The organism is Ferrimonas sp. YIN67 (assembly GCF_057219095.1).
In genome coordinates this window covers 172,047-228,694 of record NZ_JBXVVJ010000007.1, presented here as the reverse complement: position 1 = coordinate 228,694, position 56,648 = coordinate 172,047, and the positions used below count along the sequence as shown (strand labels likewise).

Genomic DNA, 56,648 nt, shown 5'->3' with positions numbered 1-56,648 from the left:
GTTGGCGTGAAGCCGGGCCTGTTAACGGGAAAGGGGCTGGCCCATATTGGCCAGTTGCATTTGGCGCCGCTCCAATTAGGTCCCCTTCTGGCCCAGGAAGCACCGGATCTGTTCTTGCTTAAGCCGGAATCGGCGAAAGCGCTGTTGCCGATAAGGGCATTGGATAGCCACAAGGGTCAACACGGTCGACTGACGGTTATTGGAGGCGCTGAAGGCATGGCCGGAGCGACACGTCTGGCGGCGGAGGCCGCGTTGCGGATCGGTACGGGTCTGGTAGCGGTTTTGTGTGCCCCCGCCAGCGCCTTGCCGATCCAACTCGGTCGACCCGAATTGATGGTACGTCAGGCCGAGCCGAAGGCCGTTTTTGAGCGCTTGACCTGGTCAGATGCAGTGGTGTTAGGGCCAGGCCTGGGGCGTGAAGCCTGGGGGGAAACACTTTGGAAACGTATTGAGCAGTACGATCGCCCCCTGTTGCTGGATGCCGACGCCTTGTATTTCTTAGCGTTGTCTCCTCGGCGACGAGATAACTGGATCCTGACGCCCCACCCAGGTGAGGCGGCCCATCTGCTGCAGTGTAGCGTCGCCGAGGTAGAGCAGGACCGCTTGACTGCGGTTCGCAAACTCCAGCAGTGTTATGGCGGCGTTGTGGTTCTCAAGGGGGCTGGTACGTTGATCTGCGATGGACAGCGACTCTGTTTGGCTACCGTCGGTAATCCTGGATTGGCCACCGGAGGCAGCGGTGATCTTTTATCTGGTATAATCGGCGGTTTACTCGCTCAGGGGCTGTCAGTGATGGCAGCGGCTTGTGCCGGGGTGATGATTCATGGCGAGGCGGCGGATCTGGCAGTTGCGCCGGGTCCACGGGGCCTTCTGCCATCGGATCTGCTGCCCCATATTCGACAATGGGTGAACTTTGAGGTGTTATGACTCCCCTAACCATGACTTTAGCCGATGAATCGGCCACGCTGGCACTGGGTCAACGACTGGCGAAAGTGATCAAGCCACCACTAGTGGTGCACCTGCACGGTGATCTTGGCGCCGGTAAAACCACCTTGACTCGGGGATTGATCCAGTCCCTGGGGCACCTTGGTGCGGTTAAGAGCCCCACCTATGCGCTGGTTGAACCGTACGAACTGGCTGAGATGCAGATCTATCACTTCGATCTATACCGCCTGTCAGATCCGGAAGAGCTTGAATTTATGGGGATCCGTGATTACTTTGCGGACAACACCCTGGCTTTGGTTGAGTGGCCAAGTAAGGGAGAGGGGATCCTGCCGCCGGCAGATCTGATCATTAAAATGGCATACCAGGACTCCGGGCGTCAGGCTCAACTGACGGCGGGCAGCGATTCGGGTCGCCAATTGTTAGAGCGTTTTTAGCCTTAAGCCATGAACAGCATGCGTTTGTCTCGGATCTTTTTTTCGTGTTTCCTCCTTTGGCTGCTGGTGATGCCGCTGAGGGCGGCCGAACTCAGTGAGATCCGTATCAGTCATAGCGAAGAGCGGACTCGGGTGGTGCTGGATCTCTCCGAACAGGCCAATTATGCGGTTTCCCGTCTGACCGGGCCGGACCGGGTAGTGCTGGATCTGGATAATACCAATTTGAAGGCCTCGCTGGATGAGCTGGGGCAAAAGTCTCCGCTGCTTAGGCGGATCCGAACCAGCTCACCGACGGCGCCACAGCATCTGCGCCTGGTGCTGGATATGGCTCACTCGGCCAGCCATAAAGCCTTCCGACTGGGGCCGACTGACACGGCCAGCCATCGAATCGTCTTGGATCTGGTTCCCAGTAGTCGTAGCCCGGTACAGGGCAATAGTGCTCAGCCTGGGCGTCAGGTCGTTGTCGCGATCGATGCGGGTCATGGTGGCAAAGATCCGGGATCGATCGGCCCTAGCGGCACCTACGAAAAGAATGTGGTGTTGCCCATTGCACGAAAATTACAGGCCAGATTGAATGCAAGGGAAGGGTTCAATGCGGTATTGGTGCGCAGTGGGGATTACTTTGTGGGGTTGGACGATCGCAGCGCCAAGGCTCGTAAGGCGAAATCTGATCTGATGGTCTCGATCCACGCCGATGCCTTCTCGTCGCCACAACCCAGGGGGGCTTCTGTCTGGGTATTGTCCCTGCGTCGGGCCAACTCAGAAATGGGTCGCTGGCTGGAGCGAGATGATCGTTTGTCTGAGCTGCGAGGGATCGGTGAAGTGATCTCCCAGACCAGTCAGGATGATCCCCACCTGCAGCGTACTTTCCTGGATCTGGCACGAGAGAACTCCATGATGGAGAGTCAGCAGCTCGCCGGTCTAATGCTTAGAAAGTTGGGCGGCGTGACCCGGCTTCATAAGAGCCGTCCACAGTCCGCTTCGCTGGCCGTACTTAAGTCACCAGATTTCCCCTCCTTGCTGGTCGAAACAGGGTTTATCTCCAATCCGGAAGAGGAGCGCCTACTGCGCACTAAGGCCCACCAGCAAAAACTCGCGGATGCGTTATACGATTCGATCGTCGCGCACTTTACCGCGAACCCGCCTCGTGATTCGATGCTGGCCCAGCGACAGGTCCACAAGGTTCGATCCGGAGAGTCTCTGTCCCGGATCGCGAGTCGTTACCGGATCTCTGTCGCGGACCTTAAACAGGCAAATCAGCTTCGTTCGGATAATATCCGGATCGGTCAGGAGCTGGTGATCCCCAGATTGTAGGAGGGGTTATGCCCATTCAGATTTTACCTCCCCAGCTGGCCAACCAGATCGCCGCCGGGGAAGTGGTGGAGCGACCGGCATCGGTGCTCAAAGAGCTGGTGGAAAACTGCATTGATGCAGGAGCCAGTAAAATCGAGATCGATATTGAACGCGGTGGCAGTAAAGCCATCGTGATCCGTGATAACGGGAAAGGGATCCCCAAAGGGGAGCTGGAGCTGGCGTTGGCTCGCCACGCGACGTCCAAAGTCGCCAGCCTGGAAGATCTTGAGTCCATCTTAAGCTTCGGTTTTCGAGGTGAGGCACTGGCATCTATCAGCTCAGTGGCCCGTCTGACCCTCAGTTCTCGTTCGGCGGATGCCGATGAAGCCTGGCAGGCTTACGCCGAAGGGCGTGAGATGGACGTGCGCATTCAGCCTACCGCCCATCCCCAGGGGACCACGGTGGAGGTGGTGGACCTGTTTTTTAACACCCCTGCCCGCCGTCGTTTCTTACGTGCAGACAAAACCGAATTTACCCATATTGAAGAACAGCTTAGGCGTATTGCACTGGCTCAGGATGAGGTGCACTTTAGCCTACGCCACAATGGCAAACTGGTGCGGCAATATCGACCCGCCCGCAATGAGCGGCAAAAACATCAGCGGCTGGCATCTATCTGTGGGGGGGCCTTTGCACAGCGCGCCTTCACCCTGTGTTGCAGTAATGACGAGCTGGCCATGACAGGTTTTCTTGCGCTGGATGATGATAAGGCGCGAGTCTCAGATGTTCAGTACTTCTACGTCAATGGCCGGGTGGTCAGGGATAAGTTGGTGAATCACGCGGTGCGCCAGGCACTGGAGGAGGCGGGTCTCTCTTTCGCTGCTGGCTATGTCCTCTACCTCACCCTGGATCCCCATGAGGTGGACGTCAATGTTCATCCGGCCAAGCATGAAGTCCGGTTTCACCAGGCACGCTATGTCCACGATTTTATTCTGACTGCGCTAAAGCAGGCACTGGCTCAGCGGCCTTGCGCATCGACCCTTGTGCCTCACGGGGCGGAGGTTGTCCCGGTATTGCAACCGGAGGAGTCCGCCCCCATATCCAGTGAGGCCAAGGATCTGCCTAGCCCGCAGACTCGTGCCGAGGGGCCGAAAGGGGTTGGCGAGCGCCACCCCAGGGCCTATGGCACGAGCGTCAGCCGGGGTTCAGCATCCGGCGGGCATTATAGTCCTCCGTCGTTGCGAGCGGCCTCTTCTGGAGCCCAAGCGGTCAGTGCCTATGGCGAACTGCTTAGCAGCGGTGAGGTCCAAGCCCAAGCTGGCGCCAACGATTGGCAGTGGTTGACGGAGCTGGACCCGGAAACGGGCTTGGTGAGTAAGCCTGGCGAGTTACGCCTGTTGCCTCTGAGCGCCCTGCACCAAGCAATGGAGCGGCAGCGATTGTTGGCACGGCTTCCTCAGGGCCTTGTTGGGCAGCCTTTATTGCTGCCCGTGAGCATCCCTAAAGATCCCAAATGGATCGAGGTGCTAGAGCGACAGCAGGAACTTCTTCGCCGATTGGGTATCGAAGTGATTTCTCAGGGACAACGCCTGGTGGTACGTACCGTTCCGGCGGTATTGCGTCAGGCTGATCTGGTCACAACGATGACCGAACTGCTCCATTGGCTGGAGCAAGACACTCCTGCGCCGGAAGCGCTGGTACGGTGGTTGGCTCAATGGAGCCAGCCGGAACTGCAGGGAAAAGCCTTGTGGCAACAGCTAAGCATTGGCGAACGGGACGAATTTGTCTCACGGGTAGGCCTGGTCCTGCCTTGGAAAACGTTGTTGGAGCACTTAAATGATTGATCAGCGCCCATTGGCTATCTGCCTGATGGGACCCACTGCTTCCGGTAAAACGGATCTGGCGATTGCCCTGCGTGATCACCTCCCGGTGGAGCTGATCAGTGTCGATTCGGCACTGATTTACCAAGGAATGGATATTGGCACGGCCAAGCCTAGTGCCGACGAGTTGGCCCGGGCGCCACATAGGTTGATAGACATTCGGGATCCTGCCCAGAGTTACTCGGCGGCGGATTTTGCGGCGGATGCCCTGAAAGAGATGGAAGCGATCCATGAGCAAGGGAAAATACCCTTGCTGGTTGGGGGAACCATGCTGTATTTCAAGGCTCTGCTCGAAGGGTTATCGCCATTACCGGGTGCCGATCCCGTTGTTCGGGCGGCGATCGAGCAGGAGGCGAAGGAGAAAGGTTGGCAAGCATTGCATGACCAGTTGGCAGCGGTTGATCCCGAGTCGGCAAATCGTATTCATCCGAATGATCCCCAACGATTGTCGAGGGCACTGGAAGTCTATAAGATATCGGGCCAGACCTTGACCACTCTGACTCGGCAAAAAAGGCCTCCCTTACCTTTCCGTGCTGTTCAATTCGCCATTGCACCGCAACAGCGTCAGACCCTCCATCAACGCATCGAACAACGTTTTATGGCGATGTTGGAACAAGGGTTTGAGCAAGAAGTTCGTCAACTTTACCAAAGAGACGATCTGGACCCTAGCCTGCCATCGATGCGTTGTGTCGGCTATCGTCAGATGTGGTCATATTTAGATAACGAGATCGACTACGACGAGATGGTGGCGCAAGGTGTGGCTGCGACTCGTCAATTGGCTAAGCGACAACTTACCTGGCTGAGAGGCTGGGAAGGGGTTGAGTGGCTCGATTCTCTAGATGATGATAATGTAGACAAAGTGTTGAGAAAATTAGCCTAGTAAATCACTCTGGGCTATAAGTTATTTGCGCTTGGGTATGCTAAACGCCACTCGCACTTTGTTGAAAGCAAAAATAAATTTATAAGGATTACAGAATGGCTAAGGGGCAATCTCTTCAAGACCCGTTTCTGAACGCACTGCGCCGTGAGCGTGTTCCTGTTTCTATTTATCTGGTCAATGGCATTAAGCTTCAGGGTCAGATCGAATCTTTTGACCAGTTTGTCATTCTTTTGAAGAACACGGTAAGTCAGATGGTGTACAAGCACGCCATCTCTACGGTGGTACCTGGCCGTAACTTTAATATGGGTCAGAGCCAGGCACCACAGGGTAACCACCACTCTCACGGTGGTGGCCAGAGCAACCATGATCACGGTGACAACAACGCCTGATCCTTATTTAGGAGTAAGTCTGCTTGTTTGAGCGGTACGAAGCAGGCGAACGTGCGGTCCTTGTTCACATCGATTTCTCACATGACGGTGAACGGGAAGATCTGGAGGAGCTTCGCCTTTTGGTGAGCTCCGCCGGAGTTGAATCCTGTGGCGTCGTCACAGGCCGCCGTGCGAGTCCCCATCCAAAATATTTTTGTGGTACAGGTAAAGCGGAAGAGATCGCGGCTTTTGTTCAAGCCGAACAGGCTGAGGTGATCATCTTCAACCATGCCTTGAGCCCGGCTCAGGAGCGAAACCTGGAACATCTCTGTCAGTGTCGTGTGCTTGATCGCACTGGCCTGATCCTTGATATTTTTGCCCAGCGCGCCCGCACCCACGAAGGGAAGCTGCAGGTTGAGTTGGCACAACTGCGTTATCTCTCCACCCGTTTGATCCGGGGATGGACCCACCTGGAACGCCAAAAGGGCGGGATTGGTCTGCGTGGCCCGGGGGAGACCCAGTTGGAAACCGATCGTCGTCTGTTGCGCGAGCGGATCAAGACCATCCTTAAGCGTCTGGAGAAGGTGGCTAAGCAGCGTGAGCAGGGCCGCCGTGCCCGACAGCGTCGCGAGGTGCCTACAGTCTCTCTGGTTGGCTATACCAATGCTGGCAAGTCCACCCTGTTTAATCGTATTACCGATTCCGGTGTCTATGCTGCAGATCAGCTGTTTGCAACCTTGGACCCCACCCTGCGTCGGATAGAGCTCGACGAGATCGGTCCCGCCATTCTGGCCGATACCGTAGGGTTTATTAGGCACCTGCCACACGATCTGGTGGCCGCGTTTAAGGGAACCTTGACGGAAACTCGAGAGGCAGATCTGTTGCTGCATGTGGTGGACTGTGCCGACGAGCGTGCCGGAGAGAACATCGATTCGGTGCACGAAGTGCTCAGTGAGATTGGTGCCGACGAGATCCCACGTTTACTGGTCTACAACAAGATAGACCGACTCGATGAGGCGGTTCCCCGCATTGATTGGAATGAAGACGGCAAGCCCGTCCGAGTTTGGCTCAGTGCTCAGGCGGATCAGGGAATCGAGTTGTTGTTTGAAGCCCTGACGCAGTTGCTCGGCCAGGCCATCATAGAGATGACCCTGGCAGTGCCGCCTCAGGCCGGTCGTTGGCTGTCTCGTTTTTACGAGCTCAATGCCGTATTGGACATCGATTACGATGAGTTGGGCCAGACCTTGGTCCGTTTGCGCTTGCAGGAGCGCGACTGGCAACGCCTGCTAAAGGCGTCCGAGGGACAACTGGCCGACTTTATCCGCGAGTAATTGGCTGATAAATTAGCTAGAGTTAGAAAAAATCCTAACGATCCAACATCTATGGAGCAGTGTTAATGGCCTGGAACGAGCCTGGCAATCAAGGCAAAGACCCCTGGGGCAACCGAGGCGGCAAGGATCAGGGGCCACCTGATCTGGACGAAGTATTCCGCAAATTTTCTTCTCGCTTTGGCGGTAACGGCGGTGGCGGCAACCTCAATAAGATGGGGGTATTGCTGGTATTGATCGGTGCGCTGGTCGTTTGGGGCTTGTCCGGTCTGTATAAGATCGAAGAAGCCGAGCGTGGCGTCGTGCTGCAATTTGGCCAGTACCATGAGTTGGTCGGGCCGGGTTTGAAGTGGAAGCCGACCTTTATTCATACCGTCTATCCGGTGAATATCCAGCGGATCAACAAGATCAATGCAGCTGGCATGATGTTGACCCAGGATGAGAACGTGGTGAGCGTGCAGATGGAGGTGCAGTACCGCATCGCCGATCCGCGCAAATACCTGTTTGCCGTGACCAACCCCGAGCAGTCTCTCAGTGAGGCGCTGGACAGTGCCCTGCGTTACGTGATCGGCCACACCACTATGGATAATATCCTGACCGTGGGGCGTGATCAGGTGCGTCGCGACACCTGGGAAGAGTTGCAGGGGATCATCAAGCCTTACGACATGGGTCTGCAGGTGGTTGATGTGGCATTTAAGGAAGCGCGTCCGCCAGAAGAGGTGAAGCCCGCGTTTGATGATGCCATTGCGGCACAGGAAGATGAGGAGCGTTACGTTCAGGAGGCCACGGCTTACAGCCGTCAGATTGAGCCACAGGCCCGTGGTCGAGCGGAGCGTATGTTGCGTGAAGCCACCGCTTATAAGGAGCGTGTCGTGCTGGAAGCGGAAGGTGAGGTGGCCCGTTTCACCCTGTTGTTGCCCCAGTATGAAGCTGCACCGGAAGTGACTCGTGAGCGTCTCTATCTCGAGACCATGGAACAGGTTTACTCCAGCACCTCCAAGGTGATGCTGGATAACAAAGACGGGGGCTCCATGTTCTATCTGCCTCTGGATAAGATCATCCAGGGCGCAGGGAGCCAGGTGGCACCGGCTCAGCAGCCTGCTCGTCAGCCAGAGCGTATCATTCGTAATGAGCCGGGCTCTGATCGCACCACAGGCCGCAATACCACTCGTCAGGGGAGAAATTAATTCATGAGTCCAAGATTGCTGATCCCCGCCCTGCTGGTGCTGGTCGTGGGTATTATGTCCCTGTTTGTGGTGGAAGAGGGTGAGCGTGCCATCGTTAAGCGCTTTGGGGTGATCCAAGTCGACGCCGAAGGTAACTACCGGGTTTACGAGCCTGGGATGAACTTCAAGTTGCCACTCTTTGATGATGTGGAAACCATGGATGCCCGGATCCTGACTCTGGATGCCCCGGCGGATCGTTTCGTAACCTCCGAGCAGAAAGATCTGATGGTCGACAGCTATGTGAAGTGGCGCATTGTCGATTTTGGTCAGTACTACCTGGCCACTCAGGGTAACCAACTGGTGGCAGAGTCCCTGCTGCAGGCCAAGATCAACAACGGTTTGCGCTCCGAGTTTGGTACTCGTACCATCCGTGAGATCGTCTCGGGTAGTCGTGACGAACTGCAGCGGGAGGCCTTGCGTCAGACCCGTGGCGATGCCAAAGAGCTTGGGGTGGAAGTGATCGATGTTCGGGTGAAGCAGATCAACCTGCCCCGTGAGGTGTCGGTGTTCATCTATGATCGAATGCGTGCTCAGCGTGAGGCGGTTGCCCGTGCACACCGTTCCGAAGGTCAGGAGAAGGCCGAAGTGATCCGCGCCGGTGCCGATGCCACGGCGACAGTAACCGTGGCAGAAGCCGAGCGTAAGTCCCGAACCCTGAAAGGGGAAGGGGATGCCCTGGCGGCCAAGATCTACGCCGATGCCTATGGTCAGAACCCAGAGTTCTACAGCCTGTTGCGCAGTCTGGATGCCTATCGCACCTCCTTCAGCAGTAAAGAGGACGTGTTGGTTCTGTCTCCGGACTCCGAGTTCTTCCAGTACATGAAGAGCAAGACACGTTAAGGGAATACCCTTATATAGCCCGGCCTTATTGGCCGGGCTTTTGTCGTTTTAGGAGGGGAAATATGACCACTTTTATGCTGATTTTTGCTGGGGTCTTGATCGTAGAGGGGATAGGTCCACTGCTCTTTCCTCGCCAATGGAAAGAAATGCTGACTGCATTGTTCGCTCAGGAAACCGCGCTGTTAAGGCGTATCGGTGGCGCTTTGGTGACGGCTGGCCTGGTGCTGTTCTACATTTTTTATCCCTAGGCGGTGTTTTGACCAACTCGGATCTGCTAGAATCCCGCTTTAACCACTAACTGCGATCGAAACATGGGTAAAAATGTAGTTGTCCTGGGCACCCAATGGGGTGATGAAGGCAAAGGTAAAGTTGTTGACCTTCTCACCGACCAAGCCCACTACGTGGTTCGCTATCAAGGCGGCCACAACGCCGGTCACACCCTGGTGATCAATGGCGAGAAAACCGTTCTGCACCTGATCCCGTCGGGCATCCTGCGCGACAACGTTACCTGCTTTATCGGTAACGGCGTGGTGCTCTCTCCGGAAGCCCTGAAGAAAGAGCTGACCATGCTGAAAGAGCGTGGTGTACCGGTGGAAGAGCGCCTGAAGATCTCCGATGCGTGTCCGTTGATCCTGCCTTACCACGTTGCCGTGGATCAGGCCCGTGAGCGTGCCCGTGGCAATGATGCCATTGGTACCACTGGTCGCGGTATTGGTCCTGCGTACGAAGACAAAGTGGCTCGTCGTGGCCTGCGTGTTGGCGATCTGCTCGACGCCGAACGTTTCGCCACCAAGCTCAAAGAAGTTCTGGCTTACCACAACTTCATGCTGACCGAGTACTTTAACGCCGACGCCGTTGATTTTGACACCGTGCTGAAAGAGGCACTGGAACTGGCAGAGATGCTGCGTCCTATGGTTGTCGACGTCACTGACATCCTGGATAAGGCGCGTAAAGCGGGCCAGCCAATCATGTTCGAAGGTGCCCAGGGCACCTTGCTGGACATTGATCACGGCACCTACCCCTACGTGACCTCTTCCAATACCACGGCGGGCGGTGTCTCCACCGGCTCTGGTTTTGGTCCGACCCACATCGATTACGTTCTGGGTATCGTCAAGGCCTACACCACTCGCGTGGGTGGTGGTCCGTTCCCGACCGAACTGGACTGCGAAGTGGGCCAACACCTGGGCGTGAAGGGCCATGAGTTTGGCGCGACCACAGGTCGTAAGCGTCGTACCGGTTGGTTTGATGCAGTTGCCATGCGTCGTGCAGTTCAGATCAACGGCATTACCGGCTTCTGTCTGACCAAGCTGGATGTTCTGGATGGTCTGAAAGAGCTGAAGATCTGTATCGGTTACCAGATGCCGGACGGCACCGTGCGTGACGTTCCACCGATGGATGCCGAAGGCTATGAAGCCGCGACTCCAATTTACGAGACCATGCCTGGCTGGGACGACAACACCTTTGGTGTTGCCGAGCACAGCAAGCTGCCTCAAGCAGCGCTGGATTACATTGCTCGTATTGAAGAGTTGCTGGAAGTCCCCGTGGACATCATCTCCACCGGACCGGATCGTGTTGAAACCATGATCCTGCGCCACCCGTTCGCCTAAGCGTCGGAAGCGATTAGAAACGGGGCCTTCGGGCCCCGTTAAAGTATCCGATGGTGATGCCGATAGGGAGAGTATGAAAAGGATAATACTTTGCCTGGCGTTGTTCCTGATATTAGCCCCGGTCAGGGCGAATGAGCCATCGCGCGCCGTGGAGCTGTACAGTCAGGATGAATTGCTGGCGTTGTTGCGAACCAATGCGCACCTAGCCAGAGTCCGCGAGGACGACTGCCAACTGGTACAGGACATCGAGGCGCGGGCATCGGTGCTCAAGGTGCCGGCCTATCAAATGCTTTGGGCCGACATGTTGCTGTATGGCGTATGTGTCGAGCCGGAGGTGTCCCAGGGATTTGATTTCCTTCGTCAGGCGGCGGATCAGGGCTTGCCGGATGCATTGGAGCAGATGGGACGCTATTATATTCAAGGTCGATTCGTGGTGGTGGATGAACCTCATGGGCTGCGCTTGCTGCATATTGCGGCGTCCATGGGTCACCAACGGGCCATCCTGTCTCTGGCAGGACATTATGTCGAGGGCAAAGGGAGCCCCCGGGACTATCCTCAAGTGTACCGCTGGCTTCATGAAGCCGAGTACGAGAGTGAGCATGACCGTCAACGGGCCCAAACATACAAGCAGCAACTGGCAATGCAATTGCCGCCCAGCGTACGGGAACAGACCCGGCGCAGTGTCTTAGGGCGCTGAGCCCAGTTTCCGTTATACTTTCCAACGATTTCCAATCCTTTGGTAGACCCATGAGTCAGGATCCCCATTTTCAGCGGGAGGCGGAGAAATACGCCAACCCGATCCCAAGTCGTGAATTCTTGATCGACTACGCCAAGGCGCAGAAGGCGCCGGTGTCGCGTGAAGAGTTCGCGGCCGAATTTCAACTTGAGGGTGATCAATACATCGCCCTATGCCGTCGTTTGCGTGCCATGGAGCGCGATGGTCAACTCGTTTATACCCGCAAGGGTCGTTATGGCTTGCCTGAGCGGATGGATCTGTTGACCGGCACCGTTATGGGCCATCGCGATGGCTTTGGTTTTTTCCGTCCGGAAGACGGCAGTGACGATCTTTATCTGAGCGAACGCTCCATGTTCTCCGTGCTGCACGGTGATCGAGTGTTGGCCCAGGTTGATGGTCAGGACCGCCGTGGCCGCAAAGAGGGTCGCATCGTACGTATCGTCGAAGGCCGCTCTGAGCCCATCGTTGGGCGCTACTTCAATGAAGATGGCATCGGGTACGTGGTACCGGACGACAACCGCCTCTCCCAGGACTTTCTGATCCCGGAAGATGGCCGCAATGGGGCCACTTCGGGTCAGGTTGTGGTCGTGGAATTGGTCAAGCGCCCCGCTCACCATACCCATGGTATTGGTCGCATTACCGAGGTGCTCGGTAATGAGATGGCCCCAGGCATGGAGATCGAGATCGCCCTGCGCAGCCACGATCTCCCCCACGTCTTTAGCGAAGCACTGATGGCCGAAGCGGCCGCCATCCCGGACGAGGTCCAGGAGCAGGATAAGCAGGGTCGCCGTGATCTGCGCGATCTGCCCCTGGTGACTATTGATGGTGAGGATGCCCGCGATTTTGATGATGCCGTATACGCCATGGCGAAAAAGAGTGGTGGCTGGCGCTTGTTCGTAGCCATCGCCGATGTGAGCCACTATGTTCGTCCCGGCATGGCGCTGGATACGGAGGGGCGTGCCCGCGGTAACTCGGTTTACTTCCCTGCTCAGGTGATCCCCATGCTGCCGGAGAAGCTCTCCAATGGCCTGTGTTCACTGAACCCCCACGTCGATCGCCTCTGCATGGTGTGTGAGATGACGGTTTCGGCGGCGGGTAAGCTGTCCGGTTACGAGTTCTACCCGGCGGTTATGCACTCTCATGCTCGCCTTACCTACACCAAGGTGGCGGCCATGCTGGAGGGGGATGAAACCCTGCGTGAACAGTATGCCGAGGTCGTGCCGGATCTGGAGGAGCTGTTCCAGCTCTACAATGCGCTGGATCATGCCCGCGAAGAGCGGGGGGCTCTGGTGCTGGACACCGAGGAGACCCAGTTCATCTTTAACGAGCAACGTCGCATCGATAAGATCGTGCCCCGCGAGCGCAATGTTGCCCACAAGATGATCGAAGAGTGCATGATCCTGGCGAACGTGGCCGCCGGCAAGTTCGTTAAAAAACACAAAGGTGAAGTCCTGTACCGGATCCATGAAGGGCCGAGTGAGCAAAAGCTGACCACCCTGCGTGATTTCCTTGGCCAACAAGGCTTGTCCCTGGGGGGCGGCCTGGAGCCGACGCCGCAGGACGTGGCCAAGTTGCTGGAGCAGAGCCGAGGGCGTCCGGATGCCGAGTTGATCCAGACCATGGTACTGCGTTCCATGAAGCAAGCGGTCTACAGTGCCGATAACCAGGGACATTTTGGTTTGGCACTGGACAAATATGCCCACTTTACCTCACCGATCCGTCGTTACCCGGATCTGATCCTGCATCGGGTGATCCGTTACCTGTTGGCCAAGCAGGAGAACCCGGAGTTGCCGCTTCAGCAGTTGCAGCAGGATGGTGCCTTCGGCTACGAGGAGTCGCCACTGATGGAGCTGGGTGAGCACTGCTCCCTGACCGAACGCCGGGCCGATGAGGCGACTCGTGATGTGGCTGACTGGTTGAAGTGCGAGTACATGCTGGATCACGTCGGCGATGAATTCGAGGCCGTGATCAGTGGCGTGACCAGCTTTGGTTTGTTTGTCCGCCTCAAAGATCTGCACATCGACGGCCTGGTTCATATCTCCAGCCTGGCGAATGACTACTATCACTTCGATCCGGTTCGTGCCTCCCTGGTGGGAGAAGCCTCGGGCAAGCGTTACCGTCTGGGCGACCCTGTTGCGGTCAAGGTGATGGCCGTGAAACTGGATGAGCGCCAGATCGATCTGGGTCTGGTGGATGGCAGTGAAGGTAAATCGGCCAGTCAGCCCAAGCGTTCCCGCAGTGGTAAAGGGAGCAAGGGCGGTAAAAAGCGTAGTCAGGGTGAGCAACGCCGTGATGACAAAGGTGGTAAAGGTGCCAAGGGCGGTCGCGGCAAGCGTGACGGCGAGCGAGGCACTGATAAAGGCGCGGATAAGAAGCGCAGCAGAAGTCGGAACAAGCGATAAATGAAGCACGAAATGGTGTTTGGCCTCCACGCGGTGGAGGCCCTGTTGAACCGGGCGCCTGAGCGCGTTAAGGAACTGTGGCTGCTTAAAGGCCGGGACGACGAAAAGCTGCAGGTCATTGCCGGAGCTGCGGCCCAGTTCGGCGTTAAGGCCCAGATCTGTGCCCGCAAAGTGCTGGATGAGAAGGCTGGATCGACCCAGCATCAGGGGGTTGTGGTTAAGGCGGTGGCGGAGCCTACCCAGGGTGAGCACGAACTGGATGCGTTGCTGGACAGCCTGAAAGAGGACCAACCCCCTTTCCTGCTGGTACTGGATGGTGTGACGGATCCCCACAATCTGGGGGCCTGTCTGCGCAGTGCCGATGCGGCGGGTGTTCAAGGTGTGATCGTCCCCAAGGATCGCTCCGTGGGACTGACCGGTATCGTCCGTAAAGTGGCGGTCGGGGCGGCCGAAAGCACCCCGCTGTTCCAAGTTACCAACCTGGCTCGTACTCTGCGTCACTTGCAGGCGCGCGGGGTCTGGGTGGTGGGCCTTGCCGGTGAAGCCAGCCACGATCTGTACCAGAGCAAATTGGATGGCCCTCTGGCTGTGGTGATGGGGGCCGAAGGCAAGGGATTGCGTCGCCTGACCCGGGAGGTGTGTGACGAACTCATCTCCATCCCTATGGCCGGTGCCGTATCCAGTCTGAACGTCTCGGTGGCGACCGGGATCTGCCTGTTCGAGGCGGTGCGTCAGCGTCAGGGATAAAAACGCCCGCTAGTTGCTGGGTACCTAAAGTAAAAGCCGCTTTGTCCTCAGGGATAATGCGGCTTTTCTTTTTGCGATCAGCGATCAGCGATCAGCGATCAGCGATCAGCGATCAGCGATCAGCGATCAGCGATCAGCGATCAGCTATCTGAAGGTATAGAGCAGGTTTACCGTCGAAACCATATCCAAGTTCTCGGAATTCTCCGGGACTTTCCCCGTATATTTGATGTCCATACCAATCTTGAGTGCCAGGTCGGCCCAGAGTTGGTTCCGGTAGCTGAGATTGAGGTTTGAAATGCTGTTGTTTTCGCCGTATTCGATATTGGCATCGGCATTGAAACTGGTGTACTCCTGGAGTCGGTGCTCGAACTTGCTGGCCAGACGCAAGATGGCTTCATCATCCCGCTGCGCATTGTTGTCGTTATTTCGGTTGCTGGCCTTGTTGTAACGGTACCCGCCACCCAGTTCCAGACTGAGTTTGGTGTTTTTGACGTCCAAGGGCGTGTAGCCATAACCCACCGACGCAGTGTGCTGCTGCTCGAAGGCGCCAAATTTGTCCCATTGCAATTCTGTCCGGCCGAAGAGGTAGCGGGTTCCGGCCATTTTTACGTCGACCTGATATTGAGTCTGGTATTGCTCGGCGGTGGTATTTTCGTTGTCTGAGGCGAAATAGGCGCGCAGCACAAGGTCATGCTTGGCCTCATTACCATCGTAAATCAACTTGGTTCGGCTATTGAGATTGGAGGATTGCGTATTGCCGCTGTTGTATTGCATCCCCAGTTCTAACTCCGCCAGAAATTTGGTCGCGGGCTCTTTGTAATTGGGTGGGACCAGAGCAAGTGCGGGCGCACTGATCAAAGTCAATGCGAGGAACAACAGGCGCATAGGAGCGTAACCGACTAACGTTAGTGAACTGGAATTGTTGCGTCTCAGTGTACCGGGCGTTGGTTGCCTGTCACAATCCCCCGGAGGGGAATTTTGAACACGTTGTGATCAGCCGCAGAACCTTGTAGAATGCGCCGGCTAATCGGCCAAAACCCTTTTTGTTCCTTGTCTCATAGGCCCGGCCGAGCCATTTGAGGCTACAAAACCGTAAGGAGCGATCATGCGTCATTACGAAATCGTCTTCATGGTTCACCCTGATCAGAGTGAACAGGTACCTGGTATGGTTGAGCGCTACAGCGCCATCCTGGAAAAAGACGGCGGTAAAATCCACCGTCTGGAAGACTGGGGCCGTCGTCAACTGGCTTACCCGATCGAGAAGCTGCACAAAGCACACTACATCCTGGTTAACACTGAAGCCACTGCTGAAGCTGTTGCCGAGCTGGAAACTGCTTTCCGCTTTAACGATGCTGTTATCCGCAACATGGTCATTCGTACCAAGAAAGCGGTAACCGAAGCTTCTCCTATGGCCAAGGCCAAAGAAGAGCGTCGTGAGCGCGAAGAGCGTCGCGAGCGTGATGATCGCCGCGAGCGTTCTGACGCTAAGCCGGCTCCTCAAGCCAGCGCTGAGTAATCGGATTTCGTGATCACCAATCGCCTTGAGTTGGCCGGACACGTTATTCGGCCAGCTAAGACGGTCACCGGGATCAATGGCATACCCCATAGCTATTTTCTGATGGAGCACCGCTCCATGCAGAAGGAAGCGGGCCTTAACCGGCCGGTGTATTGCAAGATCCAGGTGGTCCTCAGTGGCGAAGGATCACAATCCTTACTGAGATATCTCGAGCCGGGAAGCAATATCCATGTAGGCGGGTTCCTCGCCTGGCAACAGGGCCGCAGTGGCCAAAGCCGACTGGTATTGCATGCCGACACGATCGAACCGATTTAGGAGACTGCCCCATGGCACGTTATTTTCGTCGTCGCAAGTTCTGCCGTTTCACCGCTGAAGGTGTAACTGAGATCGACTACAAAGACATCGCAACTCTGAAGAACTACGTTACTGAGAGTGGCAAAATCGTACCGAGCCGTATCACTGGCACCAGCGCAAAGTACCAGCGTCAGCTGGCTCGCGCTATCAAGCGTGCTCGTTACCTGGCTCTGCTGCCGTACACCGACCTGCAAGGCTAAGCCTGCGGATCCAACTTACTTAAGTAGAGGTTAAGGTAATGGAAGTAATTCTGCTGGATAAGATCGCCAAGCTGGGCGGTCTGGGTGACAAAGTAACCGTTAAAGCCGGTTATGCTCGTAACTTCCTGCTGCCACAAGGCAAAGCGGTTGTAGCTAACGCTGCTAACCTGGAAGTTTTCGAAGCTCGCCGTGCTGAGCTGGAAAAGAACCTGAACGAAGCTCTGGCTGCTGCCGAAGCTCGTGCCGAGAAAATCGCTGCTCTGGAAGGCGTGCAAATCGCTTCCAAAGCCGGTGACGAAGGCAAGCTGTTCGGCTCCATCGGTACCCGTGACATCGCTGACGCAATCACTGCGGCTGGCGTTGAAGTGGCTAAGTCCGAAGTACGTCTGCCTGAAGGCGCCCTGCGTCTGACCGGTGAGTACGACATCGCTGTTCAACTGCACAGCGACGTAACTGCTACCGCCAAGATCGTAGTAGTTGCTGCTGAGTAATTTTTTTAATTGCTCGAGCTGAAAAAACACCGCCTTCGGGCGGTGTTTTTTTTTGCGTCTGCGGCGGAATGAGTCTTCAGCGGGCCTTGTCGCTCTCCCCGCCGGCTATGCCTGAACATTGGGCTGAAGAGTTCGTAGGGCGTTCATAGCAAACCAAATCAAGCTTTGTGCCAGCTTGGCTAGTGGGCTTATCGTTACCATTGCCAGTTAGGCCGGGCTGAGCTTGCAGCAGGGCATCGGCATCGCCGGTTGCCTTGCCTGAGGGGACGTTTATGGTCGGCATCTCTTGCGGTGTTTGGGGCGGTATCTTGAGTGCATCCAGTGCGGCCAGGCTGTAGGGCAGATAGGTCGCATGCTGGGGTGACAGGACAAACAGCGCGTCGTCGCCGCAAAGGGCCGGGTGGTAGCCCTGACGTTGCAGCATCCCCTTGCGCAGCTTCATGGTGGCGGTGAGATCGCTCTTTGTGCTGAGCCGGATAAACAGTGGCAGGGCATAGGGGGCCAACTGGCGTGCCGCTATTCGATACAGTCTGTGGCCGTCAAACTCGGTGTCGGGTTTCATCTGAATACAGGCCATGCCTGCCCGACCTGGATGGCCGGGTACCTGAACCCCGTAGACGTTGATCAGCGCCGCCCCCTCATAGCTTGACAGGGCGTCGGTCACTTCCGTGGTGGCCACATTCTCACTTTTCCAGCGGAAGGTATCGCCTATCCGATCAACGAAGTAGAAATAGTCCTCTTCATCTTTGGTAAACAGATCGCCGGAGCGAAACCAGGCGTCACCAGGCTCAAACAGGTTCCGTAGGATCTTCTTCTCAGTCGCTTCGGCGTTGGTGTAGCCCTCGAAACGGCCGACACTCAAGCCTGGCAGGTGGTAGATCTGGCCGAGGATCTCCCCCACTTCGCCGGGCTGACACAGCAGGGGTTTGCCGCTCCGGTCGGTGATGTGGCAGTCGTTATCGAGATCATAGCGGACCAAACGAATGTTAGAGCGTTCTGGATAGGGGATCCGGCCGACGGATCCGGGGACCCCATCGACATTGATGATGCCGCAGTTGCCTTCGGTGGAGCCCCAGCCCTCATAGAGGGTAATGTCGCCAAAGCGCTGTTGAAATGCGAGCCAGAGTTCTCGGGAAAGGCCTGCGCCGGTCATGGCCCGAAGCGAGTGCTGTTGATCCTGGCTATGGGACGGCTGTGCCAGTAGATAACGGCAGATCTCACCAATGTATTGGGTCAGGGTTACGCCGTATTGGCGTACCTCTGGCCAGAACGCTCGCGCTGAGAACTTGCGGCGCAGCACGATGGACGCGCCAGCGGCCAGCGCATTAGAGACCAGCGACATCCCCGCAGCGCCGTGAAACAGCGGCAGGAAGCAATAAAACACGTCGCTGGGTTGGGTGGCCATCAGTTCGGCCCAGCCATCGCCGACACTGAGCCAGCGCATGTGGCTGATGATCGCCGCCTTGGGCAGTCCTGTGGTGCCCGAGGTGAAGACGTAAAACAGGGGATCTGCCCCCACCACCGAGCCGCGCAGGGCGATGTCGGGATTGTCCAGAGGCTGATCCACCAGTGACGCGAGATCCGGATCCGCCACCACCCGATGGGGGATCTGAGCCAGCAGATCCGGTGTGCCATCGAATTGAGCCAGACACTCATTGCCGACCAGGAGCAACTTTGCCTGAGTCTCTCCCAGGGCATGACGCAGCGGCTCACCCTTGGTCTGGGTATTGAGCAAAGCGGCGATCACCCCGATCTTGGCCAGGCCGATCCAGGCAGAAAAAAAGGCCGCGCGATTTTCCATCATGATGGCGCAGCTGTCACCGGCTTTCAGGCCCTGCGCCAAGACGTAGTGGGCAAATTGGTTGGCGCGGGCGTTGATCTCGCGATAGCTGATCTCTATGCCCTGCTCGATCAGAAAGGGGGCGTCGCCCTGCTGCGTGGCCAGTGCCTCGAAACGGTCGGCAACCGTGTAGTGCTGCTCTGGTGTATGGCGAAGTACCGCCGCTCCCTGACGGTCCAGGGTGGATTGGGTTGCGTCGCGGCTGATGGAGCAATAACTCATTGTCATTGGTGGACGGCTCGAAGCGGATAAATAGGTTCAAGCTATCGCACTGGCTGCGACAGACAATGATGAATACGGTCAAATTTTCTTGGCAAATTGGGTCGGTCGCTTAGAGCCGGCCCCTATCCACACTCTTCTCGCTCCGGCTCCGGCAGGCCGCGGCGGCGAAACTCCCCCGGGGTGATCTGGGTCCACTTCTTGAAACTGCGGTGGAAGGCGCTGGGCTCATCAAACCCCATCAAGGCAGCGACGGCGTTGATCGACAGTTCCGAGCGGCTTAGATACTCGATGGCGGCGTCCCGGCGGCAGTCATCTTTGATCTGCTGATAGCTGGTGCCTTCGGCTTCCAGGCGACGGCGGAGGGTGCGGCTGGAGGTGTTGAGCAGGGTGGCCATCTCATCAAAACCGGGGATTTTTTTGGTGAAGTTATAGCCGATCAGGGCTCGGATCCTGGGGATGATGCTGTCGGAAGCGGCTTCGTTGCTGAGGGCGAAGAGTTGAAAGGGGGCCGTTTCCAGAAATTGTTCCAGTGACTCCTCATTATGAACCAGCGGGGCATTAAGGTAATGGGCGCTGAAGGTCATGGTGCAGTGAGTCTGGGAGAATTGCATCGGACAGTCAAAATAGTATCGGTAACCGCTGCGGGTCAGGATCTGCTCTCCTGGGATCCCGGCCTGCTTGACGGCGATATTGGTGCCGATCAGCCAACTGCAGAAACGGTGCCACAGGGACAGGCTGTTCAGTAGGGTGAGTTGACGTGAAGGATGGCAGCTGGCCTCATCGTCCGCCGAGTGGGATGAGTAATAGAGGGTGACGTCTTTACCGTCCGGGCTGATCCGATAGGACTTGGAGAGCTCCCTGGGGTTGCCCTTGAGATGGTGGCACAGGGCGTAGAATTCTGTGGTGCGTTCCAGTGCCGATTGAAGATCCGGCGCGTGAATGATGCAGTAGCACATCATGCGGAAGGTGCCGGGGGGGAACTTGTAGCGGGTGCCCAAGCCAAAGGCTTCATCTTGAAGCATTCGGGAGATCTGTCGGTAGAGCTTGGAAAAGGTCAGTGCACTGATCTCCAGCTCTTCTGACTCTCCCAAGGACAGTGGATTAAAAGGTAGCTCTGCCTGGTCGAGCAGTTCATTGACGTTATAGCCCTGCTCTGCCGCAACTTTCAGCAGCAAACGAGCATAGCGGGCGGGGACAAGATACTCCGTCATCCTGGCCTTCTTATTGTTTTGTTGTGAAGTTAGGCGTGCTTCGAAGCCCCATTCTCGAAAAATAACACTTTATTTTCAATGATTATTTTTCTTTCACAACCCTTGCGAAGAGAGTGCTGCTGTGCGCTTTGTCACAAATGTGGGCATGAAAGGGCAAATTATTGTCAGTTTTGCTGGCCGGTTTTGCCATTGAACCTAGTTGCCCTGTATTTGACACTGGATGTTACTCGGGTCCGGTGATGACTGAGGTCAGGTAGGATAGCGTTGTCCCCAATAGGGCAGGGCGCCGGACGGTAACGAAACAAGGAAGCGTATCATGTCAGGATCTGTCACCCAGTTAAAAGGCGTGTGGCACCAGCTCACTCAGCCCGGTGCGCCTTTTGAAATTCTGCAAACCGACGTCGGCCCCAGGTTTAAACAGGCTGTCTCCACACTGCCGATGTTGTATCAGGTAGCCCTGCAGCATGGTGACGCGCCTTACCTGGTGAGTGACACCCGGTCCTATAGCTTCAGCGAGGCATATGCCACCGCAAGCAAGTTGGCGAGCAGGATGCACCATCAGCTAGGCGTCAGCAAAGGCGATCGGGTGGCCATCGCAATGCGTAATTCTCCGGAGTGGCCCCTGGCGTTTATGGCCATTACTCAGCTCGGTGCCATTGCCGTCCCCCTCAATAGTTGGGGCAGTGCGGAGGAGCTGGAATACGGTGTCAGTGATTCCGGTGCTCAATTGGTCTTCGTCGACCCTCGTCGGTTTGGCCTACTCGCACCCAAGTTGCCGGCGCTCAATGCTCGGGCGATTGTCGTCGAAGAGGATGGCGATTGGGGAGAGTTGGGTCTGGGTTGGGACAGCTTCTTAGCAGGGGAAGGCAAGGAGATGCTTCCCCAGATCGAGCTGGAACCGTCAGATCTGGCGATGATCATGTATACCTCGGGCACGACGGGGCGCCCCAAGGGAGCCACTTCCACCCATGATGCCTTGTGCCAAGCCATTATGAATGGATTGGCGGCCAGTGGCTGTATGGCAGCGATGCATCCTCAGACGATGCAGGCGATTGCGCAGCGTGGCCTGCAGCCCGCGACCCTCCTTTGCTTGCCCCTGTTTCATGTCAGCGGCTTGCATGCCGGGATCCTCACTTCGATCATGACAGGCACCAAGGTGGTGTTTATGTACAAGTGGGATCCGCTCAAAGCCCTGCAGGCGATCGAGCGGGAGAAGATTGCCTCGATCACTGCAGCGGCGACCCAGATCTGGGATATCCTCGAACATCCCCAATTTGAGCAGTTTGATACCAGCAGCATCATCAACCTGGCCAGTGCCGGGACCGCGCAACCGGCTCAGCTGGTGGACGATATCAAGGTCAGGTTCCCCGGGAATTTCTTTGGCACTGGCTATGGCATGACTGAAACCAATGCCTTCGCCACACTAAATAGCGGGGCCAGTTATCATGATCACCTCAACAGTGTTGGCCTGCCCCTGCCCGGCGTAGAGCTGAAGATCTGTGATGAGCAGGGTAACGAGGTTCCCCAGGGGGAAGTCGGGGAGATCTGCATGCGTGGTGCGACCCTGATCCAGCAGTATTGGCAGCGGGATGATGCGACAGCCGAGACCCTGAAAGGCGGGTGGCTGTATAGCGGGGATGTTGGCTATCTGGATGAGAATGGCTTGCTCTACATCAGTGATCGTAAGAAGGACATGGTGATCCGCGGTGGGGAAAACATCTATTGCGCCGAAGTTGAGGCGGTGATCCTGGAACACCCTGCTGTCGATTTCTGTGCTGTCTTTGGTCTGCCCCATGAGCGTCTCGGGGAGGAACTGGCCGTCGCGATTGAGCTGAAACCCGGAGGTCATGAGGATGTTGGCAGCATCCAAGCTCATGTCGCCGCTCACCTCGCTCATTTCAAGGTGCCGACCAAGGTGTTTTTTGCCCGTGAACCTTTGCCTCGTAACGCCATGCTGAAGATCCAGAAGCACAAGGTGCGGGAGCTTTACCTCTAGGGTTGGCTAAGGCCGGGATTGAGCGCCGCCTGCGGGCGGCGCCTTTGTTTCCATAAGGAGCGTGTGTGATCTCTTTGCGTTTTCCCTTCCCTGCCCCGGAGCCGGGGCAACTCCTCGCCTTGCGTCCCGAACTGCTCTGGTTGCGGATGCCCATGCCAATGAAGCTGGATCACATCAACCTCTACCTGTTGCGCCATGACGATGGCTATGTGGCGGTGGACACGGGGTTGGCCAATCCGGCGACCAGAGAGCACTGGCAGGGAGTGCTGGCCGAAGGCCTGGGAGGAGTCCCTCTTAAGGCGGTGCTGGTGACCCATCAACACCCGGATCATATAGGATTAGCCGGCTGGTTGTGCCAGCAGACCGGGGCCCAACTGTGGATGAGCCAGGGCGAATTTCTCTCTGCCCACCTGTACCAGGATGTGGCCAATGTGGTGCGCTCCGAGTCGGCGGTTCAGTTTTATCTCCAGGCCGGACTGGATGCTGAACAGGTGGCAAAACTCCAGGCTAATGCCGATGGCTTCGCCTCCATGGTGACACCGCTGCCCTATGCATACCGGCAGTTGGAGGATGGTGAGCTGATCCGCATCGGTGAACATGATTGGCAGGTGCTGATCGGCGCCGGACACAGCGTGGCCCATGTCTGTCTTCACTGTGCCGAGTTGGATCTGCTGATTGGCGGCGATCAAGTTCTGCCCGGGATCACCCCCAATGTGACTTTGTCGAGTTTGACGCCCGATGGGAACCCGTTGGGGCAGTTTATGAGCTCTTTGCAGCGCTTAGGGCAACTGCCGGAAGAGACACTGGTTCTGCCCAGCCATGAGTTGCCCTATACCGGCCTGGCGATGCGTACGGAGCAGTTGCTTAGCCATCATAAGGGTCATCTCTGTGCCCTGTTGGCGGCTTGTAATTCTCCGAGGTCGGCGCTCTCGTTATTACCTGTGCTGTTTGATCGGGAGCTGGTCGGCACTGAGCTGATGATGGCCACAGGCGAATGCTTGGCACACTTGAATTGCTTGGTGCATGACGGTCGGTTGCAGCGTCGGGTGGGCGGGGACGGGATCGCCCGCTACCTGGCCAGTGGTGAGAGTGCCTGATGTTGAACCCCAGTGGCCAGGCAGCTTCGGCGGGGCAAAGGAGCTGAGTCTTAAATGGGCGAAGCCCGGATGCCTGGTGACACCATGTTCTGAGGCATCATCGGCTCCAGCCCCAAGGGCGCGACGGCCCGCTCTCCCAGCACTGGATCCGAGTTGCCCAGGTGAGCAGAGGCGAGAGTGTGGGGAACGCTTGCTGGATCCCCATCCCCCCGACGGAGCCCTGTGGCGCGCTGACATTGCTTTGCAGCCCTAGGGGGGCAATGTCATTAAGGGGTTCTTGTCTTGATCCCATGAGCCCAAAGGCAAAGCCTAATCTCATGCCCCTGTGGCGGTTTTTTGACGTCAGCCATTTAATTGTCGGCCATTCCGGTTAGACTGCCTTCTTAAGCATAATCAGGGCGTTGTCGAGAAAGCCAAAGAGGCGGCCCCTGTTTTTGAGCCCAATACGGATACACAGAGGATGTGATGCGGAAAATGGCATGGGCGTGGTTGTGCGCCTTACCCGGGCTGCTGATGGCATTCACCGTGTCGTCGGCATCGCCACATCGGCCCACTCAGGTCTTGCTGATCGGCAGTATTGAACAACTGCATGAATACAATCCCGCCTATGGTTATCAGCACTTGTATAATCTGGTTTCCGGTTTTCGGCCGGATGTGGTTGGCTTGGCTATTAGACCGGAAGATATGGCTCAGCCGGTGAGCTATCTGCAGCACCACTATCCCGAGGAGATGGTCAAACTAGCCATTCGCTATGGCGACAAGGCGATGGGGTTGGGGTGGTTGGATCGGGTGGTGGAAGGGGTCTTGATCCCCGACGATTTCCATCAGCGTCGTAAGGAGTATTGGCTTACGGTGGAGGAGGAGCATGGGTGCCCGGAATTGCAGGCGATCCAGCAGCAGCTTTTGACTTGGCGTTTATCGGCTTCGCCGGTGCAATTGATGGGACCTGAGTTCCTCAGGTTGCAGCGTCTGGAGCAACAGCATCTGGCGATGTTGCGCCAGCATAGTCGATTCGAGTACCTGACGGTGCAGCAACGGCGCCGCGATCGTCACTTGCTGGCTAACAGCTTGAAGCTGATTAAGGAGGCACCGGGCCGGAGGGTTGTGTTGGTAGTGGGGTTGGAGCAGTACGGCGCCCTGTTGCGGGGGCTGCAACGCTTTGGTGAGGGGGTTGAATTGAATCACCTGCCCCTATGACCTCCCTGCCCACTCTCTTATTGCCTCATAAGAACATTGCAGCTGTGCGCTTGGCCCACCTTAGGGTCTAATGGTCACAACAATCGGATTGTGATCGGACAGATTAAGGGGGTTCCATGCCGACGTTTGAGAATGTCAGTGTCGCTAAGCAGAGCAATGTGTATTTTAATGGCGGTGTCACCAGTCGCGCCATTGAGTTTGCTGACGGCAGTCGAAAAACCCTGGGGGTGATGCTGCCCGGAGAGTACGAGTTTGGCACGTCGGAGCGGGAGTTGATGGAGATCACCGCAGGAACGCTGGAGGTGCTTCTGCCAGAGGCCCAGGGGTGGCAAACCGTGGCCGCCGGTGAGTCCTTCCCGGTGCCCGCCAACGCCACCTTTCGGGTTAAGCTGGCGGAGGTCGTGGATTACTGCTGCTCCTATCTGGGGTGAACGTTCCTGAGCAGAGGATAAGCGCCCGGACTCTTTGAGTCCGGGCGCTTTGTCATGTGCCCGTTATCGTTTGGCTTAGAACTGCAGGCGCAGATCCAGGCCAAAGGTGCGGGGATCGCCGTAGATCACGCTGCCAAAGCCCAGTGCCCCGTAATCGATCCCCTGGGTGACGTACTCTTCATCGAAGGCGTTGCGCAGCCAGGCGCTCACTTTTAGTTCGCCGATGCCGGTGCTAACCCCCTCCAGCGTGGCCCGGAAGTCGGTGATGGTGTAGGCATCGGCGGCGATGGCGTCCTTAAAGGGGCTGTGGTAGTCGGTCAACTCCGGCGTTGGCCCGGGGACGGCATTGACCTGAGTAAAGACCCGCTCACCGATGTAGCGCACGTCGGCTCGCAGGGAGAGTTGCCCCCCCCACAGTTCGGCCAACTCATACTGAATGCCCAACGCGGCGGTCCATTCGGAGACATAGGGGAACTCGGCGGCATCGGCGACGTCCACCAGCTCTCCGGAGAAGCGGTTAAGGACTTCGTACTTCTGGAACTCCATATCCAACCAGGCGACGTTGCCGTCGATGCGCAGCGTGTCGGTGGGGGCAATCACGTACTCGAGCTCGACGCCCCACTGATCCGCCTCACCGGCATTTTCGATCACCGAGGTGGCACCGCCGCTGCCAGCCAGGAAGGAGTCGATCTGGAAGTCGTCATACTGGGTGTAGAACAGGTTGGTGTTGAGACGCAGGCGTCGATCCAGCAGATCGTTTTTCAGTCCCACTTCGTAGCCGATCAGGGTCTCCTCATCGAAGTCATCGATAAAGGGGTTGTCGGTACTGGCGCTGCGGGCGGTCAGGCCGCCGGCCTTGTAGCCGGTGGCGACGCGGGCGTAGCCAAAGGTGGTGTCACTGAACTTGTAGTCGGCGCTGAGGTTCCAGTTTACGTTGTCGTATTTCTTGGTGTCATTGGCCGACAGCGGCAGGAAGGGGGGCACAAAGCTGGCGACGCGCTGCTCCAGGTATTTTTCATCTTCGGTATAGCGAATGCCGGCGGTCAGCCTCAGTTGGTCGTTGAGCCGCCAGTTAAACTGGCTGTAGGCCGCCTTGGACTTGGAGGTGCCGTTGTAATCGAGGACGTTGGTAGCGAGCATGCCGCCGGGGGCCGCAAAGCCAAAGATCCCGGAGGTCACGGCCTGGGACAGGTAGAAGCTGGTGGGGTTGTATTCGCTGTACTCTTCATCGAAGTAGAACAGGCCAAAGACAAAATCCAGGTCCTTGGTTAACTGGCCGAGCAGTTGTACCTCTTGCGACAGATGCTCCTGCTTGCGATCGGTGCGGGGGGAGTAGAACAGGCCATCGATGGGCAGCAATGCCGTATCCAGGGTCGTCATATCGACGATGACATTCGCCTGCAAGGTATCGTTGCCGTCCAGATCGTTGCCGATCTCCACGCCGTCCCAGTCACGCAGGCCGGTGATGCTGCGCAGACTGAAACGGTTATTGAGTTCCCACTCGATGCTGAGGGTGTGCAGATCTGCCTCGGAGGTGCCGTAGCCATTGTTGTTCAGGGCGATGGTGTCGGCGCGGCCCTGGGAGACGACGATGGGGCTGCCGTCGACCTGCGTGACTTCGCCGGCCAGGTAGCTGGGGTTGACCGCGACGGTCTGGGAATGGGTCTTGGTGCCCTCGGATTCGATGCGGTTAAAGCTGTAGTCCAGCATCAGGTTGTCGGTGATCTCCCAGTTGAGGGCGATGCGGTAGGCCTGATCGTCAAAGGCGCCGCCATCCCTATGATCCGGTGCATGGACGTTGTCGAGCAGGCCATCCCGAGAGCTGTTGCGATAGGTAAAGGCCGCAGAGAGTCCGCTGTTGCCCAGCACGCCAGAATCGATGCGGGTCTGGGTGGTAAACAGGGCATCCGAGCCGAGGGTAAAGTCCTGGGTAAAGCCAAAGTCGTAGTAGGGCTTCTTGCTGATGAAGTTGATCGCCCCACCTGTGCTGTTGCGGCCATACAGCGAGCCCTGAGGGCCGCGCAGCACTTCGACCCGCTCCAGCTCCAGCATGTCCACCAGGGCACCGGAGATCCGCGGTTGGATCACCCCATCCAGATAGACGCCGATGGGCGAGTCTGCGGTGGCGATGGAGTCCGACACCCGCAGGCCGCGCATCGACAGGGTGATGTCGTTGGAGGCCTGGGCATTGGCCTGGATCTGCAGTGTGGGCACGAAGCCGGTCAGATCGACGCTGGTGCGGATCCCTTTCTGCTCGATGGCGGCGGTGTCCAGGGCGGTGATGGACAGGGGCGTGGCCTGCAGGCTTTCTACATTGCGTCGGGCGGTGACTTCGATGCTTTCGATGCCTGTGTGTTGCGGGGCATCGGCGTCACTCGGGCTCTGCTCTGCCAGGGCATGAGGCGCCAGCAGCAGCGGAAAAAGGGCAGCACACACCGGGGTGCGGCGAAAGGGCAGTTGGCCAAGCTCAGTCATCATCATCTCTTCCTTGTGATTGCCTGCGACTGCCGGGACCGCTAGATGCCGCTGCAGGTTTTTAAATTGATTTGCCGTTCAATAAAAAAGGCAAAAAAAGCGCAGAAGGGGAGTTCTGCGCTTTGACAGGGTTTACTTACAGGAAATAGTCCGTGCTCTCCTTGCCCAGCAGTACACCGGACAGGTTATAGGCGTACTTGTCGGCCACATTGGCGACGTGGGTCAGGCCAGCCTGGATATCGGCCTGGATCCGATTGAGCGGGTAGCTGGCGAAGATGGCACGTGAGCCGCAGTACATAAACATCTTGTTGGCGGCTTCATTGCAGCGGCCCGCGACGCGAGCGGAGTCGTAACGCCACTCGACCCGTTCTTCGATGGTCAGGGGCTCTCCCTTGACGGCACGTTCGTACATGATGTCGAAGTTGTTGTAGAGGACGGCCTTACACTCCTTGATGGTGGCAAGGGTGTCGGCCAGGGCGCGCAAGGTGCCGGGATCTTCGATGGACTTGCGACCGTCGTTGACACCAACACGGGTACCCGCCAGCTCGATAAAGTCGTTCACCGCCCCCTGCAGGGCACCGATGGCGGAGCTGGAAACGGCGCGAACAAAGATCTGGCCAAAGGGCAGTTTGAATACCGGATGGGTGTTGACCTCATTGCCTGGACTTTGCTGGTTGAAGCCGTCGATGGAGCGATGGGTCCGGTACTCGGGGACGAAGGCATTCGCGACCACGATGTCGTGGGAGCCGGTGCCCTGCAACCCGGTGACATCCCAGTTGTCGACGATCTCATAGTCGGCACGGGGCACCAGGAAGGTTCGGTAGTCGGGGGCGCCACCGGGCTCTGTGGGGGGCACCATGGCGCCAAGGAAGACCCAGTCACAATGTTTGGAACCGGAGGAGAAGCCCCAGCGCCCGGACAGCTTATAACCGCCCTCGACATGTTCCACCTTGCCGACCGGCATGTAGGAGGAGGAGATCAAGACGCTGGTGTCTTCGCCCCACACATCCTGGGCGGCGCGGTCATCAAACAGGGCCAACTGCCAGTTGTGGATCGCCACCACACCCAATACCCAGGCGGAAGACATGCACCCTTCCGCAAGCTTGAGCTGCACATCAAAGAAATCGTGGGGTTTCAGCTCGAAGCCGCCCCACTTGGCGGGCTGCAGGATGCGGAAGAAGCCCGCGTCCTGGAACTCGGCAATGGTCGCATCCGGCAGGCGTCCCAGCTTGGCGGTCTCAGAGGCCCTGGAGCGCAACACGGGGACCAGTTCGTTGGCCCGCTCCATCAAGCGTTGGCGGATTGCATCTTTATCGTCAATCGTGGCATTCATGCTGGTGTTCTCCTGATGATCGGTCCCGCACCGTTTTGGCTAGGGGGCGGCGGCCATGCCGCATCATGATTGTGATTGAATCAGTGGGCCGGGGTGGCAACATCCTTCAAATGGATTAGGGCTTGGGCTTTGGGAAGGGGACCCGGCTGAAAACGAAGGATTTTTGATATGGATCAAGTTAACTCCTCGATTCAACGAGAGGGCTGTGCTCGGGCAGGGCTAGTCCCCTCAGACGATGCCGCTCCAAGAGGGGGATCCCAGAATGCTGACCATGGGGGCAGTGCCAATACTCTGTTTGGTCCCTGCCCATAGATGAACAGTCAGGAGAAGTCTCATGTCTCAGGCCCACCCCTTGAAAGAATCCATGCTGCAGGCGATGCGCCGTCTGGCCAGCTCCGTCAGCATTGTTTCCGCCAGCAATGGTGAGCAGCGTCATGCCATGGCAGCGACCTCGGTGACCTCCCTTTCGATGGATCCCCCCTCTCTGTTGGTGTGTGTCAATAAGAGTACCGCCATGCACGGCCTGCTCTCAGAGGGCACGAATTTTTGCATCAATATTCTTGGCCTGGATCAGCAGGAGGTTTCTGTCATGTGTGGTGGCAAGGCCAGGGGCGAGGAACGTTTCGAAACGGGTAACTGGGCCACCAGCGAAGGCGGTCTGCCCTATCTGGAAGACGCGCAGTCGGTGGTGATCTGCCAGCAGGATGGCAAGTTTGAGTACGGCACCCACACCATCTTTATCGGCCGCATTGAATCGATCCAAAACAGCGAGACCGTGAGCCCGTTGATCTACGTCGATGGCGTCTACACCACCTCGGCCGAAGCCGCGACCGCCTGATCGCCAAACCGATGCCCCAAGCCGAAATAACCGCGCAAGGAAGACAACGATGAGTTACGAGCAGCCACTGGAACTGACCGACACCCAGCCGCCGCAACAGATAGTGCCGGAGGCGGTTGATTGGCAGGGCGAATACGATGTGGTCGTGGTGGGCTATGGCGGGGCGGGAATTTGCGCCGCGATCGAGGCGGTAGACGCCGGTGCCTCGGTGCTGGCGCTGGATCGCTTTGCCGGTGGTGGCGCCACCGCAGCCAGTGGCGGCGTGGTGTATGCCGGCGGCGGGACCCAATACCAGAGGGACGCGGGGTTTGATGACACGCCGGACAACATGTTTGCTTACCTTAAACAGGAAACCGGCGACGCGGTCAGCGACGAGACGCTGCGCCGCTTCTGTGAGCAGAGCAACGACAACCTGAAGTGGCTGGAAGCCAATCGGGTGGGCTTTGCCGGCAATGTGCCGCCGGTGAAAACCTCCTACCCGACCAACCAGTACTACCTCTACTACTCCGGCAACGAAGCGGTCGACAGTTACAAGGCATACGCCAACCCGGCCCCGCGTGGGCATAGAGTCAAAGGGGCCGGTATGTCCGGTCAGGCGTTGTTTCGGGCCTTGCGCAGTTCCGCCGAGGCCAAAGGGGTGAAGCTGCAAACCCAGAGCGAGGTACGGAGTCTGTTGACCGACGCCGATGGCCGCATCATCGGCGTCGAGCTGCGCACCCTGCCCGCCGGTTGGCCCAGTCTCAAACACAAGTGGCTGACGACGCTGATCGGCAAGCTGCATCTGTACAGTCCGAGACGGGCCTTTCAGTTGCGCGCTAAGTTGCGTGTCTTGGAGCGTGACCATGGCCAGGTTCAGCGGATCCGTGCCCGCCATGGCGTGGTGCTCAGTGCCGGGGGATTTGCCTTCAACCGCAAGATGGTGGAGCGCTACAACGACAAATACCGCAAAGGACTGCCCCTGGGCACCACCGGCTGTAACGGCAGCGGCATCGGCCTGGGTCACAGCGTCGGCGGCGCATTGGAGCGAATGGAAAAATTCAGTGCCTGGCGCTTTATCAATCCGCCGCTGGCCTGGGCACAGGGCATGGTGGTCAATGGCGAGGGCGAACGCTACTGCAACGAAGAGGTGTACGGCGCCAAACTGGGCCATGAGATGTGCGAACACAACGACGGCCGGGCGTTCCTGGTGATCAACCATGCCCTGCGTGCCCAAGCCTTGAAGCAGTGTGTGCCGGGCAAGGCGCAGATCTTCCAGATCATGCCGGCGCTGATGAATCTGTTCCTCAACGCCAAGAAGGCGGACACCATCGAGGGGCTGGCCAAGCGGATGAAGCTGCCGGCCGAAGCCCTTCGCGCCAACCTGGACAACTACAATGCCGCCGCCCGCGGGGAATGCGCGGATCGGTTCGGCAAATCCGAGGCGTTTCTCAGCTCGATGGAGCAGGGCCCCTATTACGGCATCAATGTCTCCTTCGACAGCCCGACCTTCCCCTGTCCGATGATCTCCCTCGGCGGATTGAAGGTGTGTGAACACAGTGGTCGGGTGCTGGACGCGGACGGTCAGATCATCGAAGGGCTTTACGCCGCCGGTCGCAACGCCATCGGCGTGGCTTCCAACCTGTACGTCAGTGGCATATCCATTGCTGACTGTGTGTTCTCCGGTCGCCGGGCCGGGGCCCATGCGGCCGCACAAGGGCGCCGCGACACGAGCCGCACCGACACCTGCGCTAAGAGCAGCAGCGCGGCCTGAGTCAGGCGTGCTGCGGAACATTATTCTAAAAAGGAAAGTCAGTCATGGGACGAGTTCAAGGGAAAGTCAGCATCATCACCGGCGGTGCCAGCGGCGTCGGCCTGGAGGATGCCAAGTTGTTGGTGGCGGAGGGCGGCAAGGTGGTGATCGCCGATCTCAATGTTGAGGCCGGGGAGGCGCTGGCCGCCGAGCTCGGTGAGGCGGCGCTGTTTGTCCGTCACGACATCAGCTGCGAAGACAGTTGGCAGATGTTGATAGAGAAGACGCTCAAAGCGTTTGGCAAACTGGATGTACTGGTCAACAACGCCGGCATATTGGTGCCCGCCAATATCGAGCAAACCTCCCTGGAGGTGTGGCGCAAGGTCAATGCCATCAACAGTGACGGCTACTTCCTGGGGTGTAAGTACGCCATCCTGGCGATGAAGGAAACCGGCGGCGGGGCCATCATCAACATGTCCTCCCTGGCGGCCATCCACGGCATGAGTCAGTTCTGCGCCTACTCGGCTTCCAAAGGTGCGGTAGCGGCGCTGACCCGTAACGTCGCCGTACACTGCAAAGAGCGCGGCTACAACATCCGCTGCAACAGCATCCATCCGGATGGGATCGATACCCCCATGACTCAGGCGCTGCGTGCCAAGGTGCCCAAGCCGCGCAGCGAAGCAGAAGCCGCTGCGATGATCAAGGCCGGCCAGCGGGCCGACGCCAGAATGTGCGATCCCAAGGAGATCGCCAACTTCGTGCTCTACCTGGCCTCGGATGAATCCAAGTTTATCAACGGTGCCGAGCTGAAGATCGACAACGCCCACACAGTCGGCGATTTTTAAGGAGAGCGTGATGAGTGAAGCACAGACGTTGGTGGCCACGCCGGTGGCAGAAGAAAACGGCTATTACCGCCTGACTGTGGCGCAAGTGATCGAGGAAACCCACGACACCAAGTCCCTGGTGTTTGCCATTCCCGAGGCGCTCAAGGCCGCCTTCCAATACAAGGCCGGGCAGTTTCTGACCCTGAAAGTGCCCTATGGCGATCAGCAACTGATCCGCTGTTATTCGCTGGCCAGCTCACCGGACACGGAGAACGAGCACAAGGTCACCATCAAGCGGGTGGTGGACGGACGGATCTCAAACTGGATCAACGATCAGGTCCAGGCCGGCGATGACATCCTGGTACTGCCTCCCGCCGGCCTGTTCCATCTGGGCAAAGAGAGCGACGACGGCGACATTGTGCTGTTTGGCGGTGGCTCCGGCATCACCCCGGTGATCTCCATTCTTAAGACCGCGCTGGCCACCACGGCGCGCAACATCAAGCTGGTGTACGCCAACCGCGACGACAACAGCGTGGTGTTCAATGCCGAGCTGCGCCAATTGATGCAGGCCAACTGGCAGCGGTTGGAGATCGTCCATCTGCTCGACTCCATCCACGGCTATTTGAGCGCGCCTCAGGTCGACCAACTGGTGGCGGGGCACTGTAACCCCGAGTACTTCATCTGTGGCCCCGGCCCCTTCATGGACACGGTGGAAAACGCGCTGCTGGCCCGTGGCGAAGCGAAGGACCGCATCCACGTCGAGCGTTTTGTCTCGCCGCAGGATCCCAAGGCGGCGGCGGAGATCGAAGCGATGGCGCGGGAGGCGGCCGCCGACTCCAGTGCCACCTCCATCGAAGTATTACTGGATGATGAAGTGCATCAGCTGGACTACGAGCCCGGCGATACTCTGCTGCAAACCATCAGTAAGGCGGGGATCGATGCGCCGCGCTCCTGCGAGGAGGGGTTCTGCGGTGCCTGCATGTGTAAGGTGAAGCGCGGTGAAGTGAAGCTGAACATCAATGATGTGCTCTCACCCGAAGAGGTGGAGGAGGGCTGGACCCTGGCCTGTCAGGGGCGCCCCATGAGCCCAGATGTGTCCGTCGAATTCCCGGATTGAGTGGTCTTACCTAAAAACCGGCGCAGCCATGGCTGCGCCGGTTTTGTGTTGGAGAGGGGGCAAGGTGGCTAGTGTTACCCGGGATCGTTCGAGCGCAATGTGTCGCAAACCTGTTAGAATCCGCCAAACCTTGATTCAGCGCCATACGACAGCTTTCGCCCTATGATCTTTATGCTCGATAACTACGACTCCTTTACCTATAACCTGGTGCAGTATTTCCAACAACTGGGACAGGAGGTGGTGGTGCGCCGCAATGATGAGACCAGTGTGGCGGAGATCGAAGCCCTGGCACCGGATCATATTGTGATCTCGCCTGGCCCCAAGGATCCTGATCGGGCAGGGATCTCCCTGGCGGTGATCGAACACTTTGCCGGTAGGCTGCCGATCCTTGGAGTGTGCCTGGGTCATCAGAGCATTGCCCAGCATTTTGGTGCGACCGTGGTGCGGGCCGAGAAGGTGATGCACGGCAAAACCTGCGAGATCAAGCACCATGATGTGGGGGTGTTCCAGGGCCTGAACCAGCCATTGACCGTGACGCGCTATCACTCCCTGGTGGTGGATCCCGCCACCTTGCCCCCTTGCCTGGAGGTGACCGCCTGGAGTCGGTCGGCCAGTGGCGCCCTGGAGATCATGGGCCTTCGCCATAAGCACTTGGAGCTGGAGGGGGTGCAGTTCCATCCGGAGTCGATCCTGACCGAGCAGGGGCTTCAACTGCTTGGTAACTTTCTCCGTAATGTCAGTCAGCAGGCCCAGTAGCGAGCGTCTCTCCTCATTCCTGTGAATCCCCTCGGGATTTGTTGAGTTTTTCTCGCCCTCCCGACCCTGCTCCCTTGGTGCGCCAGAGTTCAGTCTTGTACTGCCTGGGACGAGAGAATATCGCCTCGCTCCGGGGAAGTTGAAAAGGAAAATCAACGTAAAGTATTTACGAAGCAGTCAGTTGAGATCTAGAGTTTGAGGTGGAACTCTTTCGTCGGCCACTTTGCCGCCGACTCTGCTCAGGGAGCAAGGAATGCATGAGCCATGATAATAGGCCACTTGCCGGGGTAAACCCTCTTTACGATACCGGCGCGCTGCACCAGAGCGTCTGGCAATTCCTTCTTATGGGGCCGAAACCGTCAGCAGGGGATGAGATGCCAAGCCTGTTGGATGAGAGCTACTGGCGCAGCAAACTGGGGTGTGAGCAGGAGGCCGAGGCCACCCGTCTGCTCGAATGGCGACGGGCCTACCGTGAGGCGCAAGGGATCCGAGAGTGCTTTTGGCTCCACTTGTCCGAGGAGTTGGGAGACGCGTTGAACTCTCCAGAGGAGATGCTGCAGCGAACTCTAGTGCGTCAGGAACATTTGGTGCTCCTCGAGCTCCTGCTGGACGATCAGGTCGATCGGCGAAAACTGCTCGCCTTGGCGTTACCCCTCCCCTGGCTTTGTGAAGGACTGCTTCGTCATGTCAATCGGATCCAGCGAGAGCAGGAGCGTCCCGCCGTGCATGATCCCAGGCTGGCATTTAATTATCTTGGCATCGACCAATTGCAAGAGGTGATCCCTTGGTTGCTGTTTCAGTATTGGAGCCAGCATGGTGGGGTTGGCGGGCGAAAACGCAAGCTTTGGCGATTGATCCAGCGACAAAGCGAACGCGCGATCTTGTTGGCGCGAGCCCGCGAGCTGCCCATTGGTCCCGTGGCGGTGTTGGCGGTCCTGCAAGGCTTGGATCTCCTGCTACTGATCAATACCGGGGAGTCCCTGTTTCATGAGTTGCATCAGCATTGGCTGGAGTATTCTCAGGAGCGAGGAGACAATACCACCCACCAGGCCGTGCTGGGGTTGAGTCTCCCTGGACGGGTACTGCTGGCACCATTGCAACATCATCCTGGCTGGTCTCGGCGGCTGTTGGCGCATATGCAACAGCACAGAACACTGGCGCTATTAACGGAGATTGCGCACCCGGATCCTGCATTGCTGTCTCCCTCGTCATCCGTGGTGGCCCGTGCCCATCTTCTTGCTCTGCTGGAACTGGCGCGTAAACAGCAGCTGGTACCCGAAAAAACGTTGGAGCATTGGTTGTTGGCTTATCTGCCTGAAGAGTGCCCCCGTTAATCACATGCGATCAGGCGCAGGGGGCAGAGCGGGGCAGGAGACCTTGTTGCAGCGAATGACTCCTTGGCCTCCTGTCGCTGTTCCCGTGATGTGAGTTTCTCCCTGTTCCCTGGCTCCCCTCCCCTTGGGGTGGGTGCATATCTCATCATACTCGAAGCATAAGTTCGCGTTCGCCGGAAGGTGGACGCCTGGCCGTGATCGCCGTTGCCCCGCCTGGGTAGCCTTTGGTTGGAAGAAACTGTGCCGTTTGGGGGTGTTTATTTTGTCGTTCTCTCCCTGCGAGTGGCCTTGCACTCATGAATAAATACGCAAAACATGTAAAAATGGACTTTAGTGCCTTATTTTGACTACTGATGTGTATTTTTATAGGGTTTGTTGTTAACGCAAAGGAGTGGCTGCCCCTTGGGCTTTGGCTTTCGGGGTCGACAGGAGAGATTAAATGAGTAAGCAAAATGCCCCGTTTCGGGCTCAATTTGACCAGGTGATGGTGCCCAATTATTGTCCGGCCGATATCGTTCCTATACGTGGTGAAGGCAGCCGGATCTGGGACAGCGAGGGGCGTGAATTCATCGATTTTGCCGGTGGCATTGCCGTCAACAGCCTGGGCCATTGTCACCCAGTCATGGTCGCTGCCCTGAATGAGCAAGGGGGCCAGCTATGGCATGTGTCGAATGTCTTTACCAATGCACCGGCATTGCGTTTGGCCCAGACCCTGGTGGAGCACACGTTTGCTGAACGGGTCTATTTTGCCAACTCGGGTGCCGAGGCGAATGAAGCGGCTCTGAAGCTGGTACGTCGCTACGCCCTGGAACATCATGGCGAGCAAAAGGATCAGATCCTCGCCTTCGATCAGTCCTTCCACGGTCGCACCTTCTTCACGGTGACGGTTGGTGGCCAGCCGGCCTATTCCGATGGCTTTGGTCCCAAACCCGGTGCCATTGAACACTTGCCTTACAATGATATCGAAGCATTCGAGGCGGCCATCAGTGCACGTACCTGTGCCGTGATCATGGAGCCGATGCAGGGAGAAGGGGGGATCATTCCCGCCGAACCGGCCTTTATTCGGCGGGTGCGTGAGCTCTGTGATCAACACGATGCCCTGTTGATCTTCGACGAGGTGCAAACCGGGGCGGGGCGAACTGGCACCCTCTATGCCTATGAGCAATTTGGTGTCGTACCGGATCTCCTGACCTCGGCCAAGGGGCTGGGTGGGGGCTTTCCTGTCGCGGCCATGCTCACAACCGCCAAGATTGCCGCCAGCCTTAAAGTGGGCACCCATGGTTCTACCTACGGCGGCAATCCACTGGCTTGTGCCGTGGCTCAGGCGGTGATCGATGAGATCCGCAAGCCCGAGGTGCTGGCGAATGTGCGGGAGCGTCATGCTCAATTCCGCGCCGGGCTGGAGGCGATCAATGAGAAATTTAAGGTGTTTGCCGAAGTGCGTGGCATGGGTCTGCTGCTGGGCGCCGCGCTCAATGATGACTACAAGGGCCGTGCCAGGGACTTCCTGATGGCCAGTGCCGATGCGGGCCTGATGTGTCTGGTCGCCGGGGCCGATGTGGTGCGCTTTGCCCCCAGTCTGGTGATCTCCGAAGCCGAAGTGGCCGAGGGGCTGGCCCGGTTCGAGCAGGCCGTGGCCACGGTCGTTGCCGTCTAATCTCCGGAGTCTGCCATGCTGATCATCCGTCCCATCCGCCAGTCTGATTATCCCGCCCTGTTGGTCATCGCCAAGGCGTCGGGCCATGGTTTCACCTCACTGCCGGTGGATGAGGCCCTGCTGAAGCGCAAAATTGCCCGTTCGGAGGCCAGTTTTGCCAGGGCGGTGATCCAGCCCGGGGATGAAGGCTATCTGATGGTGCTGGAGGAGGCGGGCCAGGTGGTGGGCACCTGTGGATTAGAAGCAGCTGTGGGCAGCCGTGATGCCTTCTACCACTACCGGCTTGGCAAGGATGTGCATGTGTCCGAGAAGTTGGGGATCCGCCGAGAGGTGCAGACCCTGACCCTGTGCAATGACTACACGGGCGCCTCTGAGCTGTGCACCCTGTTCCTGTTGCCCCAGTGGCGACGGGATCAGATCGGACGAATGCTGTCGCGCAGCCGCTTTATGATGCTGGCCGCTTTTCCTGAGCGCTTCGGCGAAACGGTGATCGCGGAGATGCGGGGGATCAGTGATGAGGCGGGGCGCTCTCCCTTCTGGCAGTGGCTGGAGGATCACTTTTTTGGTATCGATTTCCCGACCGCAGATTATCTGACCGGGATCGGTGACAAGGTGTTCGTCGCCGAGTTGATGCCGCGTCACCCCATCTATGTCAATCTGCTCAGCCCTCAGGCCCAGGCCGTCGTGGGCCGGGTGCATCCCAAAACCGAGCCCGCCCTGGCCCTGCTGCAGGCGGAGGGGTTTCGCTATAAAAACTATGTCGATATTTTCGATGCGGGACCGACCGTCGAGTGCCAGCGGGATCAGATCCTTGGGGTGCAACAATGTCAATCTCGGCGGAGCTTGGAGGTGGAAGGGGCACAACTGGAGGGAGAGTACCTGATCAGTAACGGCAGGTTGCCGGAATACCGGGTGATCCGGACCGCTGCCATGATGGGTCAGAGCGGGGACAGTGTCGGCTTGAGTCGGCAGAGTCTGCTGGCCTTGCAGATCAAGGCCGGGGATCCGGTCTGGGTACTCCCCCTGTAAACCGAGCCGGCCGTGTCCTGGCTGCGCTCCTGGAGGTAAGGAAAGACACCATGAGCCATTTGATTAATGATTGCTGGACAGAAGGGCAGGGGGAGGCCATGGTCTCCCTGAATCCTGCGACCGCACAGGAGCTGTGGCGGGGGCGTAGTGCCAGTGAACGGCAGGTGGATGATGCCGTTGCTGCTGCTCGAAGTGCCCAACTCCCGTGGTACCTATCGGGGCTGGAGGCCCGCATCGCCACCATTGAGCGCTTTAAGGCCCAACTGGAGCACAGCAAAGAGAGCCTGGCCGAGGTGATCAGCCAGGAGACGGGCAAACCCCTGTGGGAAACCCGTACCGAAGTGGCGGCGATGATCGGCAAGGTGGCTTTGTCTGTTCAGGCCCAGGCCGAGCGTAGCGGTGAGAGCCGCCGCGAGTTACCCACAGGCCGGGCGGTACTGCGCCATAAGCCCCATGGCGTGGTGGCCGTGTTTGGCCCCTATAATTTCCCGGCCCACCTGCCCAACGGCCACATCATTCCGGCCCTGCTGGCCGGTAATACCGTGGTACTCAAGCCCTCCGAGTTGACGCCCCTGGTGTCTGAGGCCGTGCTGAAACTGTGGCAGGCCGCCGATCTGCCCGCCGGGGTGATCAACCTGATACAGGGCGAAGTGGCAACCGGTAAGGCACTGTCGACGCATCCTCAGATCGACGGCCTGTTCTTCACCGGCAGCTCCCGTACCGGCCACCTGTTGCACCGTCAGTATGCCAACCAGCCCGGTAAGATCCTGGCACTGGAGATGGGCGGCAATAATCCGCTGGTCGTGCGACAGGTGACGGATGAGCGGGCGGCGGTTCATGACATCATTCAATCGGCGTTTCTCTCCAGTGGTCAGCGCTGCACCTGTGCAAGGCGTCTCTATCTGCCCCGGACTCCTCAGGGAGAGGCGATCCTGGCACGGCTGATTGAGGCGACTCGACAGATCCGTGTGGCCGAGCCGGATGCCGAACCCGCTCCCTTCATTGCCAGCATGATCTCCACCGATGCGGCACTGGGGATGATCTCGGCTCAGCAAAGGCTGGAAGCCTTGGGCGCTGAGGTGCTGGAGCCGCTGCGGCTGATCAAGCTGGGGACCGGGTTGATCCGACCCGGGATCCTCGATGTGACCGCGATCGCCCAGTTGCCCGATGAGGAGTATTTTGGCCCTCTGTTGCAGGTGATCCGTTACGACGACTTTGATCAGGCCATCGCCCTGGCCAACGACACCCAGTACGGCCTGTCGGCGGGCCTGTTGTCTGACAGCCAGGAGGAGTGGGATTATTTCTGGCCCCGGATCCGAGCCGGTATCGTCAACTGGAACAAACCGATCACCGGAGCGGCGGGCTCGGCGCCCTTTGGCGGGATCGGTGCCAGTGGCAACCATAGGGCCAGTGCCTACTATGCGGCGGATTACTGTGCCTATCCGGTCGCCTCGGTCGAGGCGGACACGCTCACGGTGCCGGGGACCCTGGCACCGGGACTCATGCTGTAGGAGGCGGTATGCGTCACACCATCGACAGCCTGTTTGACGCCCTGTGGCAGGATTATCTGGTGCAGTGCCCCAGTGCCAAACCCATCCACGCCCTGCTGGGAAGAGGGGAGCGGGTGATCAATGATCATGTGGCATTTCGGACCTTTAATCTGCCCGAGGTGGGGCTGGACAAGTTGGCGGCCCATTTCCTGGCGCTGGGCTATGAGGCCAAGGGGGAGTATGAGTTCAAACAGAAGAAGCTGTTTGCTCGCCACTTCGAGCACCCGGATCACGATGCGCCCCTGGTATTTATCTCGGAACTCCTGCTGGAGCAATGCTCTGAGTCGCTGCAGGCGATGGCTCGGGCGCTGGTCGCCCAGCTGCCGGAAGGGGCCGCGCAGCAACCGGATTTCCTCTACAGTGGTGCCCGCTGGCAGCTGGATCAGGCCAGCTATCAGCGCCTGCTGGCGGAGAGTGAGTATGCCGCCTGGCTGGCGGCCTTCGGCTATCGAGCGAACCATTTCACGGTCGGGATCAACGCGCTGAGCCAGTTTGATCGCATCGAGGCGGTTAATGGGGCTTTGAAGCAGGCGGGCTTTGCCCTGAATGCCAGTGGTGGCGAGATCAAAGGCAGTCCACAAGTGCTGCTGGAGCAGTCCTCGACCCTGGCGGACCGGGTGGCGGTGTGCTTTAGCGATGGGGTGTTGGTGATCCCGGCCTGTTTCTACGAGTTTGCGTTGCGCTATCCGATGGCGGATGGCCGCCTGTACCGAGGTTTTGTGGCCGCCTCGGCGGACAGGATCTTTGAATCCACCAATGTACGGTAAGCTATCAGCTATCAGCTATAAAGAAAAAGGCACCCCTTGGGGTGCCTTTTTCATGGTACAGCGCCGTATTAGCGGGTGCCGTAGACCACGATGGTTTTACCATGGGCCTGGATCAGGTTTTGCTCTTCCAGCATCTTGAGGATGCGGCCCACGGTTTCGCGGGAACAGCCGACGATCTGACCGATCTCCTGGCGGGTGATCTTGATCTGCATGCCGTCCGGATGGGTCATGGCATCGGGCTGGCGAGCCAGGCTCAGCAGGGTCTGAGCGATACGACCTGCGACGTCCAGGAATGCCAGGTCCCCAACCTTTTGGGAAGTGGACTGCAGGCGGTTGGCCATCTGGGCAGAAAGTTTCATCAGGATGTCCGGGTTCACCTGGATCAACTGACGGAATTTCTTGTAGGAGATCTCGGCGATCTCGCACGGAGACTTGGCACGAACCCAGGCGGTGCGCTCAGGCTGCTCTTCGAACAGGCCCAGTTCACCGATAAAGTCACCCTGGTTCAGGTAGGACAGGATCATCTCCTTGCCCTCTTCGTCTTTGATCAGCACCGCTACGGAGCCTTTCACGATGTAGTACAAGGTGTCGGACTCTTCGCCTGCGTGGATCAGAGTGCTTTTCGCAGGGTACTTATGAATGTGGCAGTGGGACAGGAACCACTCCAGGGTCGGATCGGGCTTGGGCTTGCCAATCAGCGCCATAGTCTTTATTCCTTTCAGTAGGATAAAACGCTTGAAACTTAATTCAGAATTCTAGGATTAAATGTTAATGGCGTAAAGTACCCGACACTTTGAATCAGGTCCAGTTTTTACAATTTGTGTGGCGATCCAGAGCACATTTTCGCACTTTCACGATGTTGTCAGCATTTAGCTCTTATTGGCTTCGCTGGTTCCCAGGCTTTGTGCCTGCTCTGCCAATAGGCACTGTTGCCGTGTTTGCTTTATTTTCCGGATCAGTGGGGTCAGGATCAGCTCCATGGCCAGTGCCATCTTGCCGCCAGGCACGACCAGGGTATTGACCCGGGACATGAAGCTGCCTTCGATCATCTGCAGATAGAAGGGAAAATTGGCTTCCTCGATGCCACGAAAGCGGATCACCACAAAGCTCTCATCCAGGCTGGGTATGTCTTTGGCCGAGAAGGGGTTGGAGGTGTCGACCGTGGGTACCCGCTGAAAATTGATATGGGTTCGGGAGAATTGAGGCGTCATATGCGCCACATAGTCACCCATGGAGCGGACGATGGAATCCATCACCTTCTCGCGGCTGTGGCCGCGCTCGTTGGTGTCGCGAATGATCTTCTGGATCCACTCCAGGTTGACGATGGGCACCATGCCGATCAGCAGGTCGGCGTGTTGTGCGACGTCCACTTCGTCCGTTACCACGGCGCCGTGCAGCCCTTCGTAGTAAAGCAGTTCACTCTCCTGCGGCAGGTCCTGGTAAGGCGTGAAGGTACCGGGCATCTGGTTGAAGGGCACGGCTTCGTCGAAGGTGTGCAGATAACGTCTGAACTGGCCGGTGCCGGTGGCACTGTACTGGGCAAAGAACTGCTCCAGTGCCTGGAAATCGTTGGCCTCGGGACCAAAGTAACTGATGGCCCGTCTATCATCCCGTGCTTTACGGATCGCCAGCTCCATCTCACCCCGGGTATAGCGATGGAAGCTGTCTCCTTCGATCAGGGCCGCATTGATCTCCAGTTGGCGAAAGATATGCTTGAACGCTGTGGTGGTGGTGGTGGTGCCGGCACCGGAGGAGCCGGTGACCGCTATAATGGGGTGCTTGGCCGACATAATCCCTCAATCTCGACGCAGATGAATCTTTCTTTTATACGGTGCCGCCGTGGGCGGGGTCAAGCATCTGCCCCTTGGACCAGATCATCGGCCCGGCGGATCGCGACGCTTTCATTCTCCTCGGCATACTCCACCACCAGTTCCCCTCTCTTTAGGGCGCTCCTCGCCTGCTCGATGCTGTTGGTCAACTGGGCGGCGTCGATCTGGTCGAACCCTTCGTCGCCGATCTGGGTCAACAGGTATTCTCGGATCAGGTTGTCGACGGTCTCAACGGGTAGGGATTGGCACAGGGTGGGGTAATCGATCAGCATGATGGCTTCCGGGGGAAAAAGGCCTGCCATTGTTGCCTTTGGCCGGGGATCAGTCAAATTGCAGGCGGTAGCGCACCTGGAGTCCGTAGTCAGCGGAGTTGTCGGCGTTGATCAGGTTTTCCATCAGGGTGAGATCCAGTGCATAGCGGGCTCGCCGATAGCGATAACCCAGCGCCATCTCGTGGCTGCTTTTGCTCAGCACGCCTGCCTGCTTGAGCGCACCCTGGGAGATCTGGTAGTGCAGCGCAAAGCTATGGCGGAATGAAAAATGGAGGCGGTAACCCAGATCCATATGCCAGAGATTGGCATGGGTGGGGGCACCCAGCACACGCTTGGCGCCGTTATGGCTTGCAGCGATCATGGCACTGAGCTGATAACGGCCTCGACGGTAGCCGTAATCCAGCTGCAGGGCAGCGTCCCAACGGCTGCCCTGACGCCAGACCGCTGCGATATCGTTGTACTGGGCAGAGGCTGTGGTACTCAGGCTGTGACGCTCCTGCTGAAGCCACTGATATCCTGCGGCGAGGTTGATCTGGTGGGCGAGTAACTGATTGCCGAAGTTGGTTTGATCCAGTCCGTAGCGAGGGAACTGGGCGACAAAACGGTGCTTGGCTACCTGGTCGCGACCGTTTTGGCTGAGGCCGGTGAGTTTATGGAAGGTCAGGGTTGGCTGATCCAGGTGCAGGTTGTCGCTGCGGGCCTGGTTGTAGTTCAGGCTGATCTGCCAGTTGGCCGCCAGGGTGGCAGCGAGGCTGAATCCGTAATCCCCGCGGTAATAGTCCAGTTCAAAGTCATCGTTCTGGGCGAATATGGAGGCCCCCTGGGCGTGCAGCGCCAGCTGCCAGCCCGGGCGGTAGGCACTCGTTCTAGGCCCAGGGCTCAGGATCAGTGCCTGAGCCGGGGCCGCAGAGCGCACCTGGATCGGTTCGTGATCAAAGGCCATTCCATATGGCGTGCCGCCCAGTAAAGCAGCAAATATCAGTCCCCTTTTTCGCCATGGGTCCATATCTGTCCTGATCGCATCGGAAGCCAGCCAAGTTTAGGTGAAAAAATCAGCCTGAGCGGAGGAAGCTTAAGATCCTGCGTTCCAGATAGAAGCGGGGGGCCCAGGGCCAGCCCCCCTCGATAAAGCCGACATGGCCCCCATACGGGCACAGCTCCAGCTCGACCGATGGGGCCAGTTCATGGCCGTGGGGAATAACGCCCTGGTCCATAAAAGGATCATCTTCTGCGTGCAGCAACAGGGTTGGGATCCGGATGGCGGTGAGATAGGGTTTGCCGCTGGCACGGCGATAGTAGTCATCGGCATTGAGGAAGCCGTTGAGGGGCGCCGTGATCTGATCATCGAAGTGGTAGAAGGTGTTCAGGCGTGACAGGGCTTCCCGGTTAAGGGTAAGGCGGTCGAGCTTTTCGGCGGTTTTACGTTGCAGGGTCTTGAGCAGGTGGCGCTGATAGACACGGGAAAATCCTCGCTCCATGCGACGGGCACACGCGGCCAGATCCAGTGGGGCCGACACCACCACGGCCCTTGCCACGGAGCACTTCGCTCCTCGCTCCCCCAGGTATTTGCTGAGCTGGTTGCCACCGAGGGAGTAGCCCACCACCCACAGAGGGTTGTTCGGATGGCGTCGTTTCAGTTCGTCGATCACCGCCGCCAGATCTTCACTGGCCCCACTGTGGTAGCTGCGCAGCAGGCGGTTCGGCTCGCCGGAGCAGGAGCGCTGGTGCATCACTACGGCAGCCAAGTTGTTTTGGGCTGCGGCGGTCAGCAGGCGCCGAATATAGTGAGAGTCCGCGCTGCCCTCCAGTCCGTGCACCAGTAGCAGCAACGGGGCGTGGCCCGTCGGCGTCCCCTGCCAATCCAGATCGAGAAAATCGCCGTCCTCCAGCTCCAACCGTTGGCGTTTCAGTGTCTGGGCACTCTGGGATCGGATCAACACCGGCCAGATGGTTTGCAAGTGGGGGTTACGCCACCAACGGGTTGGACGAAATACGTTTTTTGTGGTCATACTAGAACGAGCGTTTGAATTTTGACCGCCCTACTTTAACTCAGTTCTGGCGATGGATGCCAAGGAGGCAAGGTGGAACGACGCCAGTTTCTCTACGGGGCCCTGGCCAGCGCGACGGCATTGACCCTGGGCCTGGCCTGGTGGCCGGACTCTGATGAGGGGCCAGAAAGCGGGCTGGATGAGGCGCAGCAGTGGCTGTTTGCCGCCCTGGTGCCTGTGGTGCTTGAGGGGGTGGCCGAGGAGCAGCAGCTGGCCGAAGCGACGCCGGCCCTGGTGGCCGATGTGGCGGCGTTGATCGCCACTCTCCCCCCAGGCGTACAGGCACAGCTGCAGCAGTTGCTGGGGCTGCTCTCCAATCGACTGGTTCAACTGGCCCTGACCGGCTCACGTCTGCCTTTGTATCGACAAGATCCCGAGCGCCTCGCGGCGATGCTGGCCGACTGGCGTTTTCACTTCCTCGATCTGTTGCGGATCGCCTACGGTGCCCTGCGGGATCCCATTCTTGGGGTCTGGTACGGGGAGCCACGACACTGGTCGGCACTGGACTATGCGCCCCCGTCTCTGGGGGCAGCCCCATGATCCCGGATCCGATCCAGCTAGGGCTGGCGTCAGGCTGGCAGCATATCGATGGCAGTACCCTGAACGAGCCTCGAAGCTTCGATGTCGATGTGGTGGTGGTGGGCAGTGGTGCTGGGGGGGGCACGGCGGCGCAGATCCTGGCCGAAGCGGGTTTGCGCGTTCTGATCGTCGAGGCGGGCCCCCTTAAGTCCTCGAAGGACTTTGTGCTGCAGGAGCGGGTGGCCTATCCGGATCTCTATCAGCACTCCGCGGGCATGAAAACCAAGGATGGAGCCATCGGCATGCTGCAGGGACGGTGCGTGGGGGGATCCACCACGGTCAACTGGACCACCTCGATCCGCACGCCCACCCCCACCCTGGCCCATTGGCGCAACCACTATGGCCTGACCGAACTGACGCCCCAAAGCCTGGCCCCTTACTTTGAGCAGGCGGAGCAGGCGCTCAATATTCACCCCTGGCCGGTCCCCGCCAATGGCAACAATGCCGCCCTGGCCCGGGGCTGTGAGGCCCTGGGCTGGGACTGGACGGTGATCCGGCGCAATACCCGAGGCTGTGCCAATCTGGGCTATTGCGGCATGGGGTGTCCCCTCAACGCCAAGCAATCCATGCTGGTGACCACGATCCCGGCGGCTTTGGCGGCGGGGGCGACCCTGCTCAGTCGTACCGAAGCCTGGCAGCTGGAGCATGACGGCGAGCGGATCCGGGCACTGCACTGTCGCACTCGGGATCCGCAGCATCAGCGGCGTGCGGTGACCGTGCGGATCACCGCACGCCACTACCTGTTGTGCGGCGGGGCGTTGCACACCCCGGCCCTGCTGTTGCGCTCCCAGGCGCCGGATCCCCATGGACACCTGGGCCGGCGAACCTGCCTGCACCCCGTGGTGATCAGCATGGCGCGCTTTGCCGAGCCGATCCGGGCCCATGCGGGGGCCCCCCAGAGTGTCTATTCCGATCAGTTCCTTTGGCCCGACGATCCTCTGCAGCACGGTTTTAAGCTGGAAACCGCCCCCCTGCACCCTGTGCTGCTGGCGATGAAGAGTCCCGGCCTGGGGCGGGAGCACCGGGCCCTGATGCAGATCTTCAACCATGTTCATGCGACCTTGGCGTTGATCCGGGATGGCTTCAGTGAAGCCCTGCCCGGGGGACGGGTGGAGCTGGATCCCCATGGGGATCCGGTGCTGGACTATCCCTTGACCGATGAGTTCTGGCAGATCGCCCGGGTGGCCATGATTCAGATGGCCCGACAGCAGTTTGCGGCGGGGGCCGAGGCGGTGATGGTGGCGGGTGACAGGGCACTGTGGTGGCACAGCGCACTTGAGGCGGAAGCGGCCATAGAGCAGATGGCGCTGGGGCCGCTGCGCACCACTGTGGTGAGTGCGCACATCATGGGAGGGTGTGCCATGGGGGGCGGTCCGTCACAGGGGGCGGTGGACAGCCTGGGACGGCACTTTCAGCTGACGAACCTCAGCGTGATGGACGGCTCGACCCTGCCAACCAGCCTGGGGGCGAACCCCCAGTTGACCCTCTATGGCCTGGCCCGGCGCAATGCCAAGGCACTGGCCCGGCGATTGGGCGCCGAGCCTGCTGGGATCAGCTGAGGTTGTAGGTGGGCAGATCGTCGGCGGCGCACAGCTGGAACAGGTGGCTCAGTTGCTCCAGTAGATTGCCCGGCAGGGTGTTGGGCTCAATACCCTGGGCATCCAGGCAGGCCGCCAGATTGTCGCCGTCACCCTGATACTTCATGCGGGCAAGGGTTTTTAGGATCAGCTGCTGACTGCGCTTTTCCATCACCAGCTCGACATCCAGCATCTGTTGATAGCTTTCCTGGGGCAGGTTGTGTTTGGCCAGGCGACGCAGGGCGCGGTAGGGCTCGAGCATGCGGCTGCGCCACTGGCTTTGGGCCAACTCCAATAGGCGGAACTGGTGTTCGTCCAGGAACGCGCCCTGCTGCTCCAGCATCAGGCCCAATAGCAGCAAATTGGGCTCAAGACCATAGCGGTCCTGCAGCTCCAGTGCGGTGTGGCGCGCACCCGGTTGGCACCAGATCTTTTCGCTGAACTGCCAGTATGCTTCTGCGGTGATACTCATCCTTACTCCTGATCTTGCTGGCTTAGGGTCTCGATCTGCTCTTGCAGTTCAAGCCACTCCATCTCCAGTTCTTCCTGCTCTTGCTGGATCTGACCCCGCTCCTTGAGCAACCCGGTCAGCTCTGACTTGTTGTTTTCTTCGTATAAGGTACTGTCTGACAAGCGATTTTCCAACTCTTCCCAGCGTGTTTGTGCGCTGGCCATCGCCTTGTCGATCTGTTCCTGGCGTTTCTTATAAGGCGACAGGATTTTGCGCAATTCGGCTTCGCGACGCTTTTGTGCTTTTCGGTCTGGGGCAACGCCTTGGGCAGCGTCGGTTTGTGGCGTCTCTTTTTTTAGCAACCACTGGTGGTAATCCTCCAGATCGCCGGAGAAGGGTTGTACCTGACCGGCATCCACCAGATAGAAGTCTTCGCAGGTGGCCCGCAACAGGTGACGATCGTGCGAGACCACCACCATGGCGCCTTCGAAGCCCTGCAGCGCCATGGTCAATGAGTGGCGCATCTCCAGATCCAGGTGGTTGGTGGGCTCATCCAGCAGCAGCAGGTTGGGGCGCTGCCACACCAGTAGGGCCAGCACCAGGCGGGCCTTCTCGCCGCCGGAGAAGGGGCGTACCGGGGCCAGGGCCTTGTCGTTGGCAAAGCCGTAGCTGCCAAGGAAGTTGCGCAGCTCCTGCTCCTTGGCGTCGGGTGCCAGGCGCATCAGGTGATCCAGTGGCGAGTCATCCAGGCGCAGGGCTTCCAGCTGATGCTGGGCGAAGTAGCCGATCTTGACGCCATGGCTGACGGCCAGTTCTCCGGCTTGAGGCGTCAGTTCGCCGGACAGCAGTTTGATAAAGGTGGATTTACCCGCGCCGTTTCGGCCCAGCAGACCGATGCGGCTGCCGGGCACCAGATTCATCTTGATCTGGCGCAGGATGGTGACGTCACCATAGCCGGCCTGGACCTGATCCAGTCGCAACAGCGGAGAGGGCAGGGAAGCGGGCTCCCGAAAAGTCATATGGAACTGGGAGTCGGCATGGGCTGGGGCCGACAGGGTCAGTTTTTCCAGGGCCTTGAGTCGGGATTGGGCCTGGCGGGCCTTGCTGGCCTTGGCGCGGAAGCGATCGACGAACGCCTGCATATGCGCCTTTTCCCGCTGCTGCTTTTCAAACATCGATTGCTGCTGGGCCTGGCGCTCGGCACGCACCCGCTCGAACTGGCTGTAGTTGCCCTTATAGTGGTTCAGCTGTTGCTGCTCGAGGTGAACCACTTCGCCCACCACGGCGTCGAGGAAGTCCCGGTCGTGACTGATCAGCAACAGGGTGCCCTCATAGCGTTTGAGCCAGCCCTCCAGCCAGATCAGGGTGTCCAGATCCAGGTGGTTGGTAGGCTCATCGAGCAGCAGCAGATCCGAGGGGATCAGCAGGGCTCTGGCCAGGTTAAGCCGCATGCGCCAGCCACCGGAAAAGGACTTTACCGGCTGGCCCTGTGCTGCATTATCAAACCCCAGGCCGTCGAGCAGTTCGGCGGCCTTGGCGGGCACCTGGTAGCCGTGGTAGGACTCAAATTTGTCGTGGGCATGGCCGATGCGGCGGCCGTCGCCATCCTCTTGAGCATGGTGCAGCTCCTGCTCCAGGGCTCGATAGGTCTGATCCCCATCCAACACATAGTCAAGGGCACTGCAGCTCTTGGCGGGGGTTTCCTGATCGACACAGGCCTGGCGCCAGTTGGCGGGGACTCGGCAATCTCCGGCATCCACCCCAAATTCTCCCCGCAGCAGGCCCAGCAGGCTCGACTTGCCCACGCCGTTCGCGCCGACCAGTGCCACTTTGTGGCCGGGGTAGAGGGTAAGACTGGCGTTATCCAGCAGACGTTTGCCGCCGCGGATGAGTTGGACCTGATCCAGGGTTATCATGGGGACACTTCAATTGGAAAAATTGGCCGGATGATAGCCCATTTTACCGGGCTGGCCCAACAGGGAGTCAACGCAGTATGAACCGCAGCAAGAAACGTTTTATCGCCGGGGCCACCTGCCCCAAGTGTCAGGAGGCAGACAGTATTCAACTCTACCGGGAGGCCGGGGTCGAGGTGATGGAGTGTGTGGCCTGTGGCTACCGCCAGCGCCAGGGCAGCGATGCGGCCCAGCAAGGTTCCGGTGGTGGCGAGCTGATTGGGGTATTCAAGCCTGATTGACAGCCGCCTCTAGGATCCGTCTGTACCTTGTGTTTGAGCTTGTATATCATTTGGTTAATAAAATGTTGGCGTTGGGGCGATTGTGCTGTCTTATGCCTTGCTGGCGGCGACCCTGCTATCGGGGGATCACCGGCCCGTGGCGGAATCCGGAGCGGTATCATCCGTTATCGAAGATCCTGGGGAGGAGGAGGCGCAGCGCTGGTTTGATAAGGCGCATACCCTCCTTTCCGGCTCCGGTGAGGCTTCTGCCCGCTGGTTTGATGGGTTCTTCGGGCCTTCTGATGGTGCCGATCAGGCGCAGGCCTGGTTTCGCCTGCGGTTACAGCAGCAGTTTTTCGAGCGCGACGCCAATCGTTTCAAAGCCAGGATCTCCGCTTCCTATCATCTGCCCAACACACGCAAGCGCTTAAAGCTCCTGGTGGAGTCAGAGCCGGATAGCGATGGCATCGAACCGGGTGAAGCTGGTAGCAATGGTACCAGCAGCACCCAGGCGGCGTTACGCTGGACCCCCTGGGATCACCGTACCTGGGATCTCTCTTTTGATGTAGGTCTGAAACTGGACTCGGGGCTGGATCCCTTCGTGCGCTCCCGGGCCCGCCACTTTTATGCGCTGGATGAGCGGACGGTGATCCGCCTCAGCCAGGAGATCAAGGGGGAGGCCCAGGATGGCTGGAGTGAAACCACCCGGTTGGTCTGGGAGCGGCTGTTTGATGAGCGGGGGTATCGCTTTTCGGCCCGGGGCAAGTTCGGTGAATCCACTAGCGGGATGGAGTGGAACCTGACCCTGTCTCAAGGGTTCAAGCTTAGCGAGGTCAGTGCCATTGGCCTGTTCGTTACCGCGTCGGGGGCAACCCGGGATGAGGAGATCCAGAGTGAGATCTATCGTCTGGGCACCAACTACCGGCGTAACTTTCTACGCAGCTGGCTCTATTACGAGTTAGAGCCTCAGCTGACCTGGCCGCGTCAATACGATTACCAGACCAATTGGGAGGCCAGGTTGACCCTGGAAGCCCAGTTCGGTCGTCGTCACTGATCAGGCTGCGTGACTCAGGATCCCGTTAACCACGGCATTCAGGCCACTGGCCCGTGAGGGACTGAGGTGATCCGACAGGCCCAGGCGAGCAAACCAGCCGGGCAGATCCAGCTGAGCCAACTGTTCGGCGGTCCTGCCGTTGGCCGCCGCCAGCACCAGTACCAGCAGGCCTCGCACTATGCGGGCTTCGGAGTCGGCCAGGAAATAGTGCCGATCCCCCTGCTCATAATGGTACAGCCAGGTCGCACTCTCGCAGCCGGCGACCTCGGCGTCGGGTTGTTGCCACTGGGGGGCCAGCTTATCCATGCGGCTGCCCAGCTTCATCAGGATGCGATAGCGCCCCTGCCAGTGGCCCTCGGCCATCAGCTCCTGATCCAGAGCCTCCCGGTTGAGCTCACTGCCCAGTGGGCTTTGCAGAAACAGACTGGGATCAGGCATCGTCATAGAGAAACTCCAGATAATCGTTGAGGGCGGCGACAAAGGCATCGATCTCCTCGAGGGTGTTGTAGGCGGCCACCGAGAGGCGGCAGGTGCCTTTGACGTCCAGGGCGCTCATCAGCGGCTGGCAGCAGTGGTGGCCACAGCGGATGGCGATGCCCGCCTGGTCGAGCCAGACGCCGACATCCTGATGGTGCTCCCCCGTCACATTGAATGCCAGGGCCGCGGCATTGTTATCAAAGGCGCTGTAGAGGGTGATGCCGTCCAGATCGGCAAGCCGGGCGCGGGCGTGAGCCAACAGGGACGCCTCGTGCGCAGCGAGGGCGGTGCGATCCTGGGCCATCAGCCAGAGGGCTGCCTCCCCCAGTCCGATGGCTTCGGCTATCGACGGGGTGCCGGCTTCGAATTTGAAGGGCAGGGTGTTGAAGCTGGTGTGTTCAAAGCTGACCTTGTGGATCATCTCGCCGCCAAACTGGTAGGGCGGCATGGCATCGAGCAGATCCCGCCGTCCCCACAGCACCCCGATGCCAGTCGGGCCGTACATTTTATGACCGGAGAAGGCGTAGAAGTCGCAGCCCAGGGCCTGTACATCCACCATCTCATGACCAACCGCCTGGGCACCATCCACCACAGTGACGGCTCCGGCGGCAGAGGCTTTGGGCAGCCAGTCGGCTAGGGGGGCGCGGGCCCCCAGGGCGTTGCAGATCGCCGTCAGCACCACCACTTTGGGCCCCTCTGCGAGCAGGGCATCGAAGGCGGTTTCATCCAGATCGCCCTGGGGACTCAAGGGGATGGGGATGAGGGTAGCGCCGGCGCGCAGGGCAGCCTGTTGCCAGGGGACGATGCTGGCGTGATGCGCCCATTGGTCGATCAAAACCCTGTCACCCGGGCTCAGCACCAGGCTGCCGAGGCTGCTGGCCAGCAGGTTCATGGATTCCGTCGTGCCCCGGGTGAAGATCACCTCTTCGCTGGCCGGGGCGTTGATAAAGCGGGCCAAATTATGGCGTGCGCCTTCGAAGGCGCGGGTCGCCCGGGCGGAGAGGCGGTGGGCTCCTCGGTGCACATTGGCGTTGTCCTGACGATAGAAGTGATCCATGGCAGTCAGCACCGCCAGGGGTTTCTGGGTTGTCGCCGCATTGTCGAGGTAGACCAGCTCCGACTGGTCCAGTGCCGGGAACTGCTGGCGGAGATCGTTAGGATCAAAGCTCATGGGGTCGGGTTTCCAGTGTGGTTTTATCCGCAAGGGCGCGCAGGATGCGCCATGGAATAAGGATATGCAAGAACCGCTTGCAACACACTAGCTCCTCGGTATGTCGGCGTGTCTTATCACACTCTGCGTGGCCTCCGCTTGGGAAAACCGAACGGCGCAGATACACTGCCGTGATCTTTGGGTTTGTGCTGTAAAGAGGCTGTTATGAAGAGAGTTCTGTCGCTTTTGGCGGCACTGATGATGAGTGTCTCCGTTTCGGCTCACGCAAACGTCGGCGTCGGCCTGATGCTGGGCAGTGACAATGGCGTCAGCCTGGGATACCAGCAGTGGGATCTCGGGATCGCCGTCGATCACTTCAAAGTCAATGTGGATCGCCGCTTTGACAGCAGTGCCCACCCCAATCTCTATTTCGGCCTCGGTGCTTCCATTTCCGATCGCAGCAAAGAGGCGCTGGGTCTGCGCACCAAGGCGGGACTGTCCAGCCGGATCGACAACGTGGAGTTCTTCGGTGAGTTGGTGCCTAACGTCACCTTTGGTAGCCGAGGCGGCTTCAATCTGGATTATGCCCTGGGGATGCGGCTGCATTTCTGAGCCTGGTTTAAGGCGATTAAGTTCGCTCCCTTTCTGACCGCTATGGGTTAGCAATATTGTTCGCCCGCCATTTCTCTGGCGGGCTTTGTGTTCTGGAGAAAGAGATGAAAAAAGTTTTCGCTGCAGTGGTTGCCTTGATGTTGCCCCTGATGCCGATGGTTGCCAAGGCCGATATCGGGATCGGTTACCAACTGGGTAGCCAGGAGGGGGTCTCCATCGGTGTGAACCGCTGGGACATTGGCGTTGGTGTTGACCAGTTTACGGTGAGCCTGGATCGTCGTTTTACCACCCGTGAGTTTCCTAACCTCTACTTTGGTTTCGGTGGTCAGGTTTCCGATAACAGCAATGCCCCCATCGGCGTGCGTGGTAAGGTGGGCCTTTCTGCCCGGGCCGGTTTTGCCGAGCTGTTTGGTGAAGCCGTTCCCACGGTGACCTTCGGTAACTCCGGGGATCTGGAACTCAATTATGCCCTGGGTTTTCGGATCTGGTTCTGATCCCAGATTGAGGCGGCGGTTGGACTAGAGGAGTGTGCATGAAGCGGATTGTGGTGTTGGACGGGGTAACCCTGAATCCGGGGGACCTCGACTGGGAGCCCCTGGGGGCCTTTGGCCCGTTGACGGTGCATGAGCAGACAACGCCTGCACAGGTGCTCGAACGGGCGGCGGGGGCCGAGATCCTCTTCACCAATAAAGTGGTCCTGGATGCTCAGACCCTGGCGCAACTGCCCAAACTCAAATACATCGGGGTGCTGGCCACCGGGGTGAATGTGGTCGATCTCGATGCGGCCAGGCGGCAGGGGATCCTGGTGACGAATGTGCCGGGCTACGGTCCTGAGTCCGTGGCACAGATGGCCATGGCTCACCTGTTGCACCATTGCAGTCGCGTGGCGCAGCACGATGTGGCGGTCAAGGCGGGTCAGTGGTGTGACAGCCCCCACTTCTGCTTTTGGAATGCGCCCCTGTCAGCCCTGGCCGGGCGTCGTTTCGGTGTCGTCGGTTTTGGCGAAATCGGCCAGGCGGCGGCCCGTATGGCCCGTGGCTTTGGCATGGAGATCCTGGTCAGCACGCGCCAGCCACGCCAGGACCTCCCCGACGGTTATCGCTGGGTCGAGCGGGAGACACTGTTTGCCGAGGCGGATGTGATCAGCCTGCACTGTCCGCAGACACCTGATAATGCTGGCTTTGTCGATGCGGATCTGCTGGCGACCATGAAATCCACGGCACTGCTGCTGAACACGGCCCGCGGTGGGCTGATCAATGAAGCCGATCTGGCGGCAGCGCTGCATGACGGGGTGATCGCCGGTGCTGGCCTGGATGTGCTCAGCACTGAGCCGCCGACAGCGGATAACCCCCTGCTCGCCGCCCCCAACTGCACCATCACGCCTCACAATGCCTGGGCCACGCGGGAGGCGAGGCAGAACCTGCTGGATATTACGCTTGGTAACCTTCATGCATACCTGGCGGGCACGCCTAGAAACCGGGTCAACTGAGTCCTGGGATACAGAATCAAGGCAGCCTTCGGGCTGCCTTTTTGCTGCTTGGGCAAGCCGGTAGCGTTTGCGATCTGTTTATTGTTCACTCTTCGTTGCGTGCACTTTATCCATTTGTATCAATTGCTTGCGCTTGATCTTCCCACCATGGGCAAGCCTATGAATGCCATTGGACCAAGGTCGAAACGTGGTGCCGTTGTAGGTTCGATATGGTTGGAGGGCAAGCTTTGGCTGCGAACGACAAGAAAGATAAAGAAGGAGCAAAGTGATGTTTGGAACCCTTTACCTGAGCCTGGTTGTGATCACTCTAGCGTTGGTGGGATACCTGTGTTTTCGGAAGCTCGCCCATCCCATTCTGGGTCTGATCTGGGGGGCCGTGTTGGTGTTGCTACTGCCCTTGGGTTGGCTGTACCTCTGCTCTCTCTATCATACTCAGGACCGACCGACTCACTGAGCCCAGCCACCGGGCAAAGCCGATTGGCCCCAGGGGCCGGGATCCCGTACAATTGCCGTTTTTCTGGCCGCCCTACCAGGGCGGCCAGTTCTGTTTTAGCCAGCAAGAGACGGTAAATTCCGGATGTTCCAAGACAACCCGCTGCTGCAGCAACTCAAAGCGCAGATCCGTGAGACCCTGCCAACGGTCGAAGGCACCATCAAGGCCACCGCCAAGGGGTTTGGTTTTATTGAAACCGACAAGGGGGAAAGCCATTTTGTGCCGCCACCTATGATGAAAAAGGTGGTGCATGGCGACCGTGTCAGTGCGGTGTTGCGTACCGAGAACGACAAAACCTCCGCCGAGCCGGAGGCACTGCTGGAGCCAGCACTGGATCGTTTTATCGCCCGGGTGAAACGCTTCAAGGGGCGCCTCAATGTGGTGCCGGATCATCCGCTGATGCGTGACGGGATCAAGGCGCGCTGTAAGAAGGCGGTCGATGAAGCCGCGCTGCAGGATGGTGACTATGTCGTGGCCCACCTCAAGCGTCACCCCCTGCGCGAAGGGGACAATAGCTTTATCGCCGAAGTCTCGGAGTTGGTGGCCAAGGGGGATGATCCCCACGTGCCCTGGTGGGTGATCCTGGCCAAGCACAACCTGGCCAAGGTGGAGCCAGAAGATCCGGCCCAGTGGCAGTTGGATGATCGGGTCCTGCGCCGGGATCTCACCGCCATGCCCTTTGTCACCATCGATGGCGAGTCCACCAAGGATATGGACGATGCCCTGCATGTCGAAGCCACGGACACGGGCTGGGTTTTGACCGTCGCCATTGCCGATCCGACCGCCTATGTTCAGCCTGGTGATGCGGTGGATGCCGAGGCATTCAAGCGCTGTTATACCCAGTATCTGCCGGGTTACAACGTCCCCATGCTGCCGCGTCAGCTGGCGGATGAGCTGTGCTCCCTGGTGGAAGGGGCGGATCGCCCGGCTTTGTGTGCCCGCATCGAGCTCGCCGCCGACGGCGGTCAGCAGGGGATCGCCGAGTTCTTCCTGGCGACCATTCGAAGCCAGGGCAAGTTGGCCTATGACAAGGTCTCCGATCGTTTGGAGGGCGTCGCGGATGCTTGGCAGCCAGAGTCCGAGGTGATCGCCGAGCAGGTTGATACCCTGCACAAGTTGGCGGATGCCCGCACGGCCTGGCGCCATGATCACGCCCTGGTGTTCCCGGATCGTCCCGATTACCGCTTCGAGGTGGACGATCAGGGCAATGTGCTGGCGATCCACGTGGATCACCGCCGCACGGCCAATCGTATCGTCGAAGAGTGCATGATCCTGGCCAACGCGGCCTGTGCCGAGCGCCTGGGATCGACCCTGGGCCAGGGGATCTTCAACAGTCATGCCGGACTGGATCCGGAGCGCATCGGCTTGGCGGTGGAGATGCTGACCGAGCATGGCCTGAGCTATGACGCAGAACGTCTGGGCACCCTGGAGGGGTACTGTGAGCTGCGTCGGGATCTGGACAAGCAGGAAACCGGTTACCTGGATGCGCGCATTCGCCGCATGCAGTGTTTCTCCGAGATGGCCGGTGTCCCCATGCCCCATTACGGGATGGGCCTTCACGGCTACGCCACCTGGACCTCGCCGATCCGTAAGTACTCGGACATGGTGAACCATCGTCTGCTCAAGGCGATGATCGCCGATAGCGAGGCGAGCCAGAGCGTAGACGAAGCATTGCTGGAGCAGTTGGCCCAGATGCGCAAGTTGCACCGCATGTGCGAACGTCATGTCGGGGACTGGTTGTACGCCCGTTACCTGGCGGCGGAAGCCGGCTCCGAGCGTCAATACGCGGCGGAAGTG

Annotated in this window: 55 protein-coding genes (2 of these 55 cut by a window edge); 41 read left to right on the top strand and 14 right to left on the bottom strand. The window is 58.8% G+C overall.

Annotated elements, in window-relative coordinates; all coding sequences use genetic code 11:
- From AC2D8U_RS15535 to rlmB, 14 genes are all read left to right on the top strand, one after another.
- Window positions 1-927, top strand: partial view of an NAD(P)H-hydrate dehydratase gene (locus tag AC2D8U_RS15535; RefSeq protein WP_484619990.1) — the 3' portion only. The gene continues 561 nt to the left of window position 1, outside the view; the window shows 927 of its 1,488 coding nt (coding positions 562-1,488); its start codon lies off the left edge, out of view; it ends in the stop codon at window positions 925-927.
- Window positions 924-1,379, top strand: coding sequence for a tRNA (adenosine(37)-N6)-threonylcarbamoyltransferase complex ATPase subunit type 1 TsaE (gene tsaE, locus AC2D8U_RS15530; protein ID WP_484619989.1), 456 nt, complete (start codon window positions 924-926; stop codon window positions 1,377-1,379). Before AC2D8U_RS15535 ends, tsaE begins: the two co-directional genes overlap by 4 nt.
- Window positions 1,380-1,397: 18 nt before the next feature.
- Window positions 1,398-2,693, top strand: coding sequence for an N-acetylmuramoyl-L-alanine amidase (locus AC2D8U_RS15525; protein ID WP_484619988.1), 1,296 nt, complete (start codon window positions 1,398-1,400; stop codon window positions 2,691-2,693).
- Window positions 2,694-2,701: 8 nt separating this feature from the next.
- The gene (gene mutL / locus AC2D8U_RS15520) at window positions 2,702-4,513 is read left to right on the top strand and encodes a DNA mismatch repair endonuclease MutL (protein WP_484619987.1); all 1,812 of its coding nucleotides are present in this window, start codon (window positions 2,702-2,704) and stop codon (window positions 4,511-4,513) included.
- Window positions 4,506-5,429, top strand: a complete 924-nt coding sequence (gene miaA, locus AC2D8U_RS15515) for a tRNA (adenosine(37)-N6)-dimethylallyltransferase MiaA (RefSeq protein WP_484619986.1) — start codon at window positions 4,506-4,508, stop codon at window positions 5,427-5,429. Before mutL ends, miaA begins: the two co-directional genes overlap by 8 nt.
- A 95-nt stretch (window positions 5,430-5,524) precedes the next feature.
- Complete coding sequence (gene hfq / locus AC2D8U_RS15510; protein WP_484619985.1) at window positions 5,525-5,818, top strand: RNA chaperone Hfq; 294 nt, start codon at window positions 5,525-5,527, stop codon at window positions 5,816-5,818.
- Between the two features lie 23 nt (window positions 5,819-5,841).
- A complete protein-coding gene (hflX, locus tag AC2D8U_RS15505; protein ID WP_484619984.1) occupies window positions 5,842-7,128 on the top strand; it encodes a ribosome rescue GTPase HflX in 1,287 nt (428 codons plus the stop codon).
- Window positions 7,129-7,193: 65 nt separating this feature from the next.
- A complete protein-coding gene (gene hflK, locus AC2D8U_RS15500; RefSeq protein ID WP_484619983.1) occupies window positions 7,194-8,312 on the top strand; it encodes an FtsH protease activity modulator HflK in 1,119 nt (372 codons plus the stop codon).
- Between the two features lie 3 nt (window positions 8,313-8,315).
- Window positions 8,316-9,191 carry a protease modulator HflC gene (gene hflC, locus AC2D8U_RS15495; protein ID WP_484619982.1) on the top strand — a complete coding sequence of 292 codons (876 nt, stop codon included), beginning with the start codon at window positions 8,316-8,318 and terminating at the stop codon, window positions 9,189-9,191.
- 62 nt (window positions 9,192-9,253) lie between these two features.
- Window positions 9,254-9,439, top strand: coding sequence for a DUF2065 domain-containing protein (locus tag AC2D8U_RS15490; RefSeq protein WP_484619981.1), 186 nt, complete (start codon window positions 9,254-9,256; stop codon window positions 9,437-9,439).
- Window positions 9,440-9,502: 63 nt separating this feature from the next.
- Entirely contained in the window at window positions 9,503-10,798 is a 1,296-nt protein-coding gene (locus AC2D8U_RS15485; RefSeq protein WP_484619980.1) for an adenylosuccinate synthase, read from the top strand.
- A 73-nt stretch (window positions 10,799-10,871) separates the two neighbouring features.
- Window positions 10,872-11,495 carry a tetratricopeptide repeat protein gene (locus AC2D8U_RS15480; RefSeq protein WP_484619979.1) on the top strand — a complete coding sequence of 208 codons (624 nt, stop codon included), beginning with the start codon at window positions 10,872-10,874 and terminating at the stop codon, window positions 11,493-11,495.
- 50 nt (window positions 11,496-11,545) lie between these two features.
- Window positions 11,546-13,936, top strand: a complete 2,391-nt coding sequence (rnr, locus tag AC2D8U_RS15475; protein WP_484619978.1) for a ribonuclease R — start codon at window positions 11,546-11,548, stop codon at window positions 13,934-13,936.
- Window positions 13,937-14,683, top strand: coding sequence for a 23S rRNA (guanosine(2251)-2'-O)-methyltransferase RlmB (gene rlmB / locus AC2D8U_RS15470; RefSeq protein ID WP_484619977.1), 747 nt, complete (start codon window positions 13,937-13,939; stop codon window positions 14,681-14,683).
- A 144-nt stretch (window positions 14,684-14,827) separates the two neighbouring features.
- On the opposite strand, the gene AC2D8U_RS15465 is transcribed toward rlmB, so the two are convergent.
- Complete coding sequence (locus AC2D8U_RS15465; RefSeq protein WP_484619976.1) at window positions 14,828-15,457, bottom strand: DUF481 domain-containing protein; 630 nt, start codon at window positions 15,455-15,457, stop codon at window positions 14,828-14,830.
- 331 nt (window positions 15,458-15,788) lie between these two features.
- Between AC2D8U_RS15465 and rpsF the strand changes: the two genes are divergently transcribed.
- Genes rpsF through rplI form a run of 4 tightly spaced genes read left to right on the top strand, consistent with a single transcriptional unit; the run spans window position 15,789 to window position 17,244 of the window.
- A complete protein-coding gene (gene rpsF / locus AC2D8U_RS15460) occupies window positions 15,789-16,199 on the top strand; it encodes a 30S ribosomal protein S6 (RefSeq protein ID WP_484619975.1) in 411 nt (136 codons plus the stop codon).
- Window positions 16,200-16,208: 9 nt separating this feature from the next.
- Entirely contained in the window at window positions 16,209-16,514 is a 306-nt protein-coding gene (priB, locus tag AC2D8U_RS15455; RefSeq protein ID WP_484619974.1) for a primosomal replication protein N, read from the top strand.
- An 11-nt stretch (window positions 16,515-16,525) separates the two neighbouring features.
- On the top strand, window positions 16,526-16,753 hold the full coding sequence (gene rpsR / locus AC2D8U_RS15450) for a 30S ribosomal protein S18 (RefSeq protein WP_013344048.1): 228 nt from the start codon (window positions 16,526-16,528) through the stop codon (window positions 16,751-16,753).
- A 38-nt stretch (window positions 16,754-16,791) separates the two neighbouring features.
- A complete protein-coding gene (gene rplI, locus AC2D8U_RS15445) occupies window positions 16,792-17,244 on the top strand; it encodes a 50S ribosomal protein L9 (RefSeq protein ID WP_484619973.1) in 453 nt (150 codons plus the stop codon).
- Window positions 17,245-17,320: 76 nt separating this feature from the next.
- Here rplI and AC2D8U_RS15440 read toward each other — a convergent pair whose 3' ends face one another.
- Window positions 17,321-19,312 carry a long-chain-acyl-CoA synthetase gene (locus AC2D8U_RS15440; RefSeq protein WP_484619972.1) on the bottom strand — a complete coding sequence of 664 codons (1,992 nt, stop codon included), beginning with the start codon at window positions 19,310-19,312 and terminating at the stop codon, window positions 17,321-17,323.
- 116 nt (window positions 19,313-19,428) lie between these two features.
- Window positions 19,429-20,517 carry an AraC family transcriptional regulator gene (locus tag AC2D8U_RS15435; protein WP_484619971.1) on the bottom strand — a complete coding sequence of 363 codons (1,089 nt, stop codon included), beginning with the start codon at window positions 20,515-20,517 and terminating at the stop codon, window positions 19,429-19,431.
- 316 nt (window positions 20,518-20,833) lie between these two features.
- Here AC2D8U_RS15435 and AC2D8U_RS15430 point away from each other — a divergent pair, with 316 nt between their 5' ends.
- The 4 genes from AC2D8U_RS15430 (at window position 20,834) to ppnP (ending at window position 25,238) form a co-directional block, all read left to right on the top strand.
- Complete coding sequence (locus AC2D8U_RS15430; protein ID WP_484619970.1) at window positions 20,834-22,513, top strand: class I adenylate-forming enzyme family protein; 1,680 nt, start codon at window positions 20,834-20,836, stop codon at window positions 22,511-22,513.
- A 65-nt stretch (window positions 22,514-22,578) separates the two neighbouring features.
- A complete protein-coding gene (locus AC2D8U_RS15425) occupies window positions 22,579-23,610 on the top strand; it encodes an MBL fold metallo-hydrolase (protein WP_484619969.1) in 1,032 nt (343 codons plus the stop codon).
- Window positions 23,611-24,075: 465 nt separating this feature from the next.
- Window positions 24,076-24,807, top strand: a complete 732-nt coding sequence (locus tag AC2D8U_RS15420; protein WP_484619968.1) for a hypothetical protein — start codon at window positions 24,076-24,078, stop codon at window positions 24,805-24,807.
- A 116-nt stretch (window positions 24,808-24,923) separates the two neighbouring features.
- Window positions 24,924-25,238, top strand: a complete 315-nt coding sequence (ppnP, locus tag AC2D8U_RS15415) for a pyrimidine/purine nucleoside phosphorylase (protein ID WP_484619967.1) — start codon at window positions 24,924-24,926, stop codon at window positions 25,236-25,238.
- Window positions 25,239-25,313: 75 nt separating this feature from the next.
- On the opposite strand, the gene AC2D8U_RS15410 is transcribed toward ppnP, so the two are convergent.
- Both AC2D8U_RS15410 and AC2D8U_RS15405 read right to left on the bottom strand, forming a co-directional pair.
- The gene (locus AC2D8U_RS15410; RefSeq protein WP_484619966.1) at window positions 25,314-27,716 is read right to left on the bottom strand and encodes a TonB-dependent receptor; all 2,403 of its coding nucleotides are present in this window, start codon (window positions 27,714-27,716) and stop codon (window positions 25,314-25,316) included.
- Window positions 27,717-27,849: 133 nt separating this feature from the next.
- Complete coding sequence (locus tag AC2D8U_RS15405; protein ID WP_484619965.1) at window positions 27,850-29,046, bottom strand: acyl-CoA dehydrogenase family protein; 1,197 nt, start codon at window positions 29,044-29,046, stop codon at window positions 27,850-27,852.
- Window positions 29,047-29,380: 334 nt separating this feature from the next.
- Between AC2D8U_RS15405 and AC2D8U_RS15400 the strand changes: the two genes are divergently transcribed.
- The 10 genes from AC2D8U_RS15400 to AC2D8U_RS15355 all read left to right on the top strand — a co-directional run bounded on the left by AC2D8U_RS15400 (window position 29,381) and on the right by AC2D8U_RS15355 (window position 40,647).
- Entirely contained in the window at window positions 29,381-29,884 is a 504-nt protein-coding gene (locus tag AC2D8U_RS15400; RefSeq protein ID WP_484619964.1) for a flavin reductase family protein, read from the top strand.
- A gap of 49 nt (window positions 29,885-29,933) precedes the next feature.
- Entirely contained in the window at window positions 29,934-31,634 is a 1,701-nt protein-coding gene (locus tag AC2D8U_RS15395; protein WP_484619963.1) for an FAD-binding protein, read from the top strand.
- A 44-nt stretch (window positions 31,635-31,678) separates the two neighbouring features.
- Entirely contained in the window at window positions 31,679-32,458 is a 780-nt protein-coding gene (locus AC2D8U_RS15390) for an SDR family oxidoreductase (protein ID WP_484619962.1), read from the top strand.
- Between the two features lie 10 nt (window positions 32,459-32,468).
- A complete protein-coding gene (locus tag AC2D8U_RS15385) occupies window positions 32,469-33,554 on the top strand; it encodes a 2Fe-2S iron-sulfur cluster-binding protein (protein WP_484619961.1) in 1,086 nt (361 codons plus the stop codon).
- A 162-nt stretch (window positions 33,555-33,716) separates the two neighbouring features.
- Window positions 33,717-34,310, top strand: a complete 594-nt coding sequence (locus tag AC2D8U_RS15380) for an anthranilate synthase component II (protein ID WP_484619960.1) — start codon at window positions 33,717-33,719, stop codon at window positions 34,308-34,310.
- A 257-nt stretch (window positions 34,311-34,567) separates the two neighbouring features.
- Complete coding sequence (locus AC2D8U_RS15375) at window positions 34,568-35,644, top strand: hypothetical protein (protein WP_484619959.1); 1,077 nt, start codon at window positions 34,568-34,570, stop codon at window positions 35,642-35,644.
- Between the two features lie 439 nt (window positions 35,645-36,083).
- Entirely contained in the window at window positions 36,084-37,301 is a 1,218-nt protein-coding gene (locus tag AC2D8U_RS15370) for an aspartate aminotransferase family protein (protein ID WP_484619958.1), read from the top strand.
- 15 nt (window positions 37,302-37,316) lie between these two features.
- Window positions 37,317-38,330 (top strand): arginine N-succinyltransferase, encoded by a 1,014-nt coding sequence (astA, locus tag AC2D8U_RS15365; protein ID WP_484619957.1) that lies wholly within the window; start codon window positions 37,317-37,319, stop codon window positions 38,328-38,330.
- A 50-nt stretch (window positions 38,331-38,380) separates the two neighbouring features.
- The gene (gene astD, locus AC2D8U_RS15360) at window positions 38,381-39,841 is read left to right on the top strand and encodes a succinylglutamate-semialdehyde dehydrogenase (RefSeq protein ID WP_484619956.1); all 1,461 of its coding nucleotides are present in this window, start codon (window positions 38,381-38,383) and stop codon (window positions 39,839-39,841) included.
- Window positions 39,842-39,849: 8 nt separating this feature from the next.
- Window positions 39,850-40,647, top strand: a complete 798-nt coding sequence (locus AC2D8U_RS15355; RefSeq protein WP_484619955.1) for a 2-oxoadipate dioxygenase/decarboxylase family protein — start codon at window positions 39,850-39,852, stop codon at window positions 40,645-40,647.
- A 68-nt stretch (window positions 40,648-40,715) separates the two neighbouring features.
- Here the strand turns inward: AC2D8U_RS15355 and crp are convergent, their stop codons facing one another.
- The 5 genes from crp to AC2D8U_RS15330 all read right to left on the bottom strand — a co-directional run bounded on the left by crp (window position 40,716) and on the right by AC2D8U_RS15330 (window position 44,757).
- Window positions 40,716-41,351, bottom strand: coding sequence for a cAMP-activated global transcriptional regulator CRP (gene crp, locus AC2D8U_RS15350; RefSeq protein ID WP_345335022.1), 636 nt, complete (start codon window positions 41,349-41,351; stop codon window positions 40,716-40,718).
- Between the two features lie 165 nt (window positions 41,352-41,516).
- Window positions 41,517-42,437, bottom strand: a complete 921-nt coding sequence (locus AC2D8U_RS15345; RefSeq protein ID WP_484619954.1) for a phosphoribulokinase — start codon at window positions 42,435-42,437, stop codon at window positions 41,517-41,519.
- 59 nt (window positions 42,438-42,496) lie between these two features.
- Complete coding sequence (locus AC2D8U_RS15340) at window positions 42,497-42,748, bottom strand: YheU family protein (RefSeq protein ID WP_484619953.1); 252 nt, start codon at window positions 42,746-42,748, stop codon at window positions 42,497-42,499.
- Between the two features lie 49 nt (window positions 42,749-42,797).
- On the bottom strand, window positions 42,798-43,691 hold the full coding sequence (locus tag AC2D8U_RS15335) for a DUF3187 family protein (protein ID WP_484619952.1): 894 nt from the start codon (window positions 43,689-43,691) through the stop codon (window positions 42,798-42,800).
- 109 nt (window positions 43,692-43,800) lie between these two features.
- A complete protein-coding gene (locus AC2D8U_RS15330) occupies window positions 43,801-44,757 on the bottom strand; it encodes a hydrolase (protein WP_484619951.1) in 957 nt (318 codons plus the stop codon).
- A gap of 72 nt (window positions 44,758-44,829) precedes the next feature.
- On the opposite strand from AC2D8U_RS15330, the gene AC2D8U_RS15325 reads away from it, so the two are divergent.
- The gene (locus AC2D8U_RS15325) at window positions 44,830-45,336 is read left to right on the top strand and encodes a TAT leader-containing periplasmic protein (protein ID WP_484619950.1); all 507 of its coding nucleotides are present in this window, start codon (window positions 44,830-44,832) and stop codon (window positions 45,334-45,336) included.
- Window positions 45,333-46,934 carry a GMC family oxidoreductase N-terminal domain-containing protein gene (locus tag AC2D8U_RS15320; protein ID WP_484619949.1) on the top strand — a complete coding sequence of 534 codons (1,602 nt, stop codon included), beginning with the start codon at window positions 45,333-45,335 and terminating at the stop codon, window positions 46,932-46,934. Before AC2D8U_RS15325 ends, AC2D8U_RS15320 begins: the two co-directional genes overlap by 4 nt.
- Here AC2D8U_RS15320 and AC2D8U_RS15315 read toward each other — a convergent pair.
- Window positions 46,927-47,424 (bottom strand): TIGR02444 family protein, encoded by a 498-nt coding sequence (locus AC2D8U_RS15315; RefSeq protein WP_484619948.1) that lies wholly within the window; start codon window positions 47,422-47,424, stop codon window positions 46,927-46,929. The genes AC2D8U_RS15320 and AC2D8U_RS15315 overlap by 8 nt on opposite strands.
- Before the next feature lie 2 nt (window positions 47,425-47,426).
- Complete coding sequence (locus AC2D8U_RS15310) at window positions 47,427-49,319, bottom strand: ATP-binding cassette domain-containing protein (protein WP_484619947.1); 1,893 nt, start codon at window positions 49,317-49,319, stop codon at window positions 47,427-47,429.
- 77 nt (window positions 49,320-49,396) lie between these two features.
- Here AC2D8U_RS15310 and AC2D8U_RS15305 point away from each other — a divergent pair, with 77 nt between their 5' ends.
- Window positions 49,397-49,597 (top strand): YheV family putative zinc ribbon protein, encoded by a 201-nt coding sequence (locus AC2D8U_RS15305; protein WP_484619946.1) that lies wholly within the window; start codon window positions 49,397-49,399, stop codon window positions 49,595-49,597.
- An 82-nt stretch (window positions 49,598-49,679) separates the two neighbouring features.
- The gene (locus AC2D8U_RS15300) at window positions 49,680-50,630 is read left to right on the top strand and encodes a hypothetical protein (RefSeq protein ID WP_484619945.1); all 951 of its coding nucleotides are present in this window, start codon (window positions 49,680-49,682) and stop codon (window positions 50,628-50,630) included.
- Here AC2D8U_RS15300 and AC2D8U_RS15295 read toward each other — a convergent pair whose 3' ends face one another.
- Both AC2D8U_RS15295 and AC2D8U_RS15290 read right to left on the bottom strand, forming a co-directional pair.
- Window positions 50,631-51,074 (bottom strand): SufE family protein, encoded by a 444-nt coding sequence (locus AC2D8U_RS15295; RefSeq protein WP_484619944.1) that lies wholly within the window; start codon window positions 51,072-51,074, stop codon window positions 50,631-50,633.
- A complete protein-coding gene (locus AC2D8U_RS15290) occupies window positions 51,061-52,278 on the bottom strand; it encodes an aminotransferase class V-fold PLP-dependent enzyme (RefSeq protein WP_484619943.1) in 1,218 nt (405 codons plus the stop codon). The genes AC2D8U_RS15295 and AC2D8U_RS15290 overlap by 14 nt, the downstream gene beginning before the upstream one ends.
- 204 nt (window positions 52,279-52,482) lie before the next feature.
- Here AC2D8U_RS15290 and AC2D8U_RS15285 point away from each other — a divergent pair, with 204 nt between their 5' ends.
- The 5 genes from AC2D8U_RS15285 to AC2D8U_RS15265 all read left to right on the top strand — a co-directional run.
- Window positions 52,483-52,869 (top strand): hypothetical protein, encoded by a 387-nt coding sequence (locus AC2D8U_RS15285; protein WP_484619942.1) that lies wholly within the window; start codon window positions 52,483-52,485, stop codon window positions 52,867-52,869.
- A 104-nt stretch (window positions 52,870-52,973) separates the two neighbouring features.
- Entirely contained in the window at window positions 52,974-53,363 is a 390-nt protein-coding gene (locus AC2D8U_RS15280; protein ID WP_484619941.1) for a hypothetical protein, read from the top strand.
- Window positions 53,364-53,401: 38 nt separating this feature from the next.
- Entirely contained in the window at window positions 53,402-54,358 is a 957-nt protein-coding gene (locus AC2D8U_RS15275; RefSeq protein ID WP_484619940.1) for a D-2-hydroxyacid dehydrogenase, read from the top strand.
- A 268-nt stretch (window positions 54,359-54,626) separates the two neighbouring features.
- Complete coding sequence (locus AC2D8U_RS15270; protein ID WP_484619939.1) at window positions 54,627-54,812, top strand: hypothetical protein; 186 nt, start codon at window positions 54,627-54,629, stop codon at window positions 54,810-54,812.
- Window positions 54,813-54,935: 123 nt separating this feature from the next.
- Window positions 54,936-56,648, top strand: partial view of an exoribonuclease II gene (locus AC2D8U_RS15265; RefSeq protein WP_484619938.1) — the 5' portion only. The gene runs 243 nt beyond the window's last position; the window shows 1,713 of its 1,956 coding nt (coding positions 1-1,713); it begins with the start codon at window positions 54,936-54,938; its stop codon lies beyond the right edge, outside the window.

Coding starts and splice junctions, on each gene's coding strand:
- tsaE (WP_484619989.1), top strand. CDS start 924: ATGACTCCCCTAACCATGACTTTAGCCGATGAATCGGCCACGCTGGCA.
- AC2D8U_RS15525 (WP_484619988.1), top strand. CDS start 1,398: ATGCGTTTGTCTCGGATCTTTTTTTCGTGTTTCCTCCTTTGGCTGCTG.
- mutL (WP_484619987.1), top strand. CDS start 2,702: ATGCCCATTCAGATTTTACCTCCCCAGCTGGCCAACCAGATCGCCGCC.
- miaA (WP_484619986.1), top strand. CDS start 4,506: ATGATTGATCAGCGCCCATTGGCTATCTGCCTGATGGGACCCACTGCT.
- hfq (WP_484619985.1), top strand. CDS start 5,525: ATGGCTAAGGGGCAATCTCTTCAAGACCCGTTTCTGAACGCACTGCGC.
- hflK (WP_484619983.1), top strand. CDS start 7,194: ATGGCCTGGAACGAGCCTGGCAATCAAGGCAAAGACCCCTGGGGCAAC.
- hflC (WP_484619982.1), top strand. CDS start 8,316: ATGAGTCCAAGATTGCTGATCCCCGCCCTGCTGGTGCTGGTCGTGGGT.
- AC2D8U_RS15490 (WP_484619981.1), top strand. CDS start 9,254: ATGACCACTTTTATGCTGATTTTTGCTGGGGTCTTGATCGTAGAGGGG.
- AC2D8U_RS15485 (WP_484619980.1), top strand. CDS start 9,503: ATGGGTAAAAATGTAGTTGTCCTGGGCACCCAATGGGGTGATGAAGGC.
- AC2D8U_RS15480 (WP_484619979.1), top strand. CDS start 10,872: ATGAAAAGGATAATACTTTGCCTGGCGTTGTTCCTGATATTAGCCCCG.
- rnr (WP_484619978.1), top strand. CDS start 11,546: ATGAGTCAGGATCCCCATTTTCAGCGGGAGGCGGAGAAATACGCCAAC.
- rlmB (WP_484619977.1), top strand. CDS start 13,937: ATGAAGCACGAAATGGTGTTTGGCCTCCACGCGGTGGAGGCCCTGTTG.
- AC2D8U_RS15465 (WP_484619976.1), bottom strand. CDS start 15,457: ATGCAATACAACAGCGGCAATACGCAATCCTCCAATCTCAATAGCCGA.
- rpsF (WP_484619975.1), top strand. CDS start 15,789: ATGCGTCATTACGAAATCGTCTTCATGGTTCACCCTGATCAGAGTGAA.
- rpsR (WP_013344048.1), top strand. CDS start 16,526: ATGGCACGTTATTTTCGTCGTCGCAAGTTCTGCCGTTTCACCGCTGAA.
- rplI (WP_484619973.1), top strand. CDS start 16,792: ATGGAAGTAATTCTGCTGGATAAGATCGCCAAGCTGGGCGGTCTGGGT.
- AC2D8U_RS15440 (WP_484619972.1), bottom strand. CDS start 19,312: ATGACAATGAGTTATTGCTCCATCAGCCGCGACGCAACCCAATCCACC.
- AC2D8U_RS15435 (WP_484619971.1), bottom strand. CDS start 20,517: ATGACGGAGTATCTTGTCCCCGCCCGCTATGCTCGTTTGCTGCTGAAA.
- AC2D8U_RS15430 (WP_484619970.1), top strand. CDS start 20,834: ATGTCAGGATCTGTCACCCAGTTAAAAGGCGTGTGGCACCAGCTCACT.
- AC2D8U_RS15420 (WP_484619968.1), top strand. CDS start 24,076: ATGCGGAAAATGGCATGGGCGTGGTTGTGCGCCTTACCCGGGCTGCTG.
- ppnP (WP_484619967.1), top strand. CDS start 24,924: ATGCCGACGTTTGAGAATGTCAGTGTCGCTAAGCAGAGCAATGTGTAT.
- AC2D8U_RS15410 (WP_484619966.1), bottom strand. CDS start 27,716: ATGATGACTGAGCTTGGCCAACTGCCCTTTCGCCGCACCCCGGTGTGT.
- AC2D8U_RS15405 (WP_484619965.1), bottom strand. CDS start 29,046: ATGAATGCCACGATTGACGATAAAGATGCAATCCGCCAACGCTTGATG.
- AC2D8U_RS15400 (WP_484619964.1), top strand. CDS start 29,381: ATGTCTCAGGCCCACCCCTTGAAAGAATCCATGCTGCAGGCGATGCGC.
- AC2D8U_RS15395 (WP_484619963.1), top strand. CDS start 29,934: ATGAGTTACGAGCAGCCACTGGAACTGACCGACACCCAGCCGCCGCAA.
- AC2D8U_RS15390 (WP_484619962.1), top strand. CDS start 31,679: ATGGGACGAGTTCAAGGGAAAGTCAGCATCATCACCGGCGGTGCCAGC.
- AC2D8U_RS15385 (WP_484619961.1), top strand. CDS start 32,469: ATGAGTGAAGCACAGACGTTGGTGGCCACGCCGGTGGCAGAAGAAAAC.
- AC2D8U_RS15380 (WP_484619960.1), top strand. CDS start 33,717: ATGATCTTTATGCTCGATAACTACGACTCCTTTACCTATAACCTGGTG.
- AC2D8U_RS15375 (WP_484619959.1), top strand. CDS start 34,568: ATGAGCCATGATAATAGGCCACTTGCCGGGGTAAACCCTCTTTACGAT.
- AC2D8U_RS15370 (WP_484619958.1), top strand. CDS start 36,084: ATGAGTAAGCAAAATGCCCCGTTTCGGGCTCAATTTGACCAGGTGATG.
- astA (WP_484619957.1), top strand. CDS start 37,317: ATGCTGATCATCCGTCCCATCCGCCAGTCTGATTATCCCGCCCTGTTG.
- astD (WP_484619956.1), top strand. CDS start 38,381: ATGAGCCATTTGATTAATGATTGCTGGACAGAAGGGCAGGGGGAGGCC.
- AC2D8U_RS15355 (WP_484619955.1), top strand. CDS start 39,850: ATGCGTCACACCATCGACAGCCTGTTTGACGCCCTGTGGCAGGATTAT.
- crp (WP_345335022.1), bottom strand. CDS start 41,351: ATGGCGCTGATTGGCAAGCCCAAGCCCGATCCGACCCTGGAGTGGTTC.
- AC2D8U_RS15345 (WP_484619954.1), bottom strand. CDS start 42,437: ATGTCGGCCAAGCACCCCATTATAGCGGTCACCGGCTCCTCCGGTGCC.
- AC2D8U_RS15340 (WP_484619953.1), bottom strand. CDS start 42,748: ATGCTGATCGATTACCCCACCCTGTGCCAATCCCTACCCGTTGAGACC.
- AC2D8U_RS15335 (WP_484619952.1), bottom strand. CDS start 43,691: ATGGCCTTTGATCACGAACCGATCCAGGTGCGCTCTGCGGCCCCGGCT.
- AC2D8U_RS15330 (WP_484619951.1), bottom strand. CDS start 44,757: ATGACCACAAAAAACGTATTTCGTCCAACCCGTTGGTGGCGTAACCCC.
- AC2D8U_RS15320 (WP_484619949.1), top strand. CDS start 45,333: ATGATCCCGGATCCGATCCAGCTAGGGCTGGCGTCAGGCTGGCAGCAT.
- AC2D8U_RS15315 (WP_484619948.1), bottom strand. CDS start 47,424: ATGAGTATCACCGCAGAAGCATACTGGCAGTTCAGCGAAAAGATCTGG.
- AC2D8U_RS15310 (WP_484619947.1), bottom strand. CDS start 49,319: ATGATAACCCTGGATCAGGTCCAACTCATCCGCGGCGGCAAACGTCTG.
- AC2D8U_RS15305 (WP_484619946.1), top strand. CDS start 49,397: ATGAACCGCAGCAAGAAACGTTTTATCGCCGGGGCCACCTGCCCCAAG.
- AC2D8U_RS15295 (WP_484619944.1), bottom strand. CDS start 51,074: ATGACGATGCCTGATCCCAGTCTGTTTCTGCAAAGCCCACTGGGCAGT.
- AC2D8U_RS15290 (WP_484619943.1), bottom strand. CDS start 52,278: ATGAGCTTTGATCCTAACGATCTCCGCCAGCAGTTCCCGGCACTGGAC.
- AC2D8U_RS15285 (WP_484619942.1), top strand. CDS start 52,483: ATGAAGAGAGTTCTGTCGCTTTTGGCGGCACTGATGATGAGTGTCTCC.
- AC2D8U_RS15280 (WP_484619941.1), top strand. CDS start 52,974: ATGAAAAAAGTTTTCGCTGCAGTGGTTGCCTTGATGTTGCCCCTGATG.
- AC2D8U_RS15275 (WP_484619940.1), top strand. CDS start 53,402: ATGAAGCGGATTGTGGTGTTGGACGGGGTAACCCTGAATCCGGGGGAC.
- AC2D8U_RS15270 (WP_484619939.1), top strand. CDS start 54,627: ATGTTTGGAACCCTTTACCTGAGCCTGGTTGTGATCACTCTAGCGTTG.